Source organism: Vibrio cyclitrophicus, assembly GCF_024347435.1.
Lineage (GTDB): Bacteria > Pseudomonadota > Gammaproteobacteria > Enterobacterales > Vibrionaceae > Vibrio > Vibrio cyclitrophicus.
The window spans coordinates 922,740-980,410 of the sequence record NZ_AP025481.1; the positions used below are offsets into that span (position 1 = coordinate 922,740).

Annotated in this window: 43 protein-coding genes (2 of these 43 cut by a window edge); 21 read left to right on the top strand and 22 right to left on the bottom strand. The window is 43.8% G+C overall.

From position 1 onward, the window contains the following. Positions 1-1,388, bottom strand: a protein-coding gene (locus OCW38_RS19100; RefSeq protein ID WP_391852436.1) for an IS3 family transposase whose coding sequence is annotated in 2 segments (ribosomal slippage) — positions 1-935 and positions 935-1,388 — 1,536 coding nt in all (it extends 147 nt beyond the left edge of the window). Because the reading frame shifts where the segments join, the coding sequence is not laid out codon by codon here. Positions 1,389-1,417: 29 nt separating this feature from the next. Between OCW38_RS19100 and OCW38_RS19105 the strand changes: the two genes are divergently transcribed. Continuing rightward, positions 1,418-1,603 (top strand): hypothetical protein, encoded by a 186-nt coding sequence (locus OCW38_RS19105; protein ID WP_391852438.1) that lies wholly within the window; start codon positions 1,418-1,420, stop codon positions 1,601-1,603. Positions 1,604-1,710: 107 nt separating this feature from the next. On the opposite strand, the gene copI is transcribed toward OCW38_RS19105, so the two are convergent. The 14 genes from copI to OCW38_RS19175 all read right to left on the bottom strand — a co-directional run bounded on the left by copI (position 1,711) and on the right by OCW38_RS19175 (position 21,176). Then, positions 1,711-2,316: a copper-resistant cuproprotein CopI gene (gene copI, locus OCW38_RS19110; RefSeq protein ID WP_261895749.1), complete on the bottom strand. Its 606-nt coding sequence runs from the start codon at positions 2,314-2,316 to the stop codon at positions 1,711-1,713. Positions 2,317-2,419: 103 nt separating this feature from the next. Continuing rightward, the gene (locus OCW38_RS19115) at positions 2,420-5,563 is read right to left on the bottom strand and encodes an efflux RND transporter permease subunit (protein ID WP_261895751.1); all 3,144 of its coding nucleotides are present in this window, start codon (positions 5,561-5,563) and stop codon (positions 2,420-2,422) included. Next, positions 5,560-7,299, bottom strand: a complete 1,740-nt coding sequence (locus OCW38_RS19120; protein ID WP_010430328.1) for an efflux RND transporter periplasmic adaptor subunit — start codon at positions 7,297-7,299, stop codon at positions 5,560-5,562. Before OCW38_RS19120 ends, OCW38_RS19115 begins: the two co-directional genes overlap by 4 nt. A gap of 11 nt (positions 7,300-7,310) precedes the next feature. Continuing rightward, positions 7,311-8,753, bottom strand: a complete 1,443-nt coding sequence (locus OCW38_RS19125; protein ID WP_016768149.1) for a TolC family protein — start codon at positions 8,751-8,753, stop codon at positions 7,311-7,313. Between the two features lie 99 nt (positions 8,754-8,852). Next, positions 8,853-9,317 carry a hypothetical protein gene (locus tag OCW38_RS19130; RefSeq protein WP_010430346.1) on the bottom strand — a complete coding sequence of 155 codons (465 nt, stop codon included), beginning with the start codon at positions 9,315-9,317 and terminating at the stop codon, positions 8,853-8,855. A 157-nt stretch (positions 9,318-9,474) separates the two neighbouring features. Then, positions 9,475-10,122: a CatB-related O-acetyltransferase gene (locus OCW38_RS19135; RefSeq protein WP_016785339.1), complete on the bottom strand. Its 648-nt coding sequence runs from the start codon at positions 10,120-10,122 to the stop codon at positions 9,475-9,477. A 408-nt stretch (positions 10,123-10,530) separates the two neighbouring features. Then, a complete protein-coding gene (locus OCW38_RS19140) occupies positions 10,531-11,586 on the bottom strand; it encodes an NADH:flavin oxidoreductase (RefSeq protein WP_010430350.1) in 1,056 nt (351 codons plus the stop codon). A 344-nt stretch (positions 11,587-11,930) separates the two neighbouring features. After that, a complete protein-coding gene (locus OCW38_RS19145) occupies positions 11,931-12,620 on the bottom strand; it encodes a hypothetical protein (RefSeq protein WP_010430354.1) in 690 nt (229 codons plus the stop codon). Beyond that, positions 12,620-13,801 carry an OmpP1/FadL family transporter gene (locus OCW38_RS19150; RefSeq protein WP_261895754.1) on the bottom strand — a complete coding sequence of 394 codons (1,182 nt, stop codon included), beginning with the start codon at positions 13,799-13,801 and terminating at the stop codon, positions 12,620-12,622. The genes OCW38_RS19145 and OCW38_RS19150 overlap by 1 nt, the downstream gene beginning before the upstream one ends. Positions 13,802-13,894: 93 nt before the next feature. Next, positions 13,895-14,707 carry a crotonase/enoyl-CoA hydratase family protein gene (locus tag OCW38_RS19155; RefSeq protein WP_016796281.1) on the bottom strand — a complete coding sequence of 271 codons (813 nt, stop codon included), beginning with the start codon at positions 14,705-14,707 and terminating at the stop codon, positions 13,895-13,897. Between the two features lie 215 nt (positions 14,708-14,922). Beyond that, complete coding sequence (gene fhuB / locus OCW38_RS19160) at positions 14,923-16,917, bottom strand: Fe(3+)-hydroxamate ABC transporter permease FhuB (RefSeq protein WP_016785344.1); 1,995 nt, start codon at positions 16,915-16,917, stop codon at positions 14,923-14,925. Further along, positions 16,917-17,855, bottom strand: a complete 939-nt coding sequence (locus OCW38_RS19165; protein ID WP_016790287.1) for an iron-siderophore ABC transporter substrate-binding protein — start codon at positions 17,853-17,855, stop codon at positions 16,917-16,919. Before OCW38_RS19165 ends, fhuB begins: the two co-directional genes overlap by 1 nt. Before the next feature lie 82 nt (positions 17,856-17,937). Further along, positions 17,938-20,061 (bottom strand): TonB-dependent siderophore receptor, encoded by a 2,124-nt coding sequence (locus OCW38_RS19170; RefSeq protein WP_261895758.1) that lies wholly within the window; start codon positions 20,059-20,061, stop codon positions 17,938-17,940. Positions 20,062-20,267: 206 nt separating this feature from the next. Further along, the gene (locus tag OCW38_RS19175; RefSeq protein ID WP_016785346.1) at positions 20,268-21,176 is read right to left on the bottom strand and encodes an AraC family transcriptional regulator; all 909 of its coding nucleotides are present in this window, start codon (positions 21,174-21,176) and stop codon (positions 20,268-20,270) included. 218 nt (positions 21,177-21,394) lie between these two features. Here OCW38_RS19175 and OCW38_RS19180 point away from each other — a divergent pair, with 218 nt between their 5' ends. Both OCW38_RS19180 and OCW38_RS19185 read left to right on the top strand, forming a co-directional pair. Then, positions 21,395-22,153 (top strand): siderophore ferric iron reductase, encoded by a 759-nt coding sequence (locus OCW38_RS19180; protein WP_010430396.1) that lies wholly within the window; start codon positions 21,395-21,397, stop codon positions 22,151-22,153. Positions 22,154-22,232: 79 nt separating this feature from the next. Continuing rightward, the gene (locus tag OCW38_RS19185; protein ID WP_010430399.1) at positions 22,233-23,018 is read left to right on the top strand and encodes an ABC transporter ATP-binding protein; all 786 of its coding nucleotides are present in this window, start codon (positions 22,233-22,235) and stop codon (positions 23,016-23,018) included. Between the two features lie 113 nt (positions 23,019-23,131). On the opposite strand, the gene OCW38_RS19190 is transcribed toward OCW38_RS19185, so the two are convergent. Continuing rightward, entirely contained in the window at positions 23,132-24,325 is a 1,194-nt protein-coding gene (locus OCW38_RS19190) for a multidrug effflux MFS transporter (protein WP_010430412.1), read from the bottom strand. A 299-nt stretch (positions 24,326-24,624) separates the two neighbouring features. On the opposite strand from OCW38_RS19190, the gene OCW38_RS19195 reads away from it, so the two are divergent. The 4 genes from OCW38_RS19195 to OCW38_RS19210 all read left to right on the top strand — a co-directional run bounded on the left by OCW38_RS19195 (position 24,625) and on the right by OCW38_RS19210 (position 27,620). Continuing rightward, a complete protein-coding gene (locus OCW38_RS19195; RefSeq protein WP_016795034.1) occupies positions 24,625-25,716 on the top strand; it encodes a PQQ-dependent sugar dehydrogenase in 1,092 nt (363 codons plus the stop codon). A 446-nt stretch (positions 25,717-26,162) separates the two neighbouring features. Next, the gene (locus tag OCW38_RS19200; RefSeq protein WP_010430417.1) at positions 26,163-26,372 is read left to right on the top strand and encodes a cold-shock protein; all 210 of its coding nucleotides are present in this window, start codon (positions 26,163-26,165) and stop codon (positions 26,370-26,372) included. Between the two features lie 116 nt (positions 26,373-26,488). Beyond that, the gene (locus tag OCW38_RS19205; protein ID WP_010430419.1) at positions 26,489-27,028 is read left to right on the top strand and encodes a YaeQ family protein; all 540 of its coding nucleotides are present in this window, start codon (positions 26,489-26,491) and stop codon (positions 27,026-27,028) included. Next, positions 27,021-27,620, top strand: a complete 600-nt coding sequence (locus OCW38_RS19210; RefSeq protein ID WP_010430422.1) for a hypothetical protein — start codon at positions 27,021-27,023, stop codon at positions 27,618-27,620. The genes OCW38_RS19205 and OCW38_RS19210 overlap by 8 nt, the downstream gene beginning before the upstream one ends. Positions 27,621-28,098: 478 nt before the next feature. Here the strand turns inward: OCW38_RS19210 and folE are convergent, their stop codons facing one another. Beyond that, positions 28,099-28,752, bottom strand: coding sequence for a GTP cyclohydrolase I FolE (gene folE, locus OCW38_RS19215; RefSeq protein WP_261895762.1), 654 nt, complete (start codon positions 28,750-28,752; stop codon positions 28,099-28,101). Between the two features lie 202 nt (positions 28,753-28,954). On the opposite strand from folE, the gene moeA reads away from it, so the two are divergent. The 7 genes from moeA to OCW38_RS19250 all read left to right on the top strand — a co-directional run bounded on the left by moeA (position 28,955) and on the right by OCW38_RS19250 (position 38,037). Continuing rightward, complete coding sequence (gene moeA, locus OCW38_RS19220; protein ID WP_010430428.1) at positions 28,955-30,190, top strand: molybdopterin molybdotransferase MoeA; 1,236 nt, start codon at positions 28,955-28,957, stop codon at positions 30,188-30,190. 12 nt (positions 30,191-30,202) lie between these two features. Further along, positions 30,203-30,952 (top strand): molybdopterin-synthase adenylyltransferase MoeB, encoded by a 750-nt coding sequence (moeB, locus tag OCW38_RS19225; protein WP_010430430.1) that lies wholly within the window; start codon positions 30,203-30,205, stop codon positions 30,950-30,952. A gap of 245 nt (positions 30,953-31,197) precedes the next feature. Further along, on the top strand, positions 31,198-33,333 hold the full coding sequence (locus tag OCW38_RS19230; RefSeq protein ID WP_261895765.1) for an LruC domain-containing protein: 2,136 nt from the start codon (positions 31,198-31,200) through the stop codon (positions 33,331-33,333). A gap of 11 nt (positions 33,334-33,344) precedes the next feature. Next, entirely contained in the window at positions 33,345-33,956 is a 612-nt protein-coding gene (locus OCW38_RS19235) for a hypothetical protein (protein WP_010430435.1), read from the top strand. A 184-nt stretch (positions 33,957-34,140) separates the two neighbouring features. Then, positions 34,141-34,455, top strand: a complete 315-nt coding sequence (locus OCW38_RS19240; RefSeq protein WP_010430437.1) for a hypothetical protein — start codon at positions 34,141-34,143, stop codon at positions 34,453-34,455. A 51-nt stretch (positions 34,456-34,506) separates the two neighbouring features. After that, the gene (locus OCW38_RS19245; RefSeq protein ID WP_016785392.1) at positions 34,507-35,367 is read left to right on the top strand and encodes a sulfurtransferase; all 861 of its coding nucleotides are present in this window, start codon (positions 34,507-34,509) and stop codon (positions 35,365-35,367) included. A 366-nt stretch (positions 35,368-35,733) separates the two neighbouring features. After that, entirely contained in the window at positions 35,734-38,037 is a 2,304-nt protein-coding gene (locus tag OCW38_RS19250) for a putative bifunctional diguanylate cyclase/phosphodiesterase (protein ID WP_010430441.1), read from the top strand. Between the two features lie 247 nt (positions 38,038-38,284). Here the strand turns inward: OCW38_RS19250 and OCW38_RS19255 are convergent, their stop codons facing one another. Beyond that, a complete protein-coding gene (locus OCW38_RS19255; RefSeq protein ID WP_010430443.1) occupies positions 38,285-39,289 on the bottom strand; it encodes a sugar-binding transcriptional regulator in 1,005 nt (334 codons plus the stop codon). Between the two features lie 459 nt (positions 39,290-39,748). Here OCW38_RS19255 and tal point away from each other — a divergent pair, with 459 nt between their 5' ends. Together tal and tkt are read left to right on the top strand one after the other, a co-directional pair. After that, positions 39,749-40,699 (top strand): transaldolase, encoded by a 951-nt coding sequence (gene tal, locus OCW38_RS19260; protein ID WP_010430444.1) that lies wholly within the window; start codon positions 39,749-39,751, stop codon positions 40,697-40,699. Positions 40,700-40,786: 87 nt separating this feature from the next. Further along, entirely contained in the window at positions 40,787-42,778 is a 1,992-nt protein-coding gene (gene tkt, locus OCW38_RS19265; RefSeq protein WP_010430445.1) for a transketolase, read from the top strand. A gap of 186 nt (positions 42,779-42,964) precedes the next feature. Here the strand turns inward: tkt and OCW38_RS19270 are convergent, their stop codons facing one another. Together OCW38_RS19270 and OCW38_RS19275 are read right to left on the bottom strand one after the other, a co-directional pair. Then, the gene (locus OCW38_RS19270) at positions 42,965-44,527 is read right to left on the bottom strand and encodes a methyl-accepting chemotaxis protein (protein ID WP_016768318.1); all 1,563 of its coding nucleotides are present in this window, start codon (positions 44,525-44,527) and stop codon (positions 42,965-42,967) included. Positions 44,528-44,693: 166 nt separating this feature from the next. Further along, positions 44,694-45,158: an Lrp/AsnC family transcriptional regulator gene (locus tag OCW38_RS19275; RefSeq protein ID WP_010430447.1), complete on the bottom strand. Its 465-nt coding sequence runs from the start codon at positions 45,156-45,158 to the stop codon at positions 44,694-44,696. Positions 45,159-45,311: 153 nt separating this feature from the next. On the opposite strand from OCW38_RS19275, the gene OCW38_RS19280 reads away from it, so the two are divergent. From OCW38_RS19280 to OCW38_RS19295, 4 genes are all read left to right on the top strand, one after another. Beyond that, positions 45,312-46,277, top strand: a complete 966-nt coding sequence (locus OCW38_RS19280; RefSeq protein ID WP_010430449.1) for a hypothetical protein — start codon at positions 45,312-45,314, stop codon at positions 46,275-46,277. Positions 46,278-46,736: 459 nt separating this feature from the next. After that, entirely contained in the window at positions 46,737-47,081 is a 345-nt protein-coding gene (locus OCW38_RS19285) for a hypothetical protein (RefSeq protein ID WP_010430452.1), read from the top strand. Between the two features lie 255 nt (positions 47,082-47,336). Continuing rightward, a complete protein-coding gene (locus OCW38_RS19290; RefSeq protein ID WP_261875708.1) occupies positions 47,337-48,467 on the top strand; it encodes an ISAs1 family transposase in 1,131 nt (376 codons plus the stop codon). 14 nt (positions 48,468-48,481) lie between these two features. Continuing rightward, positions 48,482-51,202, top strand: coding sequence for an immune inhibitor A domain-containing protein (locus OCW38_RS19295; RefSeq protein WP_261895770.1), 2,721 nt, complete (start codon positions 48,482-48,484; stop codon positions 51,200-51,202). 282 nt (positions 51,203-51,484) lie between these two features. Here OCW38_RS19295 and OCW38_RS19300 read toward each other — a convergent pair whose 3' ends face one another. Continuing rightward, positions 51,485-52,660, bottom strand: coding sequence for an MFS transporter (locus OCW38_RS19300; RefSeq protein WP_261895772.1), 1,176 nt, complete (start codon positions 52,658-52,660; stop codon positions 51,485-51,487). Positions 52,661-52,919: 259 nt separating this feature from the next. Here OCW38_RS19300 and OCW38_RS19305 point away from each other — a divergent pair, with 259 nt between their 5' ends. Next, complete coding sequence (locus tag OCW38_RS19305; protein ID WP_016768313.1) at positions 52,920-53,810, top strand: LysR family transcriptional regulator; 891 nt, start codon at positions 52,920-52,922, stop codon at positions 53,808-53,810. 196 nt (positions 53,811-54,006) lie between these two features. On the opposite strand, the gene OCW38_RS19310 is transcribed toward OCW38_RS19305, so the two are convergent. Next, on the bottom strand, positions 54,007-57,671 hold the 3' portion of the coding sequence (locus tag OCW38_RS19310; protein ID WP_261895774.1) for a response regulator. It continues 1,264 nt past the right edge of the window; the window shows 3,665 of its 4,929 coding nt (coding positions 1,265-4,929); its start codon lies beyond the right edge, outside the window — the gene reads right to left on this strand; its stop codon occupies positions 54,007-54,009.

The window sequence follows — 57,671 nt, forward strand, 5'->3', positions numbered from 1 at the left end:
GTGACGCTCTGAAGGCGTGACGTAATTTAGCTTACTGTGCTTGTGCTCGGTGTTGTACCAGAGTACGAAGGCTTCAACCCAACTTCGGCTACTATCGAGACTTTCAAAGCCCTTTGTTGGCCAGTTTGGCATGTACTTAACTGTACGGAACAATGACTCGACATAAGGGTTATCATCACTGACTCTTGGGCGACTATATGACGAGGTAATACCTAACTCTTCCATTTTAGCTTTGAACGTCAACGACTTCATTGGCGCACCATTATCCGAGTGAAGAACCAGCGCTTGATTAAAGCACTGCTCTCGCATCAACGTCCTTTGCAGAAGTTGTGACGCCAGCTCACCGCATTCATGCTCATACACTTCATAACCAACAATTTTTCGACTGTAGATGTCCTCAATGACATACAGGTAATAATGTTGACCTCGAACCTTTGAGGGTAAGTAAGTGATATCCCAAGTATAGACTTGGTTCGAGTCCGTCGCTGTGTAACTGGTTGGCTTCGCTTGCTTCTGTCTGCTCCGCTGACGACCTCGCTTGTGAAGTTGCCCCTGCGTACTCAACACTCGGTAGTAGCTCGACTCAGAGGCGATGTACTCACCTCTATCAAGCAATGTCGGGACGATTTGAGTTGGAGGCAAGCTTGCGAACTCTGAGCGGTTACACACCTCGATTATCGCATCACGCTCTTCCTGCGACAGCTTATTAGCAGGCTCAGGCCTGAGGCATATTGGCCTTTTGTCAGCTTGTACTTCTCCTTGCTGATACCAGCGACGATATGTTCTCAAGTCGATTTGAACTTCATGGCAAGCTGGCTCTAAACGACATCCACATTGCTTCGCTTCAAGGATAAGAGTCACTATGGTCTGCCTTTCATCGGTTGAGGTTAGTCGTCCTCTGGCTCTTCCCCGTAAAAGGCTCTCAGCTTTTTTCTTAGTACCAAGAGGGCGGCCGTTTCAGCGAGTGCTTTTTCTTTGAGTCGTAAATCTTTCTTCAACTCTTTGATTTCAAGTTTGTCAGCTTTAGCCTGCTTCTTTGCTTCAGCTTCGTGCTCTTTACTCGACTTAAACCCTTGCATACATTCGCTGCGCCAGCTTTGGATTTGTTCTGGGAAAAGGCCTTTTTCACGACAATATTGGCTGAGTTCACTTTCTGTCATTGAGTAGGTTTCAGCGACAATGGCTAGTTTAGTTTGAGCAGACCACTGCTCTGATGAAGTGTTACTATTTGGCACGGCGGCTCCTGAACGTCTGAGTTGCTGGCGCCAATGATACAGGGTCGCAGTACTGATTCCTTCCTCTTCCGACACTTCTTTAACTGACATCGAATAGGGAGGTAATAGCTTCTTCAATATAGCTTCTTTTCTTTCTATTGAGATACGAGACACAATTACTCTTTATCGCCCAGACTGGTTAAATTTTAACAGTGACAACTACCCTGCCAGATAGGGTGAGCAGCGAACCAGAACAGGCCGTGCTTGCGTTTCGTTCTTTGAATGAAGTGGAATCGATCGACGACAAGCTTAAGAAGATCATGTCAGAGCTACCACACCTCAGTGGTGAAGCACACCACTTACTGGAAACATCGATCCTATTACAGTAGTGGCCAAGAAAGATAAGTCTCAACTAGCGTGATGAGCTAAGACTTATCTTTTAGCTTTCTGTTTTAGTACTTTTCTAGCAGCTATTTCTAGCTCTATTAGATAATGCCTAAAGCGTTATCGACTTCGCCATGCCCGCTTCCGCATGTCCTGGAATATTGCAGGCAAATTCGACTTGATTATCACCGTGGAAATGCCACAGCATCTGCTTCGCTTTGCCCGACTTAACTGTGACTGTACTGCCCGAATCATGAGCGTGATTCCCCATATTTTTCATCATTTCACGATGCTCCAATTGCTCTGAAGCAGAGCCAATCGAGAATTCGTGATCAATCTTGCCGGTATTCATCACAACAAACTGCACTACGTCATTTGGCTCTATATCGACCTTGTTTTTAAATGTGATTTTCATATCATCACTTAGCAGTACATGAACCACTTTATCGGGCTTCGCGCCTTTAGCTGGCATCCCAACTTCTGACATACCTTCCATGTCCATCATTCCATCCATATTCATCATCTTCGAATGGTCCATCTTTCCACCCTTCATAATGCTGTGATTCATATTTGAATGATCCATCTCTCCATTTTTCATCATTGAGTGATCCATGCCTGAATGATCTTTACTTGAATGGTCAAGAGCAGAGTGATCCATTTCAGCAAAAGCCGTTGCAGTGGTCAGTGTTAGAGCGATAGCAATTAGTGTCTTTTTCATGGTCGTTCCTTAGATTAATTCTGTTTTATGTTAGTTTCACATATTCATGTGGTGCGCCCTTACCTACCCCTATATCGCAAGTAAGGGCTTCATAGTCAGTGCGTTATTTGCTTGTCTCGTTTTGGCTCTGAGTAATCTCTCGCTGTTTCCAGAGCTTAAAGATTGCAGGCAACACCAGTAGGGTGAGCAACAGCGCAGAAGCCATTCCGCCTATCATCGGCGCGGCAATTCGTTGCATCACTTCCGAACCAGTACCCTCGCCATACATAATTGGAATGAGACCAATGATCACCGTAAGAACCGTCATCATCACAGGGCGCACACGCAGTCCTGCGCCTTCTCTAATGGCATCGGTTAGATCAGCTTGTTGAAGCGTTTGTTGGTTTTGTTCTGCATCGAGCTTTTTGTAGTGCCACGCTTGGTTGAGATAAACCAACATGATCACGCCTATCTCGACCGCAACGCCTGCAAGTGCAATAAAGCCAACACCCACCGCAATCGAGAAGTTGTAATTTAGGAAATGCATCAACCACAGTCCGCCCACCATAGCCAAAGGAAGTGTTGCCATGATCATCATCACTTCACCGACGCGGCGGAAGCTTAGGTAGAGCAACAACATGATGATGGCGATGGTGATCGGCACAACGACACTCAAACGCTCCTTCGCACGCTCCATGTATTCGTATTGACCAGACCAAGCGAGCGAGTAACCCGCCGGTAATACAACTTGTTCGGCAACGACTTTTTGCGCTTCAGCCACGTAAGAACCTAAATCACGACCATCAATGTCCACGAACACCCAACCGTTAGGGCGTGCGTTCTCCGTTTTGATCATCGGTGGGCCATCTTCATAACGAATATCAGCAACATCAGAGAGAGCAATTCGCGCACCGTTTGGTGTCACTAACGGCAGGTTCTGCAACTTAACGACAGAGTCACGATAGCTTTGTGGATAGCGGACATTGATTGGGTAACGTTCTAGCCCCTCAACGGTTTCGCCCACATTCATGCCACCAACCGCAGTCGAAATAACCTGTTGCACTTCTTTAATGCTCAAGCCATATCGCGCAGCCGAGCGACGTTTGATGTCTATCGTCACATAACGACCACCAGCCACACGTTCGGCATACACAGAAGCCGTACCACTGACACCATTCAAGATAGGTTCAAGTTGCGAACCAATATCTTCAATCACGCTCAGATCCGGGCCTGCGATTTTGATACCAATGGGGGTTTTAATACCAGTCGCTAACATGTCGATACGGGTTTTGATTGGCATAACCCAAGCATTGGTTAAACCGGGGAACTGAATCAGATCATCAAACTCTTTACGCAGCGACTCCGTAGTGACGCCGTCACGCCACTCATCTCGCGGTTTAAGCTGAATCACGGTTTCAATCATGGTTAACGGTGCAGGATCGGTTGCCGTCTCTGCTCGACCAATTTTGCCCCATGTGGTTTCGACTTCTGGAATGTTTTTGATGAGCTTGTTGGTTTGTTGCAACAACTCACGAGCCTTACCTATTGAGATACCCGGATACGTGGTTGGCATGTACATCAAATCCCCTTCGTCCAAAGGAGGAATGAACTCACTACCAAGCTTGCTGGTTGGGTAATAGGCAGACGCCATTAAGCCAAGTGCGATAACAATCATCACCTTTGGATATTTTAAGCTGAGGTTTAGAAGCGGCTTGTACATCGCCACTAAACTGCGGTTAACTGGATTCTTGTTTTCAGGTAACACGTTGCCACGAATAAAGTAGCCCATTAACACAGGCACCAGCGTGATTGCCAAACCGGCTGCTGCAGCCATCGCATACGTCTTGGTAAACGCAAGTGGCGAGAACATCTTGCCTTCTTGCCCTTCTAGCGCGAACACAGGCACAAAGCTCAAGGTAATGATAATCAGAGAGAAGAACAGCGGCGCGCCAACTTCTTCTGCCGCTTTGCCAATTACCTGCCAACGGTTTTTGTCAGTGAGCGGAGTCCGTTCAATGTGTTTATGAACGTTCTCGATCATTACTATGGCACCATCTACCATGGCGCCAATCGCAATCGCAATCCCTCCAAGAGACATGATATTGGCGTTAATACCCTGCCAATGCATCACAATGAATGCACCCAATATACCGACAGGCAGACTTAGAGCGATAACCAACGACGAACGGATATGGAACAGAAACAGCGCACACACGATCGCAACCACGATGAACTCTTCAGCCAGCTTCTTCCAAAGGTTTTCAACGGCTGAATCAATCAAAGTCGAACGGTCATAAGTCGCGACAATCTCGACACCATCAGGTAAGCCCGCTTGCAGTTCAGCGAGTTTGGATTTAACCGAGTCGATCACTTCACTGGCATTTTCACCAAAGCGCATCACGATTACGCCGCCAACGGCTTCACCTTCACCATTGAGTTCAGAGATACCACGACGCATTTGTGGTCCAAGGTTGATGTCAGCAATGTCACCTAATAGCAGCGAAGTACCTTTGTCGGTCACTTTCAACGGCAGAGATTGAATGTCTTCGATGCTTGTGAGGTAGCCGGTTGTACGAACCATGTGCTCGGCTTCCGCAATCTCAACCACTGACGCACCGGTTTCTTGATTACCATCTTGGATTGCCTTGTTGACTTGCTGAAGCGTTAGGTCGTAAGCACGTAACTTGGCAGGATCAATCTGTACTTGGTACTGCTTCACCATGCCGCCAACGGTCGCCACTTCAGACACGCCTTCTACGGTTTGCAGCTCGTATTTCAAGAACCAATCTTGCAGACTACGAAGCTCTGCTAAGTCGTGCTTACCGGTTTTGTCTTGCAGTACATAGCTGTAAACCCAGCCTACACCAGTTGCATCTGGTCCTAGTGTTGGCTTCGCACTCGATGGCAAGTTAGGTGCAACTTGGCTTAAGTACTCCAACACTCGTGAACGCGCCCAGTACATATCGGTATCGTCATTGAAGATGATATAGACATAGGAATCACCAAAGAACGAGTAGCCACGAACCGTTTCTGCACCCGGAACGGCTAACATCGCCGTTGTGAGCGGATAGGTCACCTGATCTTCGACTACTTGAGGCGCTTGCCCCGGATAGCTGGTTTTGATGATCACCTGGACATCAGAAAGATCTGGGATAGCATCGACGGGCGTATTTTTAACGCTGTATAAGCCGCCAAATACGATGGCGACCGTGGCAACCAGAACCAAGAATCGGTTACTGATGGACCAACGAATGATTGCATTGATCATAGTTCGCCCTCACCCGTGCTATTCGTCGGTTCAAGAGATTTGAGCACATAATCAGAACCTTGCTTCGCCACTAGAAACCGAATGCTTTGACCCTCGGTAAACTCGGATAAATCAAGGTCATCACTTACTTGGAAGTTCATTTCACCCGCCTTCCAATTCCAGTCAGGCACTGGCTTGTGATTTACGGTGATCATGCCAAAATCTGCCATCAACATAGTGATGTCACCTGTTACCCAAACTTCGCCAGCGATCTTGTGTTTGTTGACCTTGTAATCAACAACCTCGTACTGCCCTGACTCTGTCTTTCTCATCTCAAAATCAATTGCCTTACCACGCTGCACGTCACTCATGTCCAAGCCTTCCGCAAAGGTGAAGTTCATCACCATGCCCGGCCAATCCCATTCTGGAACAGGCTGATGGTTAATCGTCACCATGCGACTGCCTTGCATAACATCGGAAATTTCACCGTTTGCCCATACAGTTTCAGCATCTTCCTCAACACCATTGATGCGCGACAGATCAGCTGATTGGCTAGATTCAGAATCCAACATGAAGTGCGCAGAAGTGACAATGTTTTTGCCTTGCTCCAGCCCTTGAAGCACCTCTATTTTTTCGCCAGCTTCACGACCAACCTCAATACGAGCAGAACGATACTTTCCAGAACCTTCTGACATTACCACTCGAGTCATACCACCGGAGTGAATCACCGAAGATCTTGGGATAGTAAGAACGGCTTCATCACTAATGGGTTTCAGCGCAATATTGGCAAACATATTTGGCTTTAGCTCGCCGTGGGGATTGGAGAACTTCAAACGAACGCGCAAAGTTCGAGTTTTTGGGTCAAGGATTGGGTAAACGTAATCGACATTACCTAACCACTCTTTGCCGGGAATCGCATCTAGAGTCATCACCGCATTGCTGCCTGATGAGATCCAGTGCGCTTGGCGCTCAAACACTTCGGCATCAACCCATACTTCCCCTAGTGGGCCTGCACTGATCACCGCTTGTTCTGGTGAAAGGTAACCACCTTCTCGAATATTCAGACTTGCAATGACACCATCGGCTGGCGCTTTAATTTTAATGGTTTGCGAAGCTTTGCCTTGTCGCGTAATAGCGCGGATTTGCGTCTTATCAACACCCAAGGTAATCAAGCGTTCAGTCGAGCCCTTGATCAAACCTTTACGACCCGTTTTATAAGCACTGATCAACTCTTCTTGTGCTTTAACAAGCTCTGGAGAATAGAGTGTGAAAAGCACATCACCTTTGTTTACCTTCTCACCCACTGCGTTGATATAGAGCTTCTCAACCCAGCCAGCTGCTCTTACGTTGGTTTGCCACAATGTACTTTCATCAAACGCCACATAACCCACGGTTTCAATCCGAGGAGACAACGCTTCAAAGTTAACTGTTGCTGTTTTGACACCAAGATTATTTTCTACCGACGGGTCGATAAACACAGTTCCCGCCTTGTCTGGTCCCGCACTTGAGTCATCCGCATAAACAGGAATTAAATCCATCCCCATTGGTGACTGCCCCGGTTTGTCTCGCTGATAATTTGGGTCCATCGGAGCCACCCAGTACAGAGGCTCATCCTTGGTTTGTTTACTTACTTCGGCGTCTGTACTCGTTGCCATTGCTGACATGTTATGTGCTGACCCAACGACAAAGTGATTCACACCAAACCCCAATGCACCACCGACCAATAAAGCGATTGTTGCTACTTTTACTGTATTCATTGTCTATTCCCTTATTGATTGGCTGTGTGTTTAGTTGCGCTTGAGTTGAGTTGTGGTTGGTTTACTTGGTATTCAAAACCACTGATTAACGCCGCCAGTTTGCTGTTAACGATATTGAGATCGGTGATCAAACGTTGTTGCTCTAACTTAAGCGCCAGCTCATCGGTCGTTGTTAAAATGACATCGTTAAACTGAGCGGTATTGTTTTGATAACCCCTTTCAACCGCGCTGATTCGGGCTGCGGTTTGAGGAAGCAAGGACGTTTGATAGCGATCTAATCGCTGGATAAGATTTGATCTGTCCACCAGCAATGCGTTCACTTGCGCGTTCATTTGGGAAAGTAAGGTGTCTTTTTGAGATTTAGCCGCACCAACTTGATACTGAGCAGCCGATAAGTTTTTATCTTGTCGATTCCCCGTAAACAGCGGAATGTCGACTGTCAGATAAGCACTCACCAAATCAGAAGCAGGTTCACCCGCCATGTTATTGGCTTGGCGGTACGCATACATCACTTCTACCCCAAACTGCGGGGTATAAGCTTGCTCGGCTAACTCAACCTGAGTTTGATTGGAGGAAATACTGACATCGGAGATCTTAACCAAAGGATGGTCAGTCAGTAGCTGGTAGTGCTTGGTTGAATCGGTATTGGTCGCTAATTTGCTTTCTAACAATGACCAATCGATTTGGTTAGTTGCATTCAATGTGCCCTGAGAATCAAGAACCTGAGAGCCTAGCCAATCAGAACCCAACCATTCAGAAAGCTGAGAGATTAAACGTCGTTGAACCTGTTGGTTTGCCTGAAGTTTCTCATCAAGCTTGCTCACTTGAAGCTGAGCATTAAGCAGATCTTGTGCTTCACTTTTACCAATCGAGTAATTGGTTTGTACATAATTTTCAAGCTCAAGCAACAAACGACGATTTTCACGCATAACACCTTCTGCGACTTTCTGGTAACCCAATTCAAGCCAAAGCTGCGTCATGCTATTCGCAACCGTCAATTCTCTTGCTTGCACCTGCAAAGCTAAAGCATCAGCCTGTTGGCCTGCCTTTTTCTGTTGGAGGTTAAGCGTATCGCCACGCTCAAACTGCTGCATCAACCCTACCGATATATTAGTCATCGGGTCTTCGTCGAATTGAAAGCTATCGACAGGCAAACCGCCAAATCCAACTTTTAATTTCGGGTCCATTAAGGTCGCGTTGGCAATGCCCGTTTCTCGCATCGCTTGAGACTGAGCAAAGTACTGTTTGCGATTTCCATCTTCGCTTAAAGCAATCTCAATCAGTGTATTGAGTTGCTGCGTCGAACTTGCTTGGTCATGTGCTGAAATATCTTGAGCATTTGAAGCTGACGCAGTGGTAGCCGCGAGCGTAGCACTTGAAAACAAGGCCATAGGCAAGGCAGCAGCAACCACTAAGCTCGTGTTCATGACAAACACAGAGGTTGTTGGTTTCATATTCACAATGAATGTCCATATCTAGCGCTAATTAGCGCATAAAAAAGAATGACTTATCAGATTTAGCTAACTGATAGAGCTGTATTTTTAGATATAGATTTATGCAGTGGGCGGGCGTAACAAAGATTGAGCACGTGCGACTTTCTGGCCAATCGTGACCGATTGAAAACGAGCTAATGAAAAGGAAAGTTGATCAACGGCTTGAACAGCCTGAATTGGATAGGGACTTGCAGAACACATTGAGGCACAGCAATCGGCACTCGAACAATGGTTACCCATCATCGAACTGCCGTCTTCGCTCATTGAAGACATATCGTATTGAGCCATCAAAGCATGGGCACTCATGTTAGAGTCTTCAGCGTGTACTTTTTCACTCATCACATGACACCCTGCCATTGAATCATTAACCGAAGTACCGCTGTGGTAACAAGCCGATTTGCTCGACCCCATTTCCATCATCATTACTTCAGTCATCAAGGCTGAGGAGCTTGAGGCATAGCTAGACATCAACATCGCAATGATGCTGAAAACAATAATCCAAGTTTTTCGGAATGTGTTTGTCATAGCTTACCTTTAGGTTTTCAAGGTAACTATAAAGGTTACCCTTAGGGTAAGGTCAATGATGAAGTACACAGATGTGATGAAATTGATGGTAGTTGCTGAATAGATGGACAAAAAGAACACTCAACAAGCAACTGAGTGTTCCTAATACTAAGTTCAATTAATCGTTTACCGGGGTTTGCGCATCATACTCAACTAGCGAATTTTTGAGTGCCTGTAGATCAGAACCACTTAAGTGCTTCCTCAATAATTCAAACTTATCTTCAGGCCAGTCGTATATTTTCATCGAAATCAGTTCTTCAATAACAGACTCGTCGAAACGGTATTTAACCACTTTCGCAGGAGAGCCACCGACAATGCAGTAGGGAGCGACGTCTTTTGTCACAACACTATTTGCAGCAACCACAGCGCCTTCACCAATCGTTACTCCTGGCATTATCATGGCTCGCATGCCTAGCCAAACACCATCTTCAATATGAGTGTCACCCTTGCCGATATACGCGTCTTCAATCACGTCCATAAACGGATACAGTGAAAACCAATCCACTCTGTGAGTATGATTTCCGCCCATGAGAATGACAACTTCTGCGCCAATGCAAACATAGTCACCAATATAGAGTTCGTCGATTTCCCATCGAGGCTCCCACTGGCGGCTGACTTCGTCACCATGTAAATAGCGTACTACCGATTGTTCGAAGCCATTATCCCAACAATCACTGTAATAACTGTGTTGACCTTTTACGTGAATATTGGGGTTGGTTACGATTTCATGCAGCAACTCGAATTTGGACCAATGCTTGTTTTGCATTTTTACCTCTGATTAATCTTTATTAGTTAAATATCAATATACTCGACCATACAGATTCAACGTGCACAGCTTCGCTGACGTAGTAGCAATGGGTGCCCTGATACATCAATAGTGTAGTCACAGTTGAAATGATCGTAATGCCGCTAAAACTAAAAAGGTGTCAGTGGATTCGAGGTTGCTTTAAGAGAGGAAGTAATTTCAAAGTTTGCTCAGTTGGTTATCGATAACTTGGTTAGATAATTTACAGGTGTATTGTATCCGTTAATGCACACTCATTTGACACAAGAATGTGATTAATAAGGTTTCAAATATCGTTTTTAGAATACAAGTTTGAGCCTGTAATTAACACAAACTCAAACTTAGACTCGCTTATTAATTTAGGCTTACGCTTGGGTCTAGGATCAGCGATTACATGCGAGCGAGCTGTACTTTTCTGTCTTTATTCACCACGCAAAAGTTGCCGCGCTTAGTACGACACTTAGAGCATCGCTCACATTCAACAGGACTTCTATCCCCTTCCTTCCAACGCTTAACTAAATGAGGCTCTGATAGCAGAGGTCTTGAAAGCGCGAAGTATTCAATACCCGTGTTATTAGCGATGGCTTCAATCGCATCGAAATCTGTCAATCCACCCACAGTGATCACCGGAATATTAACGTCTTGGCTGATAGCATGACCATATTCGTGAAAATAACCTTCAGCTTGAATAGTGAATCCATCGTGATATTCGCCAATCATGGTGTCGGCTTTACCATGGATGTTGCCTGACACCACGATGCCATCAACACCAATTTCTTCAAGCTTCTTACACACCGATCGAGTTTCATCAAACGTCACTCCGCCCTCGAAAAACTCAGAAGCTGTAAGCTTAACTAAGATAGGAAAGTCATCACCTACCAACTTACGAGTCGATGTGTAGATCTCAAGCAAGAATCTCATACGATTTTCTAAGCTACCGCCGTATTCATCTTCACGTTGGTTGTAATAAGGGCTTAAGAACTGGTTAATCAGGTAGGTGTGTGCAGCATGAATCTCAACGCCATCAAAGCCTGATTTTTGTGCTCTCAAAGACGCTTGAGCAAAGGCATCAACAATGTAGTCGATCTCGTCTTTGGTCATCGCTTTGCCTAGTGTTTGAGTTCCTTTTTCCGGAACCTCGCTTGGTGCGTAGATCACTCGTTCGCCAAGATCATGCGTGGTTTTGGTGCCACCATAAGCCAATTGCATTACTATGTTAGAGTCGTTGTCGTGCACCAGTTGAGTCAGTTTCTGATACTCTGCAATGAATGAGTCGTTATACATCCCCATCATGCCCGCATTAGGCTTTTCTTCTTCAACGATGTTCGCGTAACCCGTCACGATCAGGCCGACTTCACCTTGAGCCAACTCTTCGTAGATAGCGTACAGTTTATCTGTCATATGCCCATCCTCGGTGGCCATATTTTCCCACGTTGCACTTCTCATGAAGCGATTCTTTAGTGTCATCTTGCCAATGTGGGTTTCTGTAAACAAAGTGCTCAAGTGTCTTCCTCTCAAAATCGTATTACGCAAGTTACCCATTAAGCATGGGCACTGATTCAAGCGGATAGTACAGAGAATATGGCAGGTAAAACTTAATCTAGATTAAGAGAGCGGCACTCTTATATGAGAGAGGTATAGAAAGCATCAAAAAGAGATAAAAAAGATTGGAGAAATGGTAATAAAAGAAAGTCGCTCAACTTTAATAAGCGACTTTGTTCAATTTAATCTGGACTAAGTCAATGGTTCTTACGAGAGGTGTCCACCTGCGAATTGCTACCTGCTAACAGCTATTTAAACTCATAGGTGTAAGACGCACCAACACTGTTATTCTCACCGAAGTCATCCTCAGCAAAAATAGTGAAGAAATTGAACGACTGGGCGTCACTCAATTTGTAGCTAGCACCGACCCCTGCCCAATAGCCTGAATAATCATCAGAACCCATAGAGCCACCACCAAAGCCCATGATAGACCACTCTTCAGTTATCGTTTTCAGACCAAATGCACCAATATAACCGCCATGAGTCGAACTCGGCATCAATACATAATCAGAACCCACATTCTCATCATCGAATACCGCCACTTCACCATCGTTATAGCTGTAGCCAGCCATCGGGAAGATTTGCCAACCAAAGGGTTCGATATCGAAATAACTCAATGGAACAAATGTTCCGATACTGTAGTTATTCTTGTAAGCATCGTTGTCGTATTCAGAGCGACTAAAGTTGAAATTGACGATACCCAAAGGCAATAGCCATGAGCCGCCCACTCGCCATTCTTCGCCGTCTGCATTAACGCGCGCGTTGATCATTCGCGCTTCATCAAGCCCGATAGAACCCGAAAACTTAAGCTCTTCGTTATATGCAACGCCGGCTTTAGTTACGATCTTGGTTGGATCATCCGGATGCTTCTCTTCAGAAAAAGCACCCATCGAGCACAGTGTCATTGCTGCAACAATTAATAGATTATATTTTGTCATTAGAAGGTCGCACTAACGCCAACAAAGTGGATGCGACCGTCGAATGAGCCGTTTAGCAAAGTATTACCTTTTGGTCCACTTCGATTCATATCAACTGAACCTAAATCCGCATACTCGTAGAACATATCAATCAAGATATCATCCCAATACGTTGAAGCACCTACCGAATAGCGATACTGTTCGCCTACAGGAAGGTCAACCCACTGCATTGATGGATCATCTTGTGGTGAGGTCTCATAAGAGAAGCCGGCTTTCAAACGCCAGTCTGAGTTAAGTTGGTAATCTGCACCAACCGCAAACTTCCACACGTCGTCCCAATCGCGTTCAAGTGGAACACCACTAATTGGGCTTCCAGCAACACCAAAATCAAGAACTGTTGTATCCCACTCACTCCAACGATGTAATTGCACACTAGCCAATAAGTCGAGCTTTGGGTTAAGTGCGTAACTAGCGCTGATATCAACGATCTCTGGTAAAGCAAGATCCATAGCTAGAGAGTTAGAAAAATCTTCTACCCCTCTTAACTCATTATTAAACTCGTGCTCAAGCTTTGACCGATAGCTAGCACCCAACTTAAGTTTATCCGACGGCGTAAACATTACACCTAGGTTATAACCATAAGCCCAGTCAGTGTCTTGCTTTGCTGTAAAAACAGAGGATGACTGTTGTAACGCAGCCCAACTTAACTGGATACCGGCACCAACCGACCACTGGTCATTCAGTTGGTAGCTTAGTGATGGGTTTACTTGCATCGCAGTGAGGGTGATATCTTCTAAGAGTTCAGCTCCCGCCCACTCACTGCCGTAATCAAGGCTAGAGCCCCCTACTGCACCCAGCGCGATACCAAGGTGTAATTTGTCAGTCACTTGGTGAGCGTGAAAGGCACCAAATGACGGCATTACGGAATGAGCTTTACCATCTGGATTACCATCGTTGTCTTGATATTGCATCTCAAGATCAAACGCCATGGTGTTGATGGTCGTTTTGCTTTCGCCCATATGAGACATGGTGGCAGGGTTCATCCACATTGCAGCAGCAGAGCGAGTATAAACACCGTCCCCGGCGCCGGTAGTACCAGCATTGGCGACGACAGCTTCTTGTAAAAACAGACCACTTGCGAAAGCATTTAAACTTGTAAAAATTGCGGTGGCAGCTAGCGAGTAAGTAAAAGTTTTGTTCATCAGATTGCTCATTTAGCCTTAGACATTAAATTGCTCTAAGGCTACCGCAAAGTCCCATAAACAAAGGTAATAACGATTATTCCTGTACAAGCCCTACTTAAAGGTTCTGGGAAGATATTTTCGTGGTTTATCGTTATGAGTTTCACGCTGGATGGCAATCGTTCTGTTCTTCCTTGCTCCAACTTTGATTTGATACCAAGTCTCTAAAAACAGCGCAATACCAGGGCTAGACCACCACGTTTTATTGTAGAGCTTCTTATTGGCGGCAAGGACATCTGGCGATCGATTAGCACACTCAAGTGCTAACGCATAAGCTTCAGCGTAAGGATCTTCTGCAATCTTGGTCACCAATCCATATTCTTTCGCAGTTTCACAGTCGATCACCTTCGCGGTCATCGCCATTTCCAAAGTATGATCCTTACGCATGAGTTCACGAAATGCGATGGCGCCCCCCATGTCAGGAATCAAACCCCATTTCGCTTCTAATACCGAGAAGTTGGCGTCTGGGCTAGCAATTCTAAAATCACCGCCGCTGACTAACTGTAGACCTCCTCCCCAGCAACGCCCATGTATCGCAAAAATCACCGGGCATGGGATATCTCGCCAGCCAATAGAGAAGTATTGCGCAGCATTCGGCAACGTTGGCCACCATTTAAATAGAAGCTTCAATGCCCCAGCTTTACTATTCAATAAAGACTTAACATCAAGCCCTGAACAAAAATCCGCGCCATTCCCCTTCACTATAACAACGCGAATCTCGGTATTCTTTTTTAGCTCCCTGATCATAGTGTTAACGCCTTGAAACATCGCCATATCAATAGCATTCAGCTTATCTGGACGGTTCAATACTACGGTCGCGATTTGGTTTTCATCGATGGAACAAGTGATACGAGAAAGGTCGGTCATGTGGGCTACTCAACTAAGTGGTCAGACCTTTAGGTTATACATCTTGTTAACATATGCAAAGTTTGCGTATGAGAAGCGAGACCTGTGTTGCTTAACACCTCCCCTTTACACAAACGACATGAATAAAAAAAGCAGTGATGGATCGCTCCATTCACGGCCTTTCATACTTGTTCCAATGAACAATGAACCGAGCTCTTAACTTACTAACCGCTAATTTACGCTCTTCGAGATTTCAGTAACAAGAAGATGAAATAACTGCCGCCAATAATAGAAACTAAGGTTCCTGCCGCAAGCTGCGCGGGGAACACCACCACTTGACCTAGCCAATCGGCAAATAGCATCAATGCTGCGCCAATCAAAAACGCCAAGATAATCTGCTCTCGAACCAAACGAGCCCCTACCATTGCAGCGATATGCGGAGCTAACAAGCCGACAAATGCGACAGGCCCCATGGTGGTTGTCACGACCGAACATAAGATCGCAACAATACACAACAAGGCGACGTAGGCGATGTTGATATTCAACCCTCTGGCACTCGCGAACTGACGTCCAGTCGCAATTAAGGTCACCCAACGACTCAACAATAGAGCAACACCTATGCAAGCCGTAATCACGACAGCCATTATAGTGGCAGACTCAGGTTCAACACGATAGGTAGACCCTGCTAACCAAGCCAATAAGGTGTATTTCCCCTCACCTACTCGCGTTAGAGAAAATTGCACCAAAGCTTCCAGTACTGCGGTCAGCGAGATACCTGTCAGGATCAGAATAGACGGTGCAAACTGATGCTTCTTGCCAAGAAATAGCAATAAACAGAGTGCAATCGCACTGCCTAAAAACGCAACCCACGGGCTTAGTGAGTGAATCGAGTATCCCATAAACAGACTACTGAAAATCAGCGCTAACACCGCACCTGCCGATACGCCAAGAATGTCTGGGCTTGCAAGTGGGTTATAAACCAACCTTTGTAAAATCACACCAGCCACTGCCAAACCGCCACCAGCGAATATCGCCGTTAACATTCTCGGCCAACGAATCGACCATTCAAATACATCGGGGATAACGAAGTAGCCCATATCTGAAGAAGGCTGAGACAATGTACTCAACGCCAGCAACCCGAGGATCATCGAGCCCAACAAGAAGTAAGCCAAAGATGAAATAGACTTCGGCCCTTTAGGCATCGAGAAAAATAGCTGATCTTGAGCAGACATTTGCTTGCGAGCAATAATGATCAACGCTGGAGCACCAATCACCGCGGTTGCCGTCCCTGTTGGAATCATATCTAAAGACCATTGCGCCAAGAATATCGCCAAGCTGTCGGTGACACAGAGTAATAACGCACCTAATACACAGCTTGCGACGAGTTCAGATTTGGCCTTTAGAAAACCTAAATGCCTAGCAATGTTTGGAGCTATCAAGCCGATAAAGCTGATCACGCCTACCGAGGTAATCGATACTGAAGCCAACCAAACGCCAACCGCCATCAATACAAAGAATGTTGCGCCAATATTGAGCCCGCGCGCTGCTGCCCCTTCAGTCCCGATCGAAAGCAAAGTCAGGATTCTTGGCGCCAACAAGAAGATGGCGAAGATCGGCAGCAACTTAGGCATCAGCCAAATTATTTGTTCCCAACCGTTCTGTCCTAGATCGCCCGCCCCCCATACAAACAGATTTTGAGCGTACTGGTCGTTAAGCAGAATAATCGCCGTTGCAAATGCCCCTAGCAATAAGTTGATCGCCATGCCCGCCAATACAATTGGCAAGCCGCTCATATTTTTGATTCCGACAATCGAAACAATCAGCCCCATAGCAAGCAATGCCCCGACTAGCGCAAACCAAACCGAATATTGAGCAACTAACATTGGCGCCACCACATTCAGAATAACCAAACCAAGCCATGCACCTGATGATGTACCTAAAGTTAACGGCGACATCATGCGATTCTGAGTCAGCTGCTGGAACAAACTACCTATGGTGCCAAGTGTTCCACCAACCAAGATCGCCATCACCAAGCGAGGTAAATTGACATAGGTTAACGCCATCAGCTCGAATGAATCATCGACCATTACGTTGAATGTTGCGATATCACTGATCTGTGAGGCTTGCTGAAGCAACTCACCAATAGGGCCAAATTCCGACTGCCCTAACCACAAATGAATAAGGGCAGCACAAAGCAGCGCAGCCCCCATCATAAAACCACTGGATTTCATTACTGCTCCGCTAGCGTCAACAACGAGTGCGCCATGGCTTCTGTGTTATACAAAATCGACATTGCACCGCCGTAACTCCAACTTGCGGCTACTGGACTAAATTGACCATTACGAACAAAGGGCATGCTCTTCCAAACCGGAGAACGGTCTAGCTTGTCTTGATATGGGAAAGGTTCAAAGTAAAGCGCAATCCCCTTCTTCACGTTCTTAAGCTCGGTCATACGCTTTTGACTGATACCCCACTGACTTGCAGGAAGATCCATCGCATTGTCAAAGCCAAGCTGCTCAAGTGCATATTGTGGAATAGAGTTATCACCGTAAATGTATACAGAAGTCGTGCTCGCAAAACGGAAAGAGGTAACTTTCGGCTTGTCGCCTGGATACGCTTGGTCTAACTCAGCTTTTAGAACAGCGATACGTTCATCCATTGCGGCCAATTTTTGGTTCGCTTGTTCTTCTTTACCAAGCAATTGACCTATCTTCTTGAAGTTCTCGATAGCCGCCGCTGCATTGCTGTGCTGGTCACTGTATGTTTGGTAGTAAAGCACGGGCGCAATTTCAGAAAGTCGTTGCTGAAGATCTTTCTGAGGCGAAGCGATAAGAATCACATCAGGGTTTAGCTTCTTCAAAGCAGAGAAATTAGGCTCAGTTCGAGTGCCAATATCTGCCACGCCTTCTGGAATCGCAGGTTGAACAACCCAATCTGTATAGCCAGCGATATCAGGCACTGCCACTGGTGTTACACCGAGTTCAATCACTTGTTCGGCTATGTCCCAGTTCAGCGCAGCCACTCTAACAGGCTGAGCTTCAAGGGTTTTAACACCCTCACTGTCTTCAACTTGAAAGTTGGCCATCGCTTGAGCTGATAACAACAAGCTCAATGAGACAATGAACGAACTCACTTTAGGGACACGAGAAGTAAAATAGTTGGCTTTCATATAATCACTGTCACTTTTTAATTGTTTATTTAACGACAAAAGCAGCCCACACAGGCTGCTTAGATTTATGTATTCAAATAAATTAGAACTCGTAGTTCACGCTGAGTTCTACAGACTGCTCAGCACCGAACCAGCAGTTCGATTGATCGTAACAGGCATAGTATTCTTCATTGAAGATATTATTTACGGCTAAGTTAGCAGTAGCGCCTGATAAAGTATCACTCGCTACACCTAAGTCATAACCTACAGACAGGTCAACCACTGTGTACGCAGGTACTTTACCTTGAGTATTACTCGCATCCATTTGCATTTCGCCAACATAACGAGCACCAGCACTGAATCGGGAGCCCGCTAGCATGCCGTTAAATACGTTGTAGTTAGCCCACAAGTTCGCAGTATGTTCAGGTACATAGATTGGCGTAGTGCCCTCTAGGCCATTACTCGTGTCTTCTGTTATTTCCATATCGACGTAAGTGTAAGCTGCCGCAATATCAAAGTTCTCAGTAGCAAACCAACGGCCTGATAGTTCAGCACCTTGCGATACCACTTCACCCACTTGAATTCTTGGTCCATAGACGTTTGTCGGATCTGTCATCAACATATCTTGCTTAACAATATGGAATAAAGAAACCGTCGCTTCTTTCGACATATCATCAGACAGGTATTTCACACCAATCTCAGCTTGCTGCGCCATTTCAGGATCAAATTCGTTGCCACTCTTATCAACACCCGGAGCTGGCTCGAAACTGGTCGCGTAACTCGCAAATGGAGATAGACCATTATTAAGTTCGTATAAACCACCTACACGATAAGTAAATTGCTTGTGATCAGATTCATGTGCGTAGTAATCGCTTTCTGACTTGTAGTGATCAAAACGAGCACCTGCAATTAGGACAAGAGCATCTAAACGAACTTGGTCTTGAAGGTATAAGCCAAGTTGGCTTGATGTGGTGTCATCAAGATACTCACCCGTTTTTGTTACATCGCTACGATCGAGGAGATCATTGTTAGGGTTCAACGGGTCGAAGCTATTGAAACCACTTCCGTTAGCGCTATAAGACGAGTAATTTACGTCTCCATCCATATTTTGATAATCGATACCAACTAACACATTGTGTTCTATTGAACCAGCTTTGATAAGACCACTCAATTGGTTATCAATGACAAAGCCTTTAAAGCTTTCATCTGTAGAATACAAGTATCGACTAAGTTGATTCGGCGTATTTGAATCGTAGCTCACATGGTAAGTGTTCTCTTGGTAAAGAGATGCATCGGTATAACGAGCATTCTGTAAGAATGTCCAATTATTATTGAAGTCGTGGTTAATCTTATAACCAACCATCAACACTTCACGTTCAAATTTACTCCAGTTCTTATCACCCATAGAAACAGATGGGTTGCTTGCTTTCAGAACATCTAATGGCATTGAAGAGTTGATGCCCATTGAAGGATCGTTTTGGTAATAAAGGTTGAAGTTGATTAATGTGCTGTCTGTTGCTTGCCAGTCTACAGAAGGGGCAATTAAGTAACGTTCTTCTTCAGCGTTATCAACTTGGCTATCTTGTTTGCGAGCAAGTGCGATCAAACGGTAAGAGAAATCACTGTCACCAAACTGACCAGTGGTATCAATCGAAGCTTCTTGTAGGTTTCGCGAACCTGTCGCGACACCAACCTTCGTTGATTTTTCAGTTTGCGGAGCCTTAGCGATCATGTTCACCATGCCGCCCGGTGGCATCGCTCCATAAAGTACAGAAGTCGGTCCTTTAAAAATCTCAACTTGTTGCATTGCGATAGGATCAATCTGCGGCTGTAAGTTCCAGCCATTCAATTGTTGAAGTGATAAACCATCATAATAGTTAACGTTATTGGTTTTAAAACCGCGTATAGAGTAAGAATCGAACATGGCTACAGAGCCACCTCGGTTTTCAGTTACAACACCCGGTGCATAACGAAGGGCTTGGTTCAAAGATTGAACACCTCGTTGCTCTAACTGTGCTTCATCAATAACCGTAATACCTTGAGGCGTTTCTTCTGGTTCAAGTGCCGATTTGGTTGCGGTATTACGATACGCTTTGCCCATAATAGTGACAGTTTCTATATTCGAATCTGCTGCTGTAATAGTATCTTCCGCCAACGCTTGCGTTGAAAACGCCGTCAGCAACGCAACTGCCAATGATGAATACTTAAAACGAGTGTGAGTGGTCATAATTCCCTCGGTACCAATGCTTAATATAAATAATAATAAATCTCATTTGCATTGTATGTATCTATGAATGGGATAATTAACAATTTGGTGCAAATTCCAAAAGAACTTGACTTATTTTGACTAAAAAGCAGCCAATTGATGATTAAAACGGCAATTAGCTGTGATGAGAGGGAGGGCTTTATAGAAAGAAATTTGAATAGATATGACTACGATTTTATAATAGGAACCCAATATTCCATTTCGGCATCAGCGGCGTGCGCTTGATAGCTAAATGGGTATACTTCGAGTTCGTAACCATCCACACCGCGATAACCAGAGTTCGGCAGCCAATTAAGAACAAACCAACTTAAGGTATGTCGCAGGTTTTCTATAGGACCACAATGTTTGACCACGGCGTAGGTTTGCTTAGGGATAGTTAACACCTCTAATTTATCAGAGATAATGCTCGGTAATTGAGGGATTGATATTCCATCGTGTAACTCAACGCCAGCCCAATAATGAATATTCGTGCCATCAAAGCAAGACTGAGTTAGGTCGACGACACCAACAAGCTGAAGCACATTATCGTTTGGAATCGTAACTTCATGTTCTAAACGAGACCAAAGTTGTGGAACTTTTTGTGCGAAGTCTTGTGTCAGTGAAAATAAACCGCTGATTTCTGATGTCATACCCTTAACAAGAAATGACTCTCTCTCATCAATACGAACTTTCACAAAACTGAGAGCACCATGATCAGCAGCGCTTTTAGTTTCAGAAACCTGAATCGGCTTTCTAAGCCCAACTCTTTTGCCTGCTTTTCTATATTGGCTCGGGCTAACCCCAAACATCTGCTTAAACGAACGACTAAAACTAATTTCTGAGTTGAATCCAAGACCAAGTGCAACATCTATCACACGTTCTTTTCCATCAAGTAGCTCTTCCGCAGCTTGGCTCAGCTTAAGCTCCCTTACATAATTGGCTACGGTGAGCCCAGTTTCGGCTTGAAACACCCTTTGTAACTGCCAACGAGACCAACAACTTTGCTTAGCAATATCTTCTAGAGATAACGCAGAACTAAGGTTCGTATGGATATATGCCAGAACGCGACTGATGCGATCAAATGCTGGTGTGTTCATATTCAAGCTTTCATCTTCTCTTTAGTTGGCAGTGGCAAACTGGGTTCACCCGTACTTTTATCATTTAACAAGGTCTTTATCACTTAAAACAAGCAGTCCATGTACTGTTTATAAGTATCAAAAACGACCAACGTTCGAAGTAGATGCTCCAATTTGTGTGGTTCTCCTCGATTATGTTCGCTATGATAACGCAACTGATTCTCATTTGATGGTTTAAAATGCTTTCCCAACTACACAATATTGTCACTCGTAGGAGAGCCCCTTCTCTGCACCAAAAAATCTTCGCTTATTCAAAACAGGTAACCCCTTACCTAAGCGGTAGTTATGGTTCTCTGAGCAGTAAAAGCATCGCAATAACGAATGTCCAGAGTCATATAGAGATCAAACGCGTTTATGATGGCATTGCACAGAGTCACCCTGAAGCAGGCAAAGCCTATTGGTTAACTCGAACTTGGGATCTCGTTTGTTGGCAACCGATTTATGTGACTTTCATTTCTATTTATGGGCTTCGTTCGTTGCCTGATATTAAGAATATTGGCCAGTTTAGGTACAAAGAATTTGTCACAGGTTATCGCTTCTTTAACGGTGATCATCAACACGGTACACCGGAAGAATTGATCCCACATGCCGGCAAAGCCATTCTTGATCTTACTGAGTTTTATCGTAGCCAAATAAGTGAATGGACCCGTATTCGACCAGGGTTTACCAATCACTTACTGGCTGATTTGTTGTTAGCCAGTTTGATAAAACTACAACAACATGAACCGAGCCTGACTAACGACTACATCACATCGCAAGCTAAGCTTTGGTTAGACGCATGCCAATTACCTGACAGCCACTTAGACAGCCTTAAGATTGATTCAGGTTCAGGTATGCTTAAACTGATCAGAATCAGTTGCTGCCTCGTCTATAAGTGTGACTCGGGGAAATATTGTGACGACTGTCCTAGGCACCCTGACAACAGAAAAACCGCTTAGCAATACCCATTATTTTAAAAGACCAATATAGAGAGCCGCTTTCATTAGGCACTGTCATTGGTCTTGATACAGGACCGATATGTTTCAGCTTTCAAATATCAACATCGTTCGAGACAACCGAACTATCCTATCTGTTGAAGACCTTATTATTCCGACCGATGAACTCACCGTCGTTCTGGGTCACAACGGTTCAGGGAAATCAACGCTAGTTAATTTGCTATCCGGACAAATGGCTCCAGATTACGGCACAGTTCAATTAGAAGGCGCTTCCCTGTCCTCGTTAAAAAGCAAAGACTTAGCCAAGAAAATTGCCTATCTGCCTCAAAAATTGCCCGCTTCTGCAGGTTTAACGGTGGAAGAGTTGGTTCGTTTAGGTCGCTTCCCATGGAGAGGAGCATTAGGCCGTTGGAACTCTGAAGATAAATCTATTATCCAACGAGCAATGGAAAGAACTGGCGTTGCTGAATTCTCACAGTCACTTGCGGATGATTTATCTGGCGGCGAACGTCAACGAGCGTGGGTCTCGATGTTACTGGCTCAGCAATCGCCTGTACTCATCCTTGATGAACCAACTTCTGCATTGGATGTTCACCATCAGTTTCAGTTAATGGGTTTGCTTTCTGAACTCAACAAAAAGGAAAACGTTGGGGTGATCGTCATTTTGCATGATTTGAACCTTGCACTGCGTTACGCTACACATATTGTCGCTCTAAAAAAAGGACAGATAGCATTTGAAGGCAGCGCCGATAAGTTGCTCGATGAACAAGCATTGTCTGCACTGTATGAATCACCTATCCGATTGATCGATCATCCCGTTCCAGCTAAGACAGCCGCGAGTGAAAAAGTGGCGGTAGTCTGCGAATAGTTCACGCTTTCAAGCGCTTTAAACCAACTACTAGCCCCATCCCCCCCCACCACCAAAAAAACAAAGGCCACTGAATCTCAGAACTTCAATGGCCTTCTTGGAATTTTTACTCGCTAGTTAAGCTGAGACTCTCTCGCTTCTTGGCTACTAAAACCACGCAAAATATTAATCAGAGTAACCAGCGTGAACACAATGATCACGAGCGATAGGTGCCATGCTTCCCCGAGTCCTAATTGGACTAGCCCCATACTCACCATTGAAGATACGACCATTTGCCCACCGCCCGACATCGCAGCCGCCGCGCCTGCGTTCTTTTTATATGGCAACATCACCAAAGCTTGAGCACAAGGTAACGCGATACCATTACCAAGTATCATCAAGAACTGACCAATCATTAAGTACAGTGGTTCAAGTGGACAGAAGAAAAGCCACAAGGCCGCACAGATATGCAATATAGGTGTGCATAACAGTGTTTTCTTATTACCTAGTATCGGACGAATACGATTACAAAGACTTGTTCCGCCAAGCATGCCTAATGCAGGAATCACCGCCCACATCGCGTATTCGTCGGATGTCATACCGATCTGGTTTTGCATGATAAACGGCATCACTGACACAGTAGTGATCATCAAGCTAAAGTTGAGCCAGCCTATACTCGCAAAGCTCATGAAATAACGAGAGGTGAGTAATTCCTTGTATTGTGCAATCATTTTCTTTGGTGAAGGAATCGCCGAGAATTGAGTGACCGTTTCTTTAAATTTGAACGCCAACACGACCCAAGCAAAAGATACGTATCCAAGTAACGAGATAAACACCATGCTCCAACCAAAGTGGAAGTTGATAAACCCACCAATAACGGGCGCGATCAGAGGTGTAATAGATGCAACCATTGCGATATAGGACATTGCCAGCGGCAAATCAGAACCACTAAAACGATCTCGTGTTGAGGCACGAGCCAGTACCGCACAGCAACCCGTACCTAAACCTTGTAAGAACCTTCCCATTACTATGTTGGTGAACGAATGACTGAAGAATATAATCATCAACAAGCCAAGCATTGCGATTAATAAGCCGCTTAGCAGTACTTTTTTACGTCCCAGAGCATCAGAAATAGGGCCATAAATAAATTGAGAAGGGCCAAAACCTAACAAATACACACTCACCAAAAGCTGAGCTTGCTCTAGTGACACATCGAAGTCTTTGGCAATCCAAGGTAAAGAAGGAAACACCAACCCCATACTGAGTTGGCCAATGCTGATGACCAAACACGCGAGTAAGATCGATTTAAAATCAAATCGACGACTCATGATGTAAAGTATCCAAAAGAACAGCTGTTTTGAGATCGGGTGGTTTGAGAATAGATAGCTTGGCTTTCTACCTGACAACTTAAAAACAGAAAAAATAGCGAAGATGTTGCAGGGGTAATATTCATTATGCTCCGAAAGAATCGAATAGAAGGTGGCAGAATAAACATACGCCAGCTTGTTTGTTCATACAATATTAGTTGAGAGAAATATGTGAATAGTCACTTTTCACTCACCCTAACTTTCCAACTATTAGACACAAGCGCTAGACTAACAAAAAGAATGATCATCAAGGGACTTCAATGAACGTTTATCATCGCTTTATTTCCTGTGCTTTAGCACTCGTTGCATCAGGTCCAATAGCTTCACCAAAGTCTTATGCATGGCAAGCTGAGAAGATCACCGATAGCCTCGTTATTCCGTGGGGGCTGGCTTATATCAACGATGACTCAATGCTACTCACTGAAAAAGAAGGCGTCATTAAGCACGTTGATTTAAAGACAGGTGAGCAAGAGACTTTATTCAGACTACCAAATGTGTGGGCTAAGGGCCAAGGCGGTGCATTAGATATCGCTCTATCCCCTTTTGAACAAGATAAGTTGTACATAACATACAGCAAAAACGTTGATGACGAAGGTGTAACGGCACTCGCCTCTGCTAATTACAGCAACAGTAAAATCTCAAATTGGAAAGACGTGTTTGTATCAAAATCCAGAACGGACACTGGGCGTCACTTTGGTAGCCGAATCACCTTTGATGAGACTCACCTTTACTTTTCAATAGGTGATCGGGGCGACCGAGATAATGGCCAAAACACAATGACTCACGCTGGTTCGATCTTACGATTGAATCCAGATGGAAGCGTGCCAAGTGATAACCCATTCATTGATAATAATAAGGTTCTGAACGAAATTTGGAGTTTTGGTCATCGTAACCCACAAGGCTTGTTTTACGATTTCCCTACTAAAAAACTCTGGTCGATTGAACACGGCCCGCGAGGTGGTGATGAAATCAACCTAATAAAAGCAGGCGCAAACTATGGATGGCCAGTCACATCACACGGCAAAGAGTATTGGGGGCCGATTAGCGTTGGCGAATCTGAAACCAAAGCTGGCATTGAGCCTCCTATAAAGGTTTATGTACCTTCAATAGCACCAGGCAGTCTAATGGTTTATCGGGACGATAAGTTTCCAGAACTCAAAGGTAAGCTGTTAGCCGGCGCACTTAAACTCACCCACATCAATGTCGTTACTTTGAACGAGCAAGGTGAAGTAATCGAGGAAGAACGCATTCTAGAAAACTTAGGGGAAAGAATTAGAGACATAGAAATCTCACCCGCCGGGGACATATTTTTCAGCACCGATAATGGGAACCTGTATCGCTTAAAGGAATAAAGTGACAATCGCTCAACTACAGTTGTTCAATCGCAAAAATATTTATAAATACAAGCTGCTAAACGGATCTAAAACCTCATTTTCGGCTTTTTATGAGCCGTAATTTAATTTATGAAATTGGTGCAATTACCCTAGGTTTGTCATCAATTTCATCCACCTTTTTCACAAAAACGACAACAAATCGCCATACAACTGTAACTCCATGATATTTAAGGAATGCAAAGTTTGACTACCCCCAAATTTCTGCAACCTTTCACTATGTATTCGATTGACTATCCCTTGATTTGATTTAGACTTCATCTCGGCTAGAAAGAAAGTTCTTTGTATATAAACATTTCGTTGGATTACTAGTAACCCCGTTGTGTTGTACGCAATAGCAATAAACTTTTCCACGCTATCAGTGCCACAATTGGCTCACTATAAAAATTAAATTTTAGGATATAATCATGTCTAACACAGTTACTGGTACAGTAAAATGGTTCAACGAAACTAAAGGCTTCGGCTTCATTCAACAAGAAAACGGTCCAGACGTATTCGCACACTTCTCTGCGATCACTGGCGACGGTTTCAAAACTCTTGCTGAAGGCCAAAAAGTTGAGTTCGTAGTATCTCAAGGTCAAAAAGGCCCACAAGCTGACAGCATCAAAGTACTTTAATTTAGTATTTTAAAGCTTTCTAAAAATAGCCAGCCTCTGCTGGCTATTTTTTTACCCGCTATTCAGAGATTTAAGGTAATATTCCCCCTCACTATTTCTATCTAAGACACCCCTCAATGGCTCTTAAACCGACAATCTATAAGTTTCGACTCTCTCTAACTGATATGAATCGCGACTATTACGACTCTTTCAATCTAACGATTGCACAACATCCGTCTGAAACAGAACAGCGTATGATGGCTCGTATCATTGCATTTTGTATCAATGCATCTCCTGAACTTGAATTCACTAAAGGGTTGTCTAGCATTGAAGAACCTGATTTATGGCAGAAATCATTAGATGATCAAATCCTAGATTGGATTGATGTTGGCGAGCCGGATCCAGAGCGTGTTAAAAAAGCGACTCGCTTATCTAAGTCAGTGCGTGTATTCAGCTTCAACACTAAGTCGAACGTTTGGTGGGAGCAAAACAAAGGTAAATTCGGTTACCTGAAAGCTCAAATTGTACGTTTAGACAACGATGGTATTGAGCAGCTAGCAGCAATGACACAACGTACAATGGATCTTTCAGTGATGCTGTCAGGTAACTCTGCGTTTGTGAATAGCGACACGCAATCTGCGGAGATAACATGGGAAGAGCTACAGAGTAATGACTGAGCTACCAACTAACAGTCAGCAGAAACTTGAAGCAAACCAGCAAGCCAAAACCAAACTTCACGTTTGTTTAAAAGAAGCCGGTTTAGACTCAGTAACCGCGATTGCGACAGGTTTTGAGAAAGAGCTAACGTCTTTTATCGACGAAAACCATGCTCTGTTTAAACATGCTTGTGAGAATAAGCCCGATAACTCTGCACGCCAGACTCTGCTTGGACTGCTAACAAAAGTACATATCGATGTCAGCTATCGCTTCGAAAGCAATAAAGAAGCCAGTGAGGCGATGCAAAATGTATTCGATAATACCGTTGGCAATACGCACAGTGACAAGTTTCAACACTCTAACGCGCAACAGTTAACGTTAATCACTCATTTATGGCTCTTCATTCAAGGGCGACTCGGTATGGATTACAGCCTAGCTAATGATCATGCTGAAGTAACCGCAAGATTACTGTCTCGCTTATTGAGAAGCAGTGATGATGAGATTCGCGTAGAGTTCATGGGTAGCTTTTATGATGGGTTAAACATCTATCAAGCCGAGAACAAGCCATCTGGTTTTATTCACCACTTTAAGCGTTTGTTTAATCTTTCTTAAGTATTCCACCAGCTGCTGTACCCCAATTTGCGCTTTATAGATTCTGTAGAGCGCATCTAATTTCCGTTCCAATCCACCTCTCGAAAATGCAGATTCCCTATTACGCTCGTTCCTCACTTTAGAGAATGACGAAAGTGACTAAGTCGCTCATTCTGCAAGATCAGCAGCGTTTGCTTCTAAAAGGCTGGCGTAGAATACACACTGAACCCTCACTCTCGTATTTTACCTCACACGCTGCCATCCTCGAGAAGGAGGAACGACTGAGTCGGGTTCTCGTATCAAGTCAGAAAGCACACAGATAAACAGACTCCCTACTCCGCTCATTCTTCACTCTAGGGAATGACGAAATTCGCAGTTATTGTAGTCAACTTAATTACAAGTACAAAAAAGCCTCGCAGAAAGCGAGGCTTAGAATATTTATTTTTAACGAACATCAATTTACAGAGGCTAAATCGCGTTCATCAAATAACGAAACGTATTAACGCAGACCATGTAAGAACTCGTGGCGCGTTGCTGGGTTTGATCTGAAAATACCGCCCAGAGCTGTCGTTGTCGTTTCGCTAGTTGCGTCCATCACACCGCGTGATTTCACACAGTAGTGAACAGCATCCATAGTTACAGCAACATCATCCGTTTCTAGTAGCGTTTGTAATGCAACAAGAATTTGCTGCGTCATGCGTTCTTGAACTTGAGGACGTTGAGCAAAGAAACGAACGATACGATTGATCTTCGAAAGACCAATAATCTTGCCTTGAGGGATATAAGCTACGGCCGTTTTACCATCAATAGTCACTAAATGGTGCTCACAGGTACTGGTCACGGTAATGTCTTTTACACGAACCATTTCGCGAACACCCATCTTGTTTTCAATTACGGTGATTTTAGGAAAATTGGCGTAATCCAAACCAGAGAAAATCTCATCCACATACATTTTAGCAATACGCTGTGGTGTTTCTTCCAGACTGTCGTCCGCAAGATCAAGTTCAAGGAGAGTGAGAATCTCACGCATATGATGTTCGATTCGTTCCTTTTTCTCTTCTCGGCTCACCTGGTTAGGACACATTGGTGTCTCTAATCCACGGCTTGCTAGCGCATCTTTAACCAACTTCGCTGATTCGCTAATACCTGGCATTGAACTTCCTCTTCTATTACCCCTTTTGGATGGCAAACAAGGATACTCGGAATTTTGAAGAAATACACCCATATTTTAAGGGAGGTCATTATTTACGGGGCTTAAACTATGCTAAAGTGACTTCAATTTCGTCGGCGAGTTTTAATAAGCTCAGAAAGGCCGAGCACCTAAATCAAAATAATAACGATCAAGGATTTCAATTATGGGCTGTTGCGACGCTCCGGGCTTAATGCCAATTGAAGAAGCACTAGATAAGCTGCTATCACCAATCAAACCAATCCAAACGACTTTATCTCTGCCTCTTGCTGAAGCATTAGGTTATGTCCTTGCTGAAGATATTCTTTCCCCTATTTTCGTACCTCCTTTTGATAACTCAGCAATGGACGGCTATGCACTGCGCTTAGCAAATCTAGAGAACGGTAATGTACTACCATTAGCAGGCAAATCTTTTGCAGGCCAACCGTTCGAAGGTGAATGGCCAAGCAATACCTGTATTCGCATTATGACTGGCGCAAAGATCCCTGAAGGTTGTGACGCCGTCATCATGCAAGAAAATACGGCCGAAACTGAGGCTGGTATTGAGATTCAACAAGACAACATAAAGCTGAACAATAACATTCGCCCTACTGGTGACGACATCAAACAAGGCGATATCGTTCTTAGTCGCGGTGAGCGTTTAACACCTCGTGACATTCCAATGATTGCTTCATTGGGTGTGAGCCACGTGACAGTGTTACATAAGCCTAAAGTCGCTTTCTTCTCTACTGGCGATGAACTAAAACCATTAGGCCAACCGCTTGAAGACGGTCAGATCTACGACAGTAACCGTTACGGTATTAAACCATTAATCGAAGCCTTTGGTTGTGAAGCTATCGACTTGGGTATCATCCCAGATTGCCCTGCAACGCTTAAAGAAACGTTCGAGAAAGCACAGCAAATAGCAGATGTGGTCGTGACTTCTGGTGGCGTGAGTGTTGGTGAGGCGGATTACACCAAAGATATTTTGGAAGAGCTTGGCCAAATCGGCTTCTGGAAACTGGCAATCAAACCGGGCAAACCGTTCGCATTCGGCGAATTGGATAACGCGTGGTTCTGTGGCCTACCGGGTAACCCTGTATCAGCGATGATGACCATGTATGTTTTAGTTCAGCCAATGTTGGCTAAACTTGCAGGTCACACAGCATGGACAGCACCAGAATCGATTCCTGCTATTACTAAGTCTGCATTCAAAAAAGGTCCAGGCCGTACTGATTACCAACGTGGCATCTACTCGATTGAAAACGGTCAGTTTGTGGTAGAAACAACTGGCAACCAAAGCTCTGGTGCTTTCCGCTCGATGAGCTTGGCAAACTGCTTTGTGGTACTAGAACGTGAACGTGGCCGTGTTGAAGTAGGCGAAACGGTTCAGATCCAACTGTTTAACTCGACGCTTTACTAACGAGGCTTGCTGATGGAAATACTGTCCGATGCTGAGATGCTTCGCTACAACCGTCAAATCATTCTTAAACAGTTTGATTTTGAAGGCCAAGAAGCGCTGAAACAGAGCTCAATCTTGGTGCTGGGTGCCGGCGGTTTGGGTTGTGCCTCTGCTCAATACCTGGCGACTGCCGGTATTGGTAAGCTCACGCTGATCGACGATGATGTTGTTGAGCTTTCAAACCTGCAGCGACAGGTGCTTCACACCGATGCTGACATTGGTAAGAAGAAGGTCGACTCAGCCGCAGAATCATTGCAGATGTTAAACCCACACCTAAAAGTTGAGACCGTCGATCATAGACTTGATGACCAAGCGCTTGGAAAGTTGGTTGAAGCACACTCGCTTGTTCTTGACGCCAGCGACAACGTAGAAACGCGCAATCAATTGAACCGTTTATGTTACGCATCAAAAACACCACTTGTTTCTGGTGCTGCAATTCGTATGGAAGGTCAGATTAGCGTATTCACTTATCAAGATGACAACGCACCCTGCTACCAGTGTTTGAGCGCTCTATTCGGCAATGCTGCTCTAAGCTGTGTTGAAGCCGGCGTTATGGCGCCTGTTGTCGGTATGGTGGGCGCAGCTCAAGCTTTAGAAGCGATCAAGGTGATTGCAAAATTCGGGCAACCAAAACAAGGCAAACTCTTGATTCTCGATGCCATGTCACACAGCTGGCGTGAGATGAATTTAATGAAAATGCCTAATTGTTTGGTGTGTGGGTAGACTAACTCATATCCACTCTTATCGAAAACCTAAGCCTTGACTAAAAATCAGGGCTTTTTTGTAACTCAAAATAGGAATCCTAGATTGCCCTGTCAATTTGAAATAGCACATGAGATTTAGGTTTCATTTGAATTCTCATTTTGAGAAACCAAAAACAATAGAAATAAAGTAACATAAAATCAGCAAGTTAAAAATGGCATATAACTTGATTAAGTATCTATAACTTCCATCACAAGGATGTAGATATGAGAACTACAACGTTAAGTTTGCTATTGAGTGCACCCCTATTCGCCAACGCCGCACCATTCGACACTTGCCCGAGTCAGGCTTACCTCTTTCAGTCTAAACCCGTCGAGGTTTGGGGTGTAAACCTAGTGACAGGTTCAACCACCCTGTTAGAAGACGACACGGGTATGAATGCCAACATCAACGGCGTCGGTTTCGATTTCGAAGACAGATATATTTATGGTTATGACACCACCAACAAACGCTTGGTGCGTCTTGGCAAAGACTTCCAAGCAGAAATTATCAATACCAGTGGCTTACCAACCGATCACACCTTTTATGTAGGTGACGTATATGGCCACGTTTACTACTTATACCGCACGGGCAAAGGGCTATTCACCGTTGACCTATCTCCTTTAGATGCTGATCCAAATGCGACCGTCACTGTAAATAAGATTGCAAACAGCCCCGCAACTGTAAAACTCACCGATTTTGCTTTTCACCCAAGTGATGGCTCTTTATATGGTATAGATAATGACTCCGGAGGCTTATACAGCTTCAATCCTAAAACTGGTACCGAAACCTACATCGGTGACACAGGAGAAACAGGAACATTCGGAGCTGGCTATTTCGATGTAAACGGCTACTACTATGTGTCACGAAACCAAGACGGTAAGATCTACCGCATCAACTTATCACCAGAAAACGCTGCCAACATAGCCGCTGGGATTGTTCCTGCGGTTGAGTTTGTATCGAATGGTCCAGCGTCTGGACAGAACGATGGTGCTCGTTGTGCAAATGCCCCAGTTGTAGATGAAGATTCCAGCATCGATTTCGGCGATGCGCCAGACAGCTACCTAACTCTACTCGCAAGTAACGGCCCAAGACATGAGCTTGATGGCAACACATGGTTAGGAACAACACCTCCAGATGCTGATTTGGATGGTTATGTCACACCACAATCTGATGAAAGTGTCGGCATTGATGACGAGTGGGCAAACGGTGGTATCGGTTTTGTTACCGCACTTGAAGCCGGACTCGATTCAAAAGTGGTGATTGAAGCTTCAACAACCGGTTATCTTTCAGCTTGGATTGACTGGAACCAAGATGGCAGTTTTGATGGCGCTAATGAGCAAGTATTTACCGATTACCAACTGGATGCAGGTGAGAACGACTTGTTCCTTAACGTCGACATCAACGCACTTACTGGTACTACTTGGGCTCGCTTTAGATTCAGCCAACAAACCAATCTAAGCTACTTTGGCGGTTCTACATCCGGTGAGGTCGTTGATATTCAAGTGGATGTGCTTAACGACGGAGCCACAGCCCGCTACTTCCCTAGTGCTTCTGGCTACGCCACTCTGGCCTATGAAGATAACTGGCCTTATAAAGCTGATTACGACATGAATGATGCTGTAATTATGTACCGCATTACAGAGATACTTAAAGACGGAAAAGTAGTGAAATCCACCATCGACGGACGTCTAGCAGCCGTAGGTGCTTCATATAGAAATGGATTCGCCGTTCGACTTCCGAATCTAGATCCGAGCTTAGTGAGCAGAGGAAGCTCTTACATGAAGCACAATGGCATCTTTACGGACCTAGATATGGAAGTAGGACGCAGTGAAGCTATATTTATTGCGGCTGAGGACTTAACTTCAAAAACAGATACGTCGTGTAATTTCTACCGAACCAGTAACTCGTGTAAAGACAGCGAACAATTTTCGTTCCAAATCGGTATTACCTTAGCTGGTGACGGTGTGAGTACTGACAATTGGACAGACATGCCTTACGACCCGTTCATCTTTGCAACACCAGGTTACTATCACGGCGAAAATCTACCTCTGCATCCAGGACGCAGCTGGGAAGTTCACCTACCAGACCAAGCTCCAACCGAGGCATTTGATACCACGAATCTCTTTGAGGCTGGATTAGGCGTCGATGACAGTAATCCATCAACCGGCAAATATTTCAAAACCGCAGAAAATCACCCTTGGGCGCTGATAGTAACTTCGGACGATGAATGGGAATGGCCTTTAGAGTACGTAGATATTGTTACCGCTTACCCAGAGTTCAAACAATACGCAGAATCAGGCGGAGCTACGAACCAGACATGGTATCTATCACCTACAGACAACCAACGCTACCAACCATAAGGAGAGATGTTATGACTATTTACACAAAACAGTTTCAAGAAAATCATTACGTTGACTCAAGTCGTAACCTTTCTGAGGAAGAACATATGTCCGGGCAAAGTACTTGGAACATCAAGAAATCACTAGTCACTATTTTAGTGGTAACTCCACTGGCATTAGTGGGTTGTGGAGGTGGGGGCGGTGGTGGCAGTACATCTACTCCATCGCAATCCAGTCCGTCGACCCCAGAAACACCTTCTACTGTGCTAACAGCAAACCCTTCTCCAACTCCCGTGACAAGTACAGTCGCAGCGCAAAGCTATACAATGAGTGATCTAATAGTGCCTGACGGGTTTGACTACAGCTCTGTCGAACAGTTTGAGCTCGATATCGACATCAGTAATATCTCGACAGATCGTTCTTTCGTGACCGTTTACAGCCGTTTTAGCACAAGAGACGATTCAACCTTGAAGCCGGATTACTCCAGTAAAGTGATTGCAGGCCCATTACACAATGGCATGTTCGCCTCCAACTTTTCAGCACCGGTAAACCATGAAGCTCTCTTGATAGAGATTTGGTTTTACGATGGTCAGCCGCCATTACAACAAGTGGTATCAAGCAGTGATTCTCAGATCGTCTGGTAATCGGTCGAAACAGTTTGGTCGTCAACAGATACAAAACGGATTCTGTATCGATAGAAAGTGAGCATACGTGCTCACTTTTTTCGTTTCGTCGAATAACAGGTAATTCAGCTTTCTCAGCTGGTTCCATTCACTTTACCGCCAATCTCACTTATATTTTAAATATAACCTTCAAAGACTTACTCTCATGACTCAATTAAAAATAGGCCTATTAATCTTACTATGTGGTGTGGGCTTATTGTTGGCCCTCACCTATTTCCCGATGACATCTGAAACAGGTCAACGCATTCAAGCAAAAGTAATTTCGAACACACTCACTCAATCCCTAGATGGCCACAGGCGCTACCTCACTCTTCAAAGTCAAGGCAACGAAATATTTCGCGTTTCAATTCCACCAACGACAGACTGCCCTATTGATTCTGTGGTCGTGCTTGATACATTAAGCAATCAAATAACCGGACAAAATAGCTACCAGTTCGCCCATTGCCTTACTGCACCGTAGTACTGGCTATAGCAGTAATAGCTATCACAACAAAAAATGGACATAACAAGAATGAATCAGCCACTGATCTCACCAGAACAACTTCAACAACGTTTGCTAGAAAATCATTCGCTAAAAAGCGACCTAGTCGTCCTCGACGCCAGTATCGAGTTTCAAATTCCAAGCGAATCAGAAAAGATCAAAGGACAGATGATTCCTGGGGCTATTCGTTTTGACTACGACAAAGACTTCTGCAACAAACACACTCTACTTCCTCATATGTTCCCGACCGAGAAACACTTCAATAAACGGGCACAAGAAATTGGTATCAATCAAAACAGCACCATCGTGGTTTACGATAATTCAGGTACCTTAGCCTCTCCTCGTGCATGGTGGATGTTTATGGCGATGGGACACAACAACGTATACATCTTAGACGGCGGTTTGCCAGCATGGATAGAAGCCGGTTACGCTACAGACACTGACTATAGAACCGAAATCCAAGCCGGGAATTTTGAAGGAAGTAGTCAAGATAACTATTTTGTAAATGCTCAGCAGATTGAGAGTTACTCAACTAGCAAGAGCGCAAACATTCTAGATGCGCGCTCTCAAGCGCGTTTCGATTCAGAAGTACCTGAACCACGTGAAGGTTTGCGCAGTGGTCATATTCCAAACTCAATTTGCCTACCGTTTGCACAGGTACTCGATAACGGCAAGCTAAAACCCCAGAGTGAGCTTGTTGATATCTTTTCAACGTTAGAATTAACCCCTTCTCAACCCATGTTCTTTAGCTGTGGCTCTGGAGTAACAGCCTGCATCATTTTATTAGCGGCGAAACTTGCTGGCTATTCAGGTGAAATGGGAGTTTACGACGGCTCGTGGACTGAATGGGGTGCCAATGAACAACTGCCGATGGCCGTCACTCATAAGTAATTCGTTTTGCTCAATGCCATTGATAGCATATACTACGCATGCATAAGAGCTTACAGATAATAAGGACTCCTTACAAAGTAAGCTCTTTATGGCTGAGATATCTCATCTTAGTTTGAAACTAGCACAATCTAAAAACGGTTGATTCGAAAGCGTGGTTGTTTGATAAGTAAAAACTGTGATCAGCTCTAGGTTAATCGTTATCGTTATTTTTGTAGTTAATATTTCGCTCAAGAATCTCAGCTTGTAGTCGTTACACTATTTAATCCTTGATACTTTATTCATCGATTTGTTACACGCACAACGCTGACAACCTAATAGTTTGTCACTTGCAATCAGTTAAAAGAAGTAACTAACAAAAGGCACCCTATGGCTCTATTTAAGAAAAACATCTGGTCGCTGTACGCTCTGATCGTACTGCTTACCCTGATGCTTTTCGCTGGGCTGGGCGTCACTAAATGGCAGTCAAACAGAAATGACTTCACAGAGCAGCAGCATATTCAAGTTGAGCTATTTTCAAGCTCTGTCAGCTCACTATTAACCAGTCAAGAAGCCTTATTGGAAGTAGTTGGGCACCAGTTAGCCCAGCAGTCTGACTTTACACGGACGGCTTCGATTCAAATTCGACCTATTCTAGATAAATTACTTGATACACACCCTGCTATTGCTGCATTTGGCTTACTCAATACTCAAGGTGATTACCTTTCAATTAGCTCAAATCTTCAACTATCTGACCAGAAAAATCTGCTCCAGTACAAAGAAACAAGATCTTCATTTTTGGACGCTATGGCGAGCGAGAAAATGGTGTTGGGTCGTACTTACTTTCAAGAATCTTTAAACAGCCTCATTATCCCAATGAGGAAGTCTATTTCAATCGATGGCAAAAATATTGCTGCGGTTATGACTGCTGGCTTACGTTTGGACAGCACAATAGTTTTTGAAAACAATGCGCACGCCGGTAGCTACAACACATTAACGTTACTTCGACTCGACAACTACCGACAGTTTTTTTCCAGCGATATCGAATCACTCGATGCCTACTCAGATCCCGTTGGGCAGGATGTAATGAAACGCATCTCTAAGAGTTTTAATGAGCAAATTGGCATAAGCATCAAAGACGCTGCAACAGGAAAAAACACCTATTCTTTTGTCATCAGTGACGAGAAGTACCACGCTTTGTTAAGCGCTAAATACATCCCAGATTACAAACTTTGGGTCGTTGGTCGTACTGAGCTCTCTTATGTCGATAACATCTTTATCAATGAGTTCGGTATTCTTCTCATTATCTTTATCTTTCTGCAGCTAGGTTTCTACTTTTTGGTTAAATCAATCGCCAAGAACGAGCAACGAACCCGAAGCCAACTCATTTACCAAGCTAATCACGACCCATTAACGTCCCTACCCAATCGCTTATACATGCGAAGAAACATTCATAATTGGGTAAAAAATGAGTCAGAGCAATTCTCTCTACTATTTATCGACATCGATAATTTTAAATGCGTTAACGATACTCACGGACACGATTTCGGTGACAAAGTACTCAAACAGATTGCATTGCGTTTAATGAGATTCCGCTCACGCTTGAGCTTAGTGGTACGGGAATCCAGTGATGAGTTTTTGTTCTTAACGCCATTAACCAACGAACCCGAGATTAAACGGCTCGCAGAAAGAATTATTGATGTGCTATCTCAACCTTATGAAGTTGAAAATTCGCAGTTTTTGTTAGGCTGTAGCATTGGTATCGCTCGTTTCCCTGAACACGGGAAAGATTTAGATAGCTTGCTCCGTTCTGCCGACATTTCAATGTACAAAGCAAAACAACAGCAAAACTCATACAGTATTTTTACGACAGAAATGCAAGATGCCCATATCTACAAAATGCGAGTGGAACAAAGACTACGCATTGCTATCGAAAAACAAACTCTATTTATGGTTTTTCAACCACTGGTCCGCACCGATAAGAGCATTCATGGCGTTGAAGCACTGGTGCGTTGGATTGATGACGAGCTTGGATTTGTTCCGCCCGATGTCTTTGTACCCATAGCTGAAAGTACTGGCTTAATGCAAAAATTGGGCGCTTTCATCATTGAATCGAGCGTCATGCAAATCGCTCATCTACATAGAACGACTGAACAAAACATTGGATTGTCGATTAATATATCGGTTCGCCAGTTTTCTCATAAGTCGTTCTCTGAACACTTACTCGCTACGTTAGAAAAATATCAATTTTCTGCTCATTGCCTAACATTAGAGATTACCGAAAGCCTATTCATTGAGGACGTAACCTTAGTGAAACCTATTTTCCAAGCCTTGAAAGAGAAGGATATAAAAATATCTCTCGATGACTTCGGTACCGGCTACTCCTCATTAAGTATGCTGAAAGTTCTCCCTATTAATGAGCTTAAAATTGATAAGAGTTTCATTGAGAACATCGCTATAGACCAACAGTCGCTCACGATGGTACAAAACATCATTGCGATAGGCAAAAACTTTGGCATGGTGGTATTGGCAGAAGGCGTAGAGTCCAACGAACACTTCTCTATTCTAAAGGCGTGTGGGTGTGATTTAATGCAAGGCTATTACTTCTCACGACCTATTCCTTACGATCAACTATGTCAGTTTTTAGCCACCACTCTAACTGAGGAAACGGATCTAACCGTGTCTCTATCTTAGTTTTGATTATTTGGTATAAATAGTCGCATATTACTGATACTAAAATCTGATCAACACCAACAGTTTTGTACACTGAGTTAAGTGAGTACAATCACTACTGATTTGAACCATGACGAGCAAGAAGAAACATATTATCCATTCTCCTGAATAAATGTCGCTTAGGTAAAATATCCATTTTGACTGGAGCAGAGCATTCGTAAGAACAACAAGGGATAGGACAATAAAGTATATCTCCTTTGTCTTCTCTTTAGTTTTTATCAATCAGTTCAACATGCTTCATTTGCTCATCCAAGTTAAGTACCGTTAAAGCATTACTTACACTAGTTGCAATCACATCTACCACACCAGTTCTTAGTGCGCCTAATAGAGCGAGAGGTTTACTGTTCTCAGCTGCAATAGCAATAACTTCAGCAATTGGGCGAAATTCTTCCAAGGCCAAACCAATCACACGGTCACTCATTACTGTATTGGCAGCTTTGCCGTGTACATCGAAAAAGTCGTAACCCGCAAAGTCACCGACGACACCTTGTAACAACCTCGATTGAACGACTTCACCAGGTGTAAACCAACCTAAATCGACCATATAGCTGTTTTCACTCATATCACCAATACCCACTAATGCGACATCGGCTTTACGAGCTAGATCGAGTGTTTGCTTAACGGTGCTGTTCTCCATAAACGCGGTTTTTTGTGCTTTATTCTCTGCATAAGCGGGGGCGTATAAGGTTTCTGATGAACCGCCGTACTTCTTAGCCAACTGTCTGCATATATGGTCGGCGTTAAACATACCACCTCTCGGGTGAATACCGCCGATGCCACATACAAACTTACAGTCACGTGGCGTGATAACACCAGTATGGTGAGCAACCGACGATACGTTTCGGCCTTGGCCAACCGTCACCACCATGCCATTTTTCAATGTGCTGGTAAGATAATTAGACACCAAGCCTGCTACTTGAAGACGTTGTTGTTCTTCATTCGGCTGGTCTAACGCAACCAGAGCACGCTTCACACCAAAACGTTCAATCAAACGCTGTTCTATCTTGGCACTGAATACTGGGTGATATTTCACGGTTATCTCAACAATACCTTCATCTCTGGCTTGTTTGAGCATTCGACCAACCTTTGCACGAGAAATAGAGAACTTTTTGGAAATCTCTTCCTGAGTCGCGCCATCTTGATAATAAGCGACCGCGACTTCAGTGAGGAGATCAGTGTTTTCTTCGGAAACATCTTGGATATTCTTACTCATATACCACTCAACCAATATTTAACAATTATTTTACCTGCTTGGAGGACTAATGTTCGATGCTTAAGCATGTGATACACAAGTTTACACCCCGAGCATATGTAACAACAAGGAACATTTGTTCAGGGTGTTAACCAGGTTTTTAACGGTGACAAATTAACGCCATATTAGCTGTTAAACGTTTGCTTATAGTCCCCATGATTACTAGAGCGAAATATATTTGACTAAAGTCACCATACAGCACTATTTACCGTTGACTTTGGGGCTAGAACGGATAAATATGGCTACATCATTTACTCATCGAGCGATCAAATGTTCTGTGCAAATGTTCGTTCGGAGAAAAATTTAAATTAATGTAAGTTCGGCTCACTGGTACAACCATTGAGCGCTTCATTAGTTAGCTTGCAAATGCCCGCACCTCTCCCGTTAAAGGGGTGTTATGCGATACATAGGATGATCAAAATGAGCAATAAATTAGAGCAACTTCGTAAACTAACAACTGTTGTAGCTGACACTGGCGATATCGAAGCTATCAGTAAGTACACACCAGAAGACGCGACAACTAACCCATCTCTAATTCTTAAAGCTGCTCAAATTGCTGAGTATGCACCTCTAATCGATGCTTCTATCGAATACGCTAAAGCGCAAAGCGATGACAAAGCACAGCAAGTTCAAGACACTTGCGACATGCTTAACGTAAACATCGGTAAAGAAATCCTTAAAGTTGTACCTGGCCGTATTTCTACAGAAGTAGATGCTCGTCTTTCTTACGACATGGAAGGCAGCGTTGCTAAAGCTCGTCAACTTATCAAAATGTACAACGACGCTGGCATCACTAACGACCGTATCCTTATCAAACTAGCTTCTACTTGGGAAGGTATCCGTGCTGCTGAAATCCTAGAGAAAGAAGGCATCAACTGTAACCTAACGCTTCTATTCTCTTTCGCTCAAGCTCGTGCTTGTGCTGAAGCTGGCGTATTCCTAATCTCTCCTTTCGTTGGTCGCATCATGGACTGGTATAAAGCGAAAGAAGGTCGTGATTTCGAAGCTTCAGAAGATCCAGGTGTAATCTCTGTTTCAGACATCTACAACTACTACAAAGACCACGGTTACAAGACTGTTGTTATGGGCGCAAGCTTCCGTAACATCGGCGAGATCCTTGAACTTGCAGGCTGTGATCGTCTGACGATCGCTCCTCAACTTCTAGCAGACCTAGAAGCAGCAGAAGGCGAAGTAGTAGAGAAGCTAATCGACTCTAACGGTACTAAAGAGCGCCCTGCAGCGATGACTCACGCTGAGTTCCTATGGGATCACAACCAAGACCCAATGGCTGTTGAGAAGCTAGCTGAAGGCATCCGCAACTTCGCAGTTGACCAAGGCAAACTAGAAGACATGATTGCAGCTAAGCTGTAATCACTCTTACCAAATTCAAATAGGGGAACGTTCAGTTCCCCTACTTTTATCAATTTTGTTTTTCTTAATTTTTATTCGGAAGTTCTTATGAATCGCAAACATCTAGCTAACGCTATTCGTGCTCTAAGCATGGACGGCGTACAACAAGCAAACTCTGGTCACCCAGGCGCTCCTATGGGCATGGCTGACATCGCTGAAGTACTTTGGCGCTCTCACCTAAACCACAACCCAGCAAACCCAGAGTGGGCTGACCGCGACCGTTTTATCCTGTCTAACGGCCACGGCTCAATGCTGATTTACTCTCTGCTTCACCTAGCAGGTTACGAGCTTTCAATTGAAGATCTTAAGAACTTCCGTCAACTGCACTCTAAGACTCCAGGTCACCCAGAGTACGGCTACGCACCAGGTATCGAGACGACTACTGGCCCTCTAGGTCAAGGCATCACTAACGCTGTTGGTATGGCGATGGCTGAGAAAGCACTTGCGGCACAGTTCAACAAAGAAGGCCACGACATCGTAGACCACTACACTTATGCATTCATGGGTGATGGCTGTCTGATGGAAGGTATCTCTCACGAAGCATGTTCTCTAGCAGGTACGCTAGGTCTTGGTAAGTTGGTTGCTTTCTGGGATGACAACGGTATCTCTATCGATGGCGAAGTTGAAGGTTGGTTCTCTGACGATACACCTAAGCGTTTCGAAGCTTACGGCTGGCACGTAATCCCAGCCGTTGATGGCCACGATGCTGACGCTATCAACGCGGCTATCGAAGCAGCTAAAGCAGACCCTCGTCCAACTCTAATCTGTACTAAAACAGTGATTGGCTTTGGTTCTCCAAACAAAGCAGGTACGCACGACTGTCACGGTGCACCATTAGGCGCTGATGAAATCGCAGCAACTCGTAAGCAACTAGGTTGGGAGCACGGTCCTTTTGAAATTCCGTCGGAAGTTTACTCAGAGTGGGATGCGAAAGAAGCAGGCGCAGCTAAGGAAGCAGCGTGGAACGAGAAACTTGCAGCTTATGAAGCAGCATACCCTGAGTTGGCAGCTGAATTCAAACGCCGCGTAAACGGTGACCTTCCTGCTGAATGGGAAGAGAAAGCATCAGCAATCATCGCCGATCTTCAAGCTAACCCAGCAAACATCGCATCACGTAAAGCATCTCAAAATGCTCTAGAAGCGTTCGGTGCTATGCTACCTGAATTCATGGGCGGCTCTGCTGACCTTGCGCCTTCTAACCTGACTATGTGGTCTGGTTCTAAGTCTCTTGAAGCAAATGACTTCTCTGGTAACTACATCCACTACGGTGTACGTGAATTCGGTATGACGGCTATCATGAACGGTATCGCTCTGCATGGTGGTTTCGTACCCTACGGCGCAACGTTCCTAATGTTTATGGAATACGCGCGTAACGCAATGCGTATGGCTGCTCTGATGAAAACTCAGAACATCCAAGTTTACACTCATGACTCTATCGGTCTTGGCGAAGATGGTCCTACTCACCAACCGGTTGAGCAAATCGCTTCTCTACGTCTGACTCCAAACATGAGCACATGGCGTCCATGTGACCAAGTTGAGTCTGCTGTTGCTTGGAAACTGGCAATTGAGCGTAAAGATGGCCCTTCTGCACTTATCTTCTCTCGTCAAAACCTTGCACAGCAAGATCGTGACGCTGAGCAAGTGGCAAACATCGCTAAGGGTGGTTACATCCTGAAAGATTGCGAAGGCAAACCAGAGCTTATCCTGATCGCGACTGGTTCTGAAGTTGAGCTTGCTGTTGAAGCAGCAGCACAACTAACAGCTGAAGGTAAAGCAGTACGCGTAGTCTCTATGCCTGCAACTGACGCATTCGACAAGCAAGACGCTGAATACCGCGAGTCTGTACTTCCATCTGACGTAACTGCACGTATCGCTGTAGAAGCTGGCATCGCTGACTTCTGGTACAAGTACGTTGGTTTCGGTGGCAAGATCATCGGTATGACAACGTTCGGCGAATCTGCACCAGCAGGCGAGCTATTCAAGATGTTCGGTTTCACTACTGAAAACGTAGTAAACACAGCAAAAGAGCTTCTAGCTTAGTCTTGATTAAATTGTCTCACCCTTAAATGGGTTGATGCATACAGAAAGCCCCGCATGAAAATGCGGGGCTTTTTTGTATCAGTTGCCTGTTAGTCTTTGATTGTTAACAGTTCCTTTAGCTCACAAAAAAGCCCTGCTAATTTCGCAAGGCTTTCTCTTATTTCTTACTCGGCGTAAATCTAACCGCTATTTCTCTTCGAAACGCTTCGCCAATTGATAGAATTCATTCACTTGCTCTTTGAGTTCTTTCGAATGATCTTTGACTGAATGTGTCGCCACTAGGTTTTGCTCGGCGGTTGACGCGATAGACTGCATATGAAGGTTTACGTCACTAGATAGCTGACGTTGCTTATGTGCGGAACTTTCAACCGACTGCATTAACTCGTTCATCGATTGCATTAGGTTCTCAACTTCTGACAAGCGCTCTGCACTTACCTTTGCTACATCGCCACACGCATCCGTTTGTTCTCGGTTAGCCAAAATATCTTTCTGCCAACCTTCAATCGTCGCTAACATGGTATCAATGCTCTCTTTGATTTGAACCGTCGCCTTAGAAGTGCGACCCGATAACGCACGCACTTCATCAGCAACCACCGCAAAACCACGTCCTTGCTCGCCTGCTCTAGCCGCTTCGATCGCAGCGTTCAGTGCCAACAAGTTGGTTTGCTCGGCGATTCCGCCTATCTCTTCCATTATCTTGCTGACGCTTTGAGCTTGGTCGCTCAGTTGGTAAGTTGTTTGGGTGGCCTTCTCTGCCTGTGAAGCTAAGCTTTCTAAATTTTGATGAGTTTGATTAATGCTTTCTTTAGCACCCGCACAGGTTTGCAAAGTCACATCAACAATCTGATGCGCTTCTTCTGTACGAGAAGAGACCTCATTCGCCGTGACTTCAACTTCTTCAGTTGCTTCACGCACTTGTAAAATATCTTCCGTTTGTTGATCTAACGCTTCTGACACTTCAAATGAAGTCGTATTGAGATTATCAGCTAAGTCTTGCAATGGCTTCGCAGAATCCGTCATACGACCTAACACCGTTCTGATTCGCGCTGACAACAGCTTCAAATGGAAGTCGGCGATTGAATACTTACTATTACCTGAATAAACAAGACGACTGACACTATCAAACTTAGACTGAAGCTTCTTTAACTGTAACGGTGTATCAATGAGTTCTTGTCGGAAAAGCAGAGCCAATGCAGAAACAGGAAGCAAACTAAGAAACCATTGCGACATTTGCCCAACTTCGACTAGATTTGATACGAGAGGCGCAGCCAACGATCCCAATAACACGGCATAACGAACACTATCGCTGATCTGTAATGACCATTGGCGGCCAGACTTCTCAGCCTTCAATAAGCCTTGGTAGGCCTTATCTGCAATCTGCACCCACTCATTCTTAGGTTTAACACGAACAGACTGATACCCACTCACCTTTCCATTATCGTAAATTGGCGTGACATAAGCATCGACCCAATAAAAGCCACCGGACTTCGTTTTGTTCTTTACGATTCCACGCCACGCTTTACCTTGTTTTAGGTTGATCCACATATCGGCAAATGCAGCTTTGGGCATATCACCATGCCTGACAACATTGTGGTTTTGTCCTAGGAGTTCTTGTTGGCTATATTCTGCTATACGACAAAAAGCATCATTACTGTAAGTAATCACACCTTTAAGATCGGTAGTTGAGACGAGTTGTTCGTTTTCGCTTAGAAGCGTTTCACGTGATTGAGAAAATGAGCTGACAGTCATTATATTAACTTTTGTTAATTATTATTTTAGGCGAGGAATATATACAATTATTAAAGTTATGACAAAATGTGAATATCACATTTTGCGTAAATGCCTGCTATTTATACAGATTTAAGCTAGATACTTCACAGAGTTCGAACTCACCCTACAAATTTAAAAAGCCAAATCACTCATCTAAATTGACAGCTGTACTGAATTTCACCGTTCTCATAGAAACAGACGTGTGAAACTTACGAATATTTAAATCTTTGCGCAATACACGCTCAACAAAATCTTCATAGGCTTGTATGTCTTTGACCGTCACAATCAACATGAAGTCAAAGCTGCCTGATATCTGATAACACTGCGTGACCTCTTCTGCCTTTGAAATAGAATGGCGAAAGATCTGGTAAATGTCCCCTCGGTCACGCTCCATTTCCACGGACACAACCAAAGTCATCTTACTGCCGGTCAGTTCTGGGTTGATGATAGACACATCACCAACTATAACGCCCTCTTCTCTCAGCCGTTTCACTCGCTTTAAGCAAGCAGGCGGTGACAATCCGACCAGTTCAGCCAATGTGAGGTTTGGAATTCGGTTGTTCTTCTGCAGTTCAACGAGAATATTCCTATCTATACGATCAATTACCATAATTTCTTAAACCAAGAATTTTTTGACTTATAATTTTTAATATTACGATAATTAAAAAATCCATAGCAACTTTAAAGTTCAATTTAGAAACTTTAATCACATCAATCACGGTAAGATCTTTTCATACTAAACAATCGAACTATGGTCGTAACGATGAAATCAACCTATCAATTTTTTAAAGAACTCCTTAAAGAGATTATCGATGTCACCTCGACTCTTTTCCGAATCATGATTCCAATTATCATCGTGATAAAGGTCATTGAAGAGCTCGGCGGCATCGTGATTCTTAGCGAATGGCTTAGCCCAATAATGGAAAGCGTCGGCTTACCAAAAGAGATGGGATTGGTATGGGCAACCACCATACTCACCAACATCTATGCGGGGCTCATTATTCTCATTAACTCAGATATTCCTCTCACTGTTGCTCAGGCTTCTGTATTAGGCAGCATGATGCTCCTCGCCCATTCACTGCCAATCGAAGGTGCGATAGCCAAAAAAGCAGGCGTCAGTTGGTTGGCGACGTTATCAGTCAGAGTCGGCGGCAGTTTGGTATTAGCATGGTTATTGAATCTCAGCTATCAATATGGCGACTTACTCAACTACCCCGCGACAGTGCTTTGGCAACCGGAAGTATCAACGGATACAAGTTACCTCACCTGGGCCTTGGATCAGCTTAAGAGTTTTGCGGTTATCTTCATGGTAATCTCAGCACTATTACTGCTACTCAAAATTTTAAAGCTTGTCGGAATTGAAAAACTGATGGCTGTAATGTTGAGACCATTCTTAAGACTGTTAGGGATCAGCAAAGACGCAACCAACCTAACGATTATCGGAATCACGCTTGGGCTTTCGTTTGGCGGTGGCTTATTGATCAACGAAGCCAAGAAAGGACATATCTCAGCTAGAGACGTGTTCACCGCGCTCATGCTGCTCAACTTGCTCCACAGTTTGATTGAAGATACGTTGTTGATCCTGCTCATTGGGGCTGACTTCTACACCATATTTTGGGGAAGATTAGTATTCTCAGTGCTTGTCGTTGCTTTGATCTCAAATGTCATCAAGCGCATTAACCCCAAAGTGTGTGAACGGTACTTCTATCGCGATGTCTCTCAATCATAGGTATTGTCACCAAATGACTAACTAGAATACAAACGAAAGAGCCTAACTCGGCTCTTTTTACTACTTATTCGTTTATTCCAAAAAACTCTGTTGTTGCACGCTTTCCATCTAAAAATAATTTAACGACTAAAGTTACATTCATCTCTTATAATTTAATTCACTTCTAGATTTCCAAATGCACGAAAATAATTAAACAGTGATTATGACAAACCTCATATTTATTACCTTCTAGAGTAATAACGTTCATTTCAATGAATAGTACTAATAACCAAACTATCACCTATTTATTCATTAACTTTCATTAAATAACTGACAGAAGAATAATTAACCCATCTTATTTGATATTAACTCTTAATGTTGAAATCGGAACGAATAATTGTTTGTAAAAATTAACCATTTGATTGGTTAATTTTATAAATATATTTTGTTACATAATCAAAACTAATGGCTCTTATCACGATGTCTTCCAAAACAATGCCTTTAATAGTTCTACTTTATTGCTCACTGTCACAGGCTTCCACTATTGAGAACGATGAACTCTTGCTGAAATCATTGATTGGACGAGGCGTTATCTGCTCTGGCTTAACCTATGAGGACAATCAAGAAGCTTTGCGTGTTTATCTCAACGCTAAAAAAGTGAAGGGCACTCCGTTTGATTCAAAAAATAGAAAAGAGACAACTAATACAAAAGAAATAGAACGTATAAAAGAGATAGAAAATACGAAACATACCACAAACACACGTCAGTTAAATATAACACCACAAGAGTGTATTAGGCCAAACTCGGACAACAGATCCGAATAAGGCAAGTTGATACTGATATCGACATGGAAATATAAAAAGGAAATACAATGAAAATGATGAGAAAAACATTGTTGGCTTCAGCAATGCTTCAGGGCAAGATCATGAAAAACCCTTATGGAATAAGGGATGACTAGTAGTCATATTTTCACTAATTAGATACTGAAGTCACAATAATCTCAATACATCCAAGATCGATTTGATGATCAGATTTAGGTGTGATCATATACTGTTTTTTAACAGCAGATATTTAGCCTAATGAACGGATTAAGCCTTTTGGACCATATTTCAGTTATTCGAGACCCTCGCCAAGCTTGGAAAATAGAGCACACGCTAACCGACATTATCTTCTTAACAATTGCAGCAGTGATTGCTGGTGCTGAAGGTTGGGAGGATATTGAAGATTTTGGTGAAGATAACTTGGAATGGCTTAGACAGTATGGTGATTTCAAACAAGGCATACCAGTACACGATACCATTGCCCGAGTTATCAATCTTATTTCCGCCAAGCAACTGCAACGATGTTTTACTGCGTGGATGAAAGACTGTCATGAGGTGACTGAGGGTGAAGTGATTGCTATCGACGGCAAAACTCTCAGAGGCACATACAACAAAGACAAGCGTTGTGGTGCAATCCATATGGTTAGTGCGTTTAGTGCTGCAAATCAAGTTGTGTTAGGGCAGGTTAAAACAGCAGACAAAAGCAATGAAATCAAAGCGATCCCCGAACTGCTTGAAATGCTTTCCTTACGAGGTTGCTTAGTGACGATTGATGCTATGGGATGCCAGAAGGATATAGCTGAAAAGATAGTCGGCCAAGATGCAGATTACCTCTTAGCGGTAAAAGGTAATCAAAAACGATTGGAGCAAGCGATTAGCCAAGTCTTTAATTCTAGTATGCTTAATAGTTTTGAAGGTGATAAATACGTCACTCAAGAGAAAGGACATGGTCGTACAGAAACGCGTTTGAGTATGGTTGTTCACAATACAGATTTCTTAGGCGATATAGCGCTTGATTGGGCGGGACTCTCCACCATTGGTATGGTCGTTTCAATTCGTCAAGAAGGTGATAAGCCAGCAGAAACAATGCAAATCAAGCACTACATAAGCTCAGCAAAACTGACAGCTAAAGCTTTACTCGAGAGCACGCGAGCACATTGGAGCATTGAAAATCAGATGCACTGGCGATTAGACGTAGGTTTTAAAGAAGATGAATGTCGGATTCGTCGAGAGCAAGCTGGTGAGAATTTAGCAGTTATAAGACATATAGCTTTAAATCTGCTGACGGAAGAAACCAGCTTCAAAGCAGGGATCAAAAGAAAGCAGAAAAAAGCAAACCGTAGCAATAGCTACCTTTCGCAAGTCCTTGCAGTACAAGGGGCTTCGTAATCTTGCCCTGAGCAATGCTTGCTCTATTTAGCGTCAGTAGTTATGCAAAGACACCTATTGATTTAGGCGTGGTTAATGAAGACAAGCTAATTGAAATGCTAATAAGACAAGGCTTAGTTGATCAAGACGCAACCGATGTAGCAAAACACGATGCGCTCGACCGTTATTTAAAGAATAAGATCAATTCTGGTTTTAAAGGTGATGCCCAATTCGGTAAAAAAGCGCTAGAACAACGAGCGAAGATACTGAAAGCCATCGAGAAAGGATCTGGTGTTAAAAAGGCGAGCGTCTTTGCTTTGGAAGTCGGCACCAAGCGTACAGATAAAGTACTCGCTCTACTGGTTGATTTTCCTGATTTAAACTGGGACGACAACAAACTGACTGAAGAACATACTCAGATGTTGTACGCGAGCTACAATCCAAATCATTATCAAGAATTGTTGTTTTCAAATTCTGGCTACATCGGACCTAATGGCGAGAACCTAATCTCAATGCGTCAATATTACCAAAGCGAATCAGGTGATAGTTACAGCGTTGCAGGTCAAGCGGTAGGTTGGTACCGCGCTTCTAAGCCTGCGTCATTCTATGGTGGCAACTCCCCTACCACCGACAACGACTTAAACGCACAGGAACTGGTTCGTGAAGCGCTTAATCAACTGGCGCAAGACCCAAGTATCAACCTTGCCGATTACGACATTGAAGATCGTTACGATTACGACGGTGACGGAAACTTCCGCGAACCCGATGGTGTGATAGATCATCTAATGGTGTTCCATGCATCGGTAGGCGAAGAAGCCGGTGGCGGCGTATTAGGCCCTGATGCAATTTGGTCTCACCGCTTTAATCTTGGCCAAGCTCATATTCTTAGTGGCACCTCAAGTTCCCTCCCTCACCGCTTTGGTGGTCAATACGCCGCGTTCGATTACACTATTCAGCCGATTGATGCTGCAGCCGGGGTTTGTGCTCACGAATACGGCCACGATTTAGGCTTACCTGATGAGTATGACACTCAATACACAGGCAAAGGTGAACCGGTTTCCTATTGGTCAATCATGTCTTCAGGCAGTTGGGCTGGTCAAATTGGTGGTACACAACCAACGGCATTCAGCTCTTGGGCAAAACACTTCCTACAAAAATCGATTGGCGGACGTTGGATTAACGACGACCAGATCTCAATTGATGACCTAGAAGACAACCCACAAGTTTATACGTTGTTCCAAACAACGGATAACAACCGTCCGAACATGATTAAGGTCGATCTTCCTGAAAAGCAAATTGAAAGTCTGAAACCCTTTGAGGGAGAGTATTCGTTCCACTCTCAAAAAGGCGATGACCTGAAAAATAACATGACTCGCAAGTTGGTGATTCCAGCGGGTGAATCTGCGCTGCTGTCTTTCAAAACTTGGTACGAGATTGAAAAAGACTACGACTTTGCGCGGGTACTCGTGAATGGACAAGCCATCGCAGGCAACATCACCTCAATGGATGACCCATACAATACTGGCCTCGTTCCTGCTATTGGGGGCGAATCTGGCGGGTGGATTGACGCTGAGTTTGACGTTTCACAATGGGTAGGCAAAGAAGTAGAACTGTCATTCGAGTACATCACCGATGGTGGCTTGGCGATGGAAGGCTTCTATCTGGATAACCTCAGTGTTATCGTTGATGGTGAAGTCACCTCAATAGACGATGGTGAAAGCAACTCCACCTTCGCCCTAAATGGCTACAAGCTGAGTAATGGATTCCACCAAGCGCAACACTACTACCTGCTGCAATGGCGTAGCCACATGGACGTTGATGAAGGTCTAGCCAACATCAAACGCATGGGTCAACTGATCTCATTCGAACCGGGCCTCATTATTTGGTACGTCGATGAAGCTCTCACCGATAACTGGGTAGGCAAACACCCAGGCGAAGGTTGGCTAGGTGTGGTGGATGCAGATCAAAATGCCATGGCATGGGCGAATTCAGGAGAAGTCGCTCAAACTCGATTCCAAGTGCGTGATGCTGCATTCTCACTGAGTGATCAAGCACCAATGCGCCTCGTCAATGGAGATAACGACGTACTAGAAGACACCAACTTAGTTGGAACTGCCAACTTCTCAGATACTGAAGACTACGCATCACCTCAAGCACCAGACTCAGGGCGTAAGTTAACAGAGTTTGGCCTTGAAATTGAAATACTCAACCAAGGTGAAAACAACGAATATGGTGTGGTGCGTTTATCTAAAGTAAACCAACACAACGTCGCCCCTACTGCAAACTTCGAGGTCGATGTTACTGGCCGGAACGTTTCTGCACGTAACTTCAGTTCTGATCAAGACGGTGAAATCACCAATTATCTATGGGACTTTGGAAACAGTACAACAAGCAACGAAGTGACACCAACTTGGTCTTACGAGCAAGCCGGTGAATACACGGTAAGCTTGACCGTTGTCGACGACAAAGGCGCTACCGATTCGTTTAGCTCATTAGTGGTTGTTGAGTCTCCAAATGCTCTTCCAGAAGCGAGAGCGAAGTACATACACTTGGGGCGTTGGGTAACCATGTGGTCTACAAGTTCAGACAGCGATGGTCGTATTGTTGATACCAAGTGGACACTTCCAAACGGAAAGGTGAAACGTGGTCGCACATTCACGTCAATCTTCCCTTCATACGGAAAGCACGAGGTGACACTGAAGATAATCGATGACCAAGGTGGGATTACGACTAAGACAATTTTAGTCGACCTGTAAATCACAGCAGGTTTTTAAACCCAATAATAGCGATGTGGACTCTACCATATCGACTTGAAAGCAAACTTAAGTACTGTTGTCACAGGAGATAAGCCACGACAGCAGTTTTAAGAAAACGTGATTATTTAAGCCGTAAGCAAAGCCCTACCAAATGGTAGGGCTTTTTATTAGTCTGTATTTCAATCTAACAAGATTCGTACTACCTATAATAAGCTTGAATTAATTGGAGGCTTGGAGGCTTGGAGGCTTGGAGGCTTGGAGGCTTGGAGGCTCAGAAAATCATCATACTGGCTGTTTTTGAACACGCGATTTACGCGCGCTAAAAGCGAACAGCAAGATCACAGCTAATACGAAGGGTAATACGTAGATATTAAGGTTCTGCCACCCTGCTGTTGATTCTAGCCAACCAGAAAGCATCGCTGTGATAGTCACACAACCAAAGACAACAAATTCATTGAATGCTTGAGCCTTGGCTTTGTTTTGCAATTGGTAAGACTGACTAAACAAGCCTGTTGCCGCGATAAACATGAAGTTCCAACCTACACCTAGCACGACCAAGGCCGCTCTGAAGTGCCAGATAGATTCGCCATGAATGTTAATCGCAATACAGACAACGAACAGAATCCCGCCCGCCAAGATCATCATTCTTGAGCCAAACTTCTCGATAAGCGATCCGGTAAAGAATGCAGGTACAAACATCCCCAGAACATGCCACTCAATCACGCCAGCCGCCTTGGTAAAATCAAAACCACAGCCAATCATTGCCAACGGTGTTGCTGTCATTAGGATATTCATCACCGCATAAGCGACCATTGCAGCAAAAACTGCTCCAATAAAGTTCGGTGCTTTAACGATCACACCTAAAGGATCAGCTTTGGGAGCCTGACTATTAAAAGAGACTCTTGGAAATTGAATGGTTTGTAAGATAAGCAACGCAAGAATGTTCAATCCAATCAACGAAGCAAAAGCACCAATATACAAGCCATCTTGCGACCATTGTTGCGACATAATCGCCAAGTTAGGCCCTAACACGGCAGCAAGAACGCCACCAGCCATTGATATAGAAATCGCACGATGGCGAGCATTTTCATCGCACACTTCGATAGCAGCGAAACGATAAAGCGTGCCAAAACCTATACCTATCCCAAGCAAAAATGTGGCGAAGCAAAACAGATAAAAGTGTTGTTGAGATAACGCGTAAGTTGCAAGACTTGCCCCTTTAATACCGACTACGTTGCCAATACTAAACCCTCGTTTTCGTCCTAACTTACCTGAAATTAAAGACGCGGGAATAGTGGCCGCCATTAAACCTAAAAACTGTAAAGCAACGGGTAAAGTAATCATGCTGACACTAGGGGCGATCTGTTTACCTATCAAACCAATCACCGAGATCAGTAATATATTACCCGTCATCAATAAGGCCTGACACAGTGATAGCAGCCAAACGTTTCTATTCATCTTCATTCCCAAATACGATCGTAGTCGGCCAATAAACCAAACATTCAACAAAGTCGCAACACTTTGTTACTCAATAAATAGATTAACGTCCGTATCTAGCCAAAAACACATATCGTTCGCTTTACACTAGCTTGCTTTGATTTCCATAGAAGTGTCTTTTTGAGGTTGAAATTATCATTACTTAATAGAATAATAATTTTTCGTTATTCATGTTGATTTTAATTTTGCTATTCACAGGTTTGGGGATTTGGAAATGAGTATGATTAACCCGCTTTGGCTAAACACGTTTAAGACTCTGGTTGAAGTAGGTCATTTTACCCAAACGGCCGAAAAGCTGTATATGACGCAGCCCGGAGTTAGCCAACATATCAAAAAGCTAGAGCAAGTGTGTGATTGTGACCTTTTATCGAGGGAAAATAAGAGCTTCGAACTTACCGAGCAAGGTCGCATTATGTATCGCTATGCTCTCAAACTGGAAAAAGACCAAGAAGATCTTTTCGAGTCTTTGAATTTTGATAACCCTTATTCAGGGCAATGCAACCTTTCGTGCTCTGGCTCTTTATCTCTGCGCCTTTATCCAAAGCTTCTTGAATTGCAGCAACAGCATAGAGAATTAAGCATTAACCTAGAAGCAGCTCCCAACAAGAAAATATTAAATGACTTACTTGAGGGCACGACAGATATCGGCATCGTGAGACATTCTCCAAACGACAGTTATTATCAAAGCCAAGTCATCGGTAAAGAAGCGTTGTGTTTAATCGTCCATCAAAGCCATGCAGGTTTAGAGATAACACCAAAAGTGTTGGATGACATTGGATTAATTGCGCACCCAGACTCTGCCCATTATCTGTCTTTGTATTTCGACTTATGCGGAGACAAAGATTTGGCGAATATCAACATCAACGAAATACCAAAGTCTGGCTACATCAATCAACTTCATCAAATATTGCTACCAGTATCAAAAGGATTAGGCTTTACGGTACTGCCCGCCGGTGCTGTTGAACACTTCCCAGGCAGAGATAAGCTGTACGTTGTACCACCAAAGGTAAAGGTAGAAGAAACGCTGTATTTGGTTCAGAAGAGGAACCGAAAACTGCCACACAGATACGATACTGTCATTGATCTAATCAAACAAAATGTCCGTGATTAGGTGTGTTTGCCGATTTGATTAGACCCTTTTACCGTATTGTAGCTGTTTACTGCATTTAGTCTTTAACTGCATTTAATCTTTAACTGCATTTGACCTTTAGCTTCATCGGTTCCTCCAACATTATTGGCCCCTAAACTAAAACAGTTAAAAGGGCCAATTTTTTGAGTACTGATGTGATTTAACACAAATTATGTGATTATTGAAAAGTTCGGATTACGTCAGTCGCCCGCTCGAAATCATACCCATCCAGCGCACGTTGCACCTCTTTAAGCTCGGCAGAACTTGGATACAAAACAAGTAACTCAGACACATATTGCGCAGCTTCGTTGTCGTAGGCTTCAAGTAGACTGAGCAACTTCACTCTTTGCTTCTCTGTCACCGTTGACGACAAAGCTCCTAGATTAACCGCTTCAACTACTTGTGATTTATCAAATTGACTTTCAATAGCCTTAATGAGCTCGAGCAAACCATGTTTACCTTCTTGAAGATCAAACTCATGACACTCCTTCGCATGGGCTTTCGCCTCTAAATCACTTAGCAAGCCTGCTAAACGTACTCCACCAATCGATGCTGCCATACTTTTCAAGGTATGTAGACTACGCTCTAAATTCACCCATTCACCTTTCTCATGACTCTCAAAGGCCTCTGCCATGATCTTTGGTGCACTATTGTCGAACTTTCTAAGCAGCTTATCTTGGAGTTCAACGTCGGATTGAGTGAGTTGCTCAAAGCGCTGTTTTGAGAATACAGGAGATTCTTCAGAGTTCTCATCAATGGAATGGTCATCGTTCTCCGCTGAGCTCACCACTTGATCCGTTAAAGGTGCAGCTTTTCCTTCGACCATAACCTCAGGCACAATGTACTTAATAAGCAAAGAGCTTGCTTCATCAATGATTATCGGCTTATCTAGGAAATCTGTTACCCCTGCGTCTCTTGCTCTCTGTTTGGTATCAGCGAACACATTAGCCGACATCGCAATGATAGGAACTTGCATGTCAAACTCTCGAATTTTCCGTGTCGCTTCAAAGCCATCCATAACTGGCATTTGAAGATCCATTAAAATGACTTCGTAATCATTATTTTTGGCTAGTGAAACGGCCTCTTGACCATTTTCGGCCAAATCTGCGTTTAGCTTGAAACGATCCAAGAACGCCAATGCCAAGTCTTGATTCAGTTCATTATCTTCAACCAAAAGTACCCTTTGCCCTTTAAATTCAACATGGTAATCAAGTTTTAATTCTTGGGACTTAAATTGCTCAAGTTCTTGTGCATTCGATTTAAGTAACGTGATAGGGAAAGAGAATTCACTGCCGTTACCCAACACGCTCTCGACTGAAATTTTACTGCCCATAGCATGCACGAGTTTCTGACTAATATTCAAACCTAAACCAGTACCACCAAATTTTCGGGTCGTGGTGCTGTCAGCTTGACTAAATGCTTGAAAGAGCTTGTGTCGATTCTCTTCTGATATCCCGATTCCCGAATCGGATACACTGATCTTCATACTCACGCTGTGATCGTTAGACTCCAGTAGAACAGCGGTTAATGTCACATGTCCAAACTCTGTGAATTTAATGGCATTACCAATAAGGTTAAGAATGACTTGAAAGAGCCTTAACGGGTCGCCGAGCATTGGACTGTTTAACTCTGGGTCAACAGACATCGATAGGTTAAGTTGCTTTTCTGACGCCTTAGACTCCATCAGTTCTATGACATCTTTAAAGGTCACCATAGGGTTAAATGGGATGCTATCAATGAATAGCTGCCCCGCTTCTATTTTAGAAAAATCGAGGATATCGTTAATGATACTTAACAGTGAATGTCCTGAACGATGCACTTTCTCGATATAATTTCGAGCAACAGGATTAGATATTTCGCCAATAGCCAAATAAGACAAACCGATAATCGCATTCATCGGTGTTCTGATCTCATGGCTCATGTTAGCTAAGAAATCAGATTTAGCTTGGCTAGCCAGATCGGCTCTCTCTTTCTCTTCTTCAAGTTGCTCATTTAGGCGCTTCATTTCAGAGATATCAAAAGCCCAAAATAGAGTCGCGACTTCCCCATCAAGTTCAAATAGGTAATAGCTCACAAGCGCGACAAAGCGGCCTCCATCAAACTTTCTCAGCACTAACTCCCGGTTGACTACTTTACCGTTAAGATCTAGCTCTTTGTCAAACGCATCACGATCAGACAAAGAGTCATAAACAACTTCAACATCGATAGAAGAGAGTTCTTTTCGTCCCACCCCAAATAGGCGTTTGGCCGTATCATTTGCATAACGCACTTGGTCATCAACAATGACACTCGCCGCGATAGGCGAAGTATTCAGGATGTTGTATAGTTGATCTTGTGCTTTGCGAAGTGCTTCGGTCGCGTTATTGGCAATAGTGATTTGTTTGGATAGCTTTCTATTCCAAAATACAATCAGCAACACTATCACGATCGAGAATACCGATATGGTATAAACCAGTTGGTAATCAATTTTTTCAATCGCTTTAGGTGCCGCCCATTTAGCTGATATTTTTTGATGATCTTCAGCTGATATATTTTCAATCGCTTTATTCATAATTGACAACAATAACGGCTCAGACTTTATGACATGAAATGTTGGTGACAAGAAAAAATCTAATCGCCCAATGATCCCAATACCTCGGTAACCAAACGAATCGATCAAGTAATTAAGCACGTCGACAGTGTCAATAATTCCATCGAGCTCACCAGACTCAACTCGCTCCAACCCTTTTCTCGTAAAATCGACAAGCTCCCATTCAATATTTGGGTAACTTTCCACAATAGCTTCAGTATTGGCACCATTTGCTAATATTCCAAGCTTCCATCCATAAGCTTCTTCCAGCACAAGACTATTAATATCTCGGTGTGAAGCTATAGCAAGACGGCTAGAAAATAGCGCTTTTGCTGGTTTTACATTTTCACCTAACGAGCGGTTCTCGACAGCAGCAGACACTAGATGAACCTGACGGTGATCAACAAGTCTGCGAGTTTCTTGCCAGTTTTCAACATCAACATGACTCAATCGTAACCCAGTTTTTTGTTCAATTAACGTCAGGTAATCATCAATCATTCCAATATATTCATCCTTACTAGACAAGGCTTCATAAGGTAATGAATTGGGGTCGATACCTACTTTTAGTTCGGGATGGTTCTTGATCCATTGACGCTCTTTTTGGCTGAGATTTAGAAGCTCACCAGTCAAGTTGTTTGATTGATAGACACCGGCGATATAACGCTGTGCTCCTTCTCCAAACGATTCAAATTGTTCAATGGAAGGGAAATATACATAATTTCTTTCGACGGAACTAACATCAAAGTAAAACGTCATGAACCCTGCATTAACACTTCCTGTTTGCGTTTTATAGCCAGCGCCTTTAGTCACAGATGATAATTTGGAGGTGTTTTTTTTGTTCAGTGAGGAATCTAGATCTTCGCCTAAATACCAAGACTCAATAGGCCTTTTGTTGTTATCTGCTTGTGCGGAAATCACTCTAAAAGTATGCTCAGCATCGAATATATCGAAGATCCTAGGGAGCTCTTCAAAGCGGTCATTCACAATAAAATAAGCCGATATTTGAGCAATGATGTCGGCCTTCCTAAGTACTGGAGTAAGATCATTCCTAACTTGAGTTTCAAGTATCTGCTCAAACTCGTCATTAGTTTGCTTTAGATGTTTAATCGCTTCATTGAAGCTGTCTCTTAGCTTAGCTGATCTAAAATCCACATAAATCGGATAGTTGACTTTAAAATCTTCATGTAGTTCGATTTCACGCATCTCAATGAAACGGGTATTCATGACAAACCACCTCAGCACCCGTTTCTCAACCATTAATAGATCGACGTTTT

Excerpts from the sequence above, each read along its gene's own strand:
- copI (WP_261895749.1), bottom strand. The coding sequence starts at position 2,316 with ATGAAAAAGACACTAATTGCTATCGCTCTAACACTGACCACTGCAACG.
- OCW38_RS19115 (WP_261895751.1), bottom strand. The coding sequence starts at position 5,563 with ATGATCAATGCAATCATTCGTTGGTCCATCAGTAACCGATTCTTGGTT.
- OCW38_RS19120 (WP_010430328.1), bottom strand. The coding sequence starts at position 7,299 with ATGAATACAGTAAAAGTAGCAACAATCGCTTTATTGGTCGGTGGTGCA.
- OCW38_RS19125 (WP_016768149.1), bottom strand. The coding sequence starts at position 8,753 with ATGAAACCAACAACCTCTGTGTTTGTCATGAACACGAGCTTAGTGGTT.
- OCW38_RS19130 (WP_010430346.1), bottom strand. The coding sequence starts at position 9,317 with ATGACAAACACATTCCGAAAAACTTGGATTATTGTTTTCAGCATCATT.
- OCW38_RS19135 (WP_016785339.1), bottom strand. The coding sequence starts at position 10,122 with ATGCAAAACAAGCATTGGTCCAAATTCGAGTTGCTGCATGAAATCGTA.
- OCW38_RS19140 (WP_010430350.1), bottom strand. The coding sequence starts at position 11,586 with ATGAGAAGTGCAACGTGGGAAAATATGGCCACCGAGGATGGGCATATG.
- OCW38_RS19145 (WP_010430354.1), bottom strand. The coding sequence starts at position 12,620 with ATGACAAAATATAATCTATTAATTGTTGCAGCAATGACACTGTGCTCG.
- OCW38_RS19150 (WP_261895754.1), bottom strand. The coding sequence starts at position 13,801 with ATGAACAAAACTTTTACTTACTCGCTAGCTGCCACCGCAATTTTTACA.
- OCW38_RS19155 (WP_016796281.1), bottom strand. The coding sequence starts at position 14,707 with ATGACCGACCTTTCTCGTATCACTTGTTCCATCGATGAAAACCAAATC.
- fhuB (WP_016785344.1), bottom strand. The coding sequence starts at position 16,917 with ATGAAATCCAGTGGTTTTATGATGGGGGCTGCGCTGCTTTGTGCTGCC.
- OCW38_RS19165 (WP_016790287.1), bottom strand. The coding sequence starts at position 17,855 with ATGAAAGCCAACTATTTTACTTCTCGTGTCCCTAAAGTGAGTTCGTTC.
- OCW38_RS19170 (WP_261895758.1), bottom strand. The coding sequence starts at position 20,061 with ATGACCACTCACACTCGTTTTAAGTATTCATCATTGGCAGTTGCGTTG.
- OCW38_RS19175 (WP_016785346.1), bottom strand. The coding sequence starts at position 21,176 with ATGAACACACCAGCATTTGATCGCATCAGTCGCGTTCTGGCATATATC.
- OCW38_RS19180 (WP_010430396.1), top strand. The coding sequence starts at position 21,395 with ATGCTTTCCCAACTACACAATATTGTCACTCGTAGGAGAGCCCCTTCT.
- OCW38_RS19185 (WP_010430399.1), top strand. The coding sequence starts at position 22,233 with ATGTTTCAGCTTTCAAATATCAACATCGTTCGAGACAACCGAACTATC.
- OCW38_RS19190 (WP_010430412.1), bottom strand. The coding sequence starts at position 24,325 with ATGAGTCGTCGATTTGATTTTAAATCGATCTTACTCGCGTGTTTGGTC.
- OCW38_RS19195 (WP_016795034.1), top strand. The coding sequence starts at position 24,625 with ATGAACGTTTATCATCGCTTTATTTCCTGTGCTTTAGCACTCGTTGCA.
- OCW38_RS19200 (WP_010430417.1), top strand. The coding sequence starts at position 26,163 with ATGTCTAACACAGTTACTGGTACAGTAAAATGGTTCAACGAAACTAAA.
- OCW38_RS19205 (WP_010430419.1), top strand. The coding sequence starts at position 26,489 with ATGGCTCTTAAACCGACAATCTATAAGTTTCGACTCTCTCTAACTGAT.
- OCW38_RS19210 (WP_010430422.1), top strand. The coding sequence starts at position 27,021 with ATGACTGAGCTACCAACTAACAGTCAGCAGAAACTTGAAGCAAACCAG.
- folE (WP_261895762.1), bottom strand. The coding sequence starts at position 28,752 with ATGCCAGGTATTAGCGAATCAGCGAAGTTGGTTAAAGATGCGCTAGCA.
- moeA (WP_010430428.1), top strand. The coding sequence starts at position 28,955 with ATGGGCTGTTGCGACGCTCCGGGCTTAATGCCAATTGAAGAAGCACTA.
- moeB (WP_010430430.1), top strand. The coding sequence starts at position 30,203 with ATGGAAATACTGTCCGATGCTGAGATGCTTCGCTACAACCGTCAAATC.
- OCW38_RS19230 (WP_261895765.1), top strand. The coding sequence starts at position 31,198 with ATGAGAACTACAACGTTAAGTTTGCTATTGAGTGCACCCCTATTCGCC.
- OCW38_RS19235 (WP_010430435.1), top strand. The coding sequence starts at position 33,345 with ATGACTATTTACACAAAACAGTTTCAAGAAAATCATTACGTTGACTCA.
- OCW38_RS19240 (WP_010430437.1), top strand. The coding sequence starts at position 34,141 with ATGACTCAATTAAAAATAGGCCTATTAATCTTACTATGTGGTGTGGGC.
- OCW38_RS19245 (WP_016785392.1), top strand. The coding sequence starts at position 34,507 with ATGAATCAGCCACTGATCTCACCAGAACAACTTCAACAACGTTTGCTA.
- OCW38_RS19250 (WP_010430441.1), top strand. The coding sequence starts at position 35,734 with ATGGCTCTATTTAAGAAAAACATCTGGTCGCTGTACGCTCTGATCGTA.
- OCW38_RS19255 (WP_010430443.1), bottom strand. The coding sequence starts at position 39,289 with ATGAGTAAGAATATCCAAGATGTTTCCGAAGAAAACACTGATCTCCTC.
- tal (WP_010430444.1), top strand. The coding sequence starts at position 39,749 with ATGAGCAATAAATTAGAGCAACTTCGTAAACTAACAACTGTTGTAGCT.
- tkt (WP_010430445.1), top strand. The coding sequence starts at position 40,787 with ATGAATCGCAAACATCTAGCTAACGCTATTCGTGCTCTAAGCATGGAC.
- OCW38_RS19270 (WP_016768318.1), bottom strand. The coding sequence starts at position 44,527 with ATGACTGTCAGCTCATTTTCTCAATCACGTGAAACGCTTCTAAGCGAA.
- OCW38_RS19275 (WP_010430447.1), bottom strand. The coding sequence starts at position 45,158 with ATGGTAATTGATCGTATAGATAGGAATATTCTCGTTGAACTGCAGAAG.
- OCW38_RS19280 (WP_010430449.1), top strand. The coding sequence starts at position 45,312 with ATGAAATCAACCTATCAATTTTTTAAAGAACTCCTTAAAGAGATTATC.
- OCW38_RS19285 (WP_010430452.1), top strand. The coding sequence starts at position 46,737 with ATGTCTTCCAAAACAATGCCTTTAATAGTTCTACTTTATTGCTCACTG.
- OCW38_RS19290 (WP_261875708.1), top strand. The coding sequence starts at position 47,337 with ATGAACGGATTAAGCCTTTTGGACCATATTTCAGTTATTCGAGACCCT.
- OCW38_RS19295 (WP_261895770.1), top strand. The coding sequence starts at position 48,482 with ATGCTTGCTCTATTTAGCGTCAGTAGTTATGCAAAGACACCTATTGAT.
- OCW38_RS19300 (WP_261895772.1), bottom strand. The coding sequence starts at position 52,660 with ATGAATAGAAACGTTTGGCTGCTATCACTGTGTCAGGCCTTATTGATG.
- OCW38_RS19305 (WP_016768313.1), top strand. The coding sequence starts at position 52,920 with ATGATTAACCCGCTTTGGCTAAACACGTTTAAGACTCTGGTTGAAGTA.